This window comes from Streptomyces smaragdinus, from assembly GCF_009604385.1.
Classification (GTDB): domain Bacteria; phylum Actinomycetota; class Actinomycetes; order Streptomycetales; family Streptomycetaceae; genus Streptomyces; species Streptomyces smaragdinus.
The window spans coordinates 1-57,671 of record NZ_WEGJ01000039.1; the positions used below are offsets into that span (position 1 = coordinate 1).

Genomic DNA, 57,671 nt, shown 5'->3' on the forward strand with positions numbered 1-57,671 from the left:
CCCACTGGCCGCACTGCTCGCCGAATACGGCGGCGTACGAACCACCTACGGCCTCAGCGCGTCAGCCGGCTCACGAGCCAGGCGCCGAGCTCCCCGCTGAGCAGCGCGCCGTCCGGGGCGCGGGCGCCGCGGATGCTGTCGTCGTAGTCGGGGTCCGCGAGCCGTCCCGTACCCCCGTCACCGGCGAGGCCCAGCCGCCGGGGACGCCGCGGCCAGCTCCCGACCTGGCGCAGGGCCTCGGCCTCGCCGTCGGTGGGGGTGGCCTGGTCGCAGGTGAAGAAGCTCCCGGTCTGATGGTCGATCATCTTGGCCTCCATGGCGGCAAGGGCGTACCGCGCGGCCAGCGCCCCGTCCCCCGTCCCTCCCACGGCGATCGGCGCGTCCCCGGTCCGCGAGGCGAGCGCCCGCTGCACGGCGGTCTGCGCCGTCAGATGCCGGTCGCCGAGCCGGGCGCCGGGAAGGAAGGAGACGAGGACGAGGTCCAGGCTCTGGTTGTAGAGCGCCTGCCGTAACGAGTACGCGGGGTGGTCGGCGCCGCTCTGGAGCGTGTGGAGATCGCCGCCCCGCGGCCCGACGAGCACGACGGGCCGGGCCAGGGACCGGTTGCCGGCCCCGAGGAAGACGCGGGCGAAGCCGTAGAGCAGATGCCAGTCCTCGGACGATGTCATGGTTCCTCCCCGATGTGGCCGGAAACGCGCGCTCAGCATCACGGCACCGGACCCCATGCAGAACCGTTTCCCCGTCGAGATCACCCAACCGAGTGACCCTCGCCCCGCAAACCCCCGACGGCGCACAAATGCCGGGCACCCGGGGCCAAAGATCTGACGAATTGGTCCGATCAGGGACGTCCGGGCCCAGTTTCCCGGCAGGCGGCCGACCACCGTGAATGATCTTGCTTGAGGCCCGGAGCCACGAACCGGGCGTTTCCCCAGTTCACGGAGGATTCATGCGACACCCTGTCTCCCGTCTGCGCGCGCGAGTGCTGGCCGCCGGGCTCGCCCTGGCGGCGGCCACGCTCGTGCCCACGGGCTCCGCCGGTGCGGCGGACGAGTACGAGTACGAGTGGGCCGCCCTCGGCGACTCGTACACCGCCGGTGTCTTCGTCGGCGACCCGCAGCCCGGGCTGGGCGATGTGGGGCGGGACGGCTGCGACCGTACGTCCGACGCGTACCCGTACCTCATCGAGAGGCGGCTCGCGGACTACCCGCCCGGCAGGCCCGTACGGCTGACGAACGTCAGCTGCGGGGCCGCCACCATCGCCGACGTGAGTACGGCGAAGCAGACGCCGATCAGCCCGGTCGAGCCGCCGGCAGGGGGCTGGGCGGAGGTGGATCAGCAGATCGAGCGCGCGAAGCTCAGCCAGCAGACCGATGTCGTCACCGTCGGAGTCGGCGGCAACAGCCTGCCCTTCGGGGAGATGCTGTTCAAATGCATCGAGCTGGGTCTCGGCGGACAGTCCTGCCGTGACTACTACACCAATCCCCCCGAGGGAGTGAAGAGCATCAAGGAGAGGCTTGCCCAGATCGAGGGCGAGTACATCGAGATGTTGGCCAACGTGCACACGGTCGCACCCTTCGCCAAGGTGATCACCGTCGGTTACCCGGCAATCCTGCCGCAGGACGCCGCCGACTGCGGCCAGAGCGACCTCACCGAACTCGGCCCGATCAGTCCCGCCGACATCGACTGGCTCCGCACCGACGTCCTCGAGGCACAGAACGCCACGATCCAGCGGGTCAGCGGCTTCTTCGGTGACCGCTACGCCGACGTCTACAGCTCCAGCGTGGGCCACGACGTCTGCCAGGCCCCGGACACCAAGTGGGTCGAGGGACTCTGCGGCGACGCGGCCGACTACTGGCCGTCCGAACTCCCCGGAGGCGTGTTCGACTGCGCCGCCGTCGACAAGCGCGCCACCCTCGTCCACCCGAACGCGGCGGGCCACGAGAACACCGCCCATCACGTCGAACGGGCCGTCCGCATCGCCCTCCTCGAACGCTGACCGCCCGCCGCTGACCCGGCCCGCCCGCCGGGTCAGCGGCTCCGCAGGGTGTCCGACGGCAGCTCCCCGAACTCCCGCCGGTAGTACTCCGCGAACCGCCCGTAGTTCGAGAACCCCCACCGCCCCGCGACCCGGCTGACGGTCACCCCGGGTCCCGCGACCAGCAGCTCCTCCCGCGCCCGCCGCAGACGCACCCGGCGCAGAAAGGCGGACGGCGTCGTCCGCCGATCCCGCCGGAACCCCAGCTGCAGGGCGCGCGTACTAAGGGAGACCGCGCGGGCGAGCTCCTCCACGGTGAACCGCGGATCACCGGCCCGCTCCTCGATGATGCCGACGGCACGGGTGATGACCGGGGAGGACGCCGCGTCCCGCAGCCGGGCTGAGTAGTTGTGGGGCCGGCGCTCGAGCAACTGCCCCAGCAGCGCCTGCTCGAGCGGCCACCGCACGGCCGGATCGCGCAGCAGCGTCCCGCCGCGCTCCATGTCCCGCACCAGCAGGACGACGATGCCCCACCACGCGTCGGCACCGGGATCCGTCCGGTCCGTACGGGGCTCGAAGCGGACGGGCTCGTCGACGGGCCGCCCCAGCATCGCCCGCAGTTGCCGCTCGAGCGCGTCACGCGGGATACGGAGCACGAGGTGCGGGCCGTCCTGGCGTACGAGGTGGAAGTCCTCCCGCGGTTCGACGTCGATACGTACCGGCGCCCCGTAATCCAGGCAGCACACCCTCACCCGCGGATCCCCCCGTCGCCGTCCGTTGCGCAAAGCGTACGCAGCGTGTTCGTCCAGTGGATAGCCGGAAACGGGCCGAAGCCTCACACTGGCCCTGCGTCGCCGGCCGAGTGCGGAGAACGGAGCCCGGGTGGCCGTCGCATCCGGCACAAGGACGACTGGGGGAGCCCATATTGAGCGTCGGACCCCCTGTGCCCGTTCCTCCCCGTGGAAGCGGCCACATCTGGCAGGTCGTCGGGGGTGTCACGGGAACGGTCGGAGTCGCTGTCGCCGTCATCTTCGGGCTGCTGCAGGCGAAGGCGGATTCGTCGGACGGGAAGACGGCCGCGAAGGAGAGCGCCGTGGCTTCCTCCGCCCCGGAGACCGAGCCGTCCGGCAGCCCCGCGGCGGAACCGGAGCCGACCGCGCCGCGGGAGCAGGAACCCGCCCGGCAGCCAGGGGAGTTCGACACGCAGGAGCTGACGGACAACGGGTGGGACACCGAGCCGGTGGAACTCGCGGTCACGGAAGGACCCGTCAATCTCGACTACGGGTTCACCGACGACGAACTGAACGACCTGAACCCGATCCGGACAGATGAGTACGACGCGACGTCCGCGTACTTCGAGCTCCAGAACGACGCCGTGATCGCCGGGGGAATTAACACGGACAGGGTGTTCAAGGCGGATCGCTGCACGCAGAACGCCGAGGGAGATCCGCAGAACCGGTGGGTTCCGGAGATCGACCAGATCTTCTGCATCAGGACCTCGGCCGGAACCCATTTCCTGATCCAGCGCAAACCACTGAGCAACGGCATCCGGTTCCGGATGTGGCGAGAGGCCGGCTGAGCCGAACCCGGATCCCTGAACGCGGCCACCATGGCCGGAAGAACAGGCAGATGGCGGTAAAGATCCACTCTGCCGCCCCCAAAGCCGACCAGCCGCCCACGCCCGGGTCCCGCAGGCGCCGGCGTCCGCACGGCGACCTACACTCCATCCGGTCATGCACATGATCGATTGGAGTGACGCATGAAGATGCGCACCAAAGTGCGGGCGGTGACCGCCGCACTGCTGGCCCTCGCCGCCCTCACGGCGACCGGCCCGGCGCAGGCGGCGGACCCGGACCCGGGGCTCGCGCTGAGCAACTTCGAGCTGAGGCCCATCAAGAACCGCGCGACCCTGCAGGACCGGGTCGCGACGATGAACCAGGAATTCGACAATATCGGCGTCAACGAGATCCTGCAGAACGCCAACAACACCGGCCGGTTCAGCAGCGGAGTCTGCAACGACGCCGCCACGGCCGGTACATCGACACCGCAGAACCTCGTCAGCTCCTTCTGCTTCGACACCGACGACAACGGCAACTCCAACTCGGAGTGGATCCCCCAGGGCGTGACCGGCGTCGGCGACGCGGACGCGGACATGACCTGGGGCGACGCCACGACGGGCTGGGATCCCGCCGCGCACAAGCCCCTGTTGGTCACCTGGTACAACAAGGACGACTGGAACGGCGACAAGGTCAACGACGACGTCGACGTAGACGGCACGAACACCGCGGTCAAGGGCGTACGGATCTCGTTCATCGACTCCGGCACCGGAAAGTACGCGCACGTACTGCTGGTGTACCCGTTCACCAACGACTCCGGGAACGCCAGCTGGATGGGCATGCGCACCACCCAGAAGTACGGCGCCGGCTCACTGCACGCCGGCGGCATCGTCTGGTACGGCTACAAGCTCTACGTCGCCGACACCAACCGCGGCTTCCGGGTCTTCGACCTCCGCGACATCATCGACCTCCAGGGAAATCTCCCCGAGGGCACGAGCTACGGCACGGACAAGACCGCCGTCGGCCGCCAGAGCGGCGTCTTCTACGCCCACGGCTACCGCTACATCCTCCCGGAGAGCGACGGCTGGACGAACGCCGGCTGCGACACCCTGGAGATGGTCCCCAGCCCGGTGTGCGACATGCAGGACGGCGACAAGACCTGCACCCGCTACGACGTGACCCCCCGCTTCAGCTCCGCCAGCCTGGACCGCAGCGCGAGCGTGCGCCATGTCGTCACCGGTGAGTGGTGCGCGCGGCCCAACACCACGGAGTACGCCACCGGCCGGGTCGTGCGCTGGCCGATGCTGGACGACGGCGGCCTGCCCAAGGTGTCCTCGGACGGACTCTGGAAGGGGGACGCCGCGTACCGGATCCCCTTCGACTACCGGCTTGACCCCAGTCTCAACGGCGGGATCCAGGGCGTGGCCTCGTACAACGGCACGTACTTCCTGAACCAGAGCCTGGGCACGACGTCCAACGGGGTGACGCAGGTGGCCCGGCCGAACAGCGACGGACGGCTGGAGACCCTGTACACCCTGCAGGGTGCCATCGGCCTCGAGGACCTCACCATCTGGCCCGACCGGGCCGACCCCATGTTCTGGACGGTCACCGAATACGGCGGCGCGCGCATGATGTACGGCATCAGGCCGACGCAGCCCTGAGCGACCACGACGGCCGCCTCCGCCCCGTACCCGGCGGCGGAGGCGGCCGGCTCAGTCCCCCGCCCCGCCGACAGCCTCCTGGTACGCCTCCGCATACGTGGGCGTGTCCTTGATCAGCCCGTCCGCGAACGCCGCCACATCCTCCCCGATCAGCTCCAGCACCCCCTTGCCCGAGGCCGCGCCCTCCTCGAAGAAGTCGACGATCCCGGGGAGCAGCGTCCCGTCGGTCAGCGCGACGGGGCCGACCTTGAACAGATACCGCTGCATCTCCTGGTAGACGATCCGGTAGTCCGGCGGCAGCGCCTTGACCCGGGCCACGTGCGCCCGCCACTGCTTCTTGCCCTCGATGATGTCGTGGATGCTCATGTCAGCCCTCCAGCCTGCTCAGCTTGCGTGCGACGTTCCTGTTCAGCTGCTCGCGCCACCGGTCGCGGTACGTCCGGGCCCCCTCGCCGCCGGCGAGCGCCGCCGTGAAGCCGGGGATGTCGTCGCCCAGCACCTCGCGCACGCTCAGGCCGTCCGCCGCGGTCTCCTCGAGCAGGGAGAGGGCGGAGTCGAGGATGGGCGTCAGATTGCGGCCGGTGAAGTTGCCGTGGGGGAAGGCGTGGGACACGATCTGGCCCCAGGCGGCCCGGTACTCGGGGGGCAGGGCCTCGGCCCGGGCTTCGAACGCCTTCCAGTCCCGGCTGAGATCGCTGCCGGTGATCTTCTCCCAGAAATTCATCGCACGCCCTCCCTGAGCTTGTCGATGCGGGTCGATACGTACTCCCACTTCGCCCAGAACGTCGCCAGCCGCGCCCGCCCTGCGTCGTTGAGCGTGTAGAACTTGCGCGGCGGCCCCGACTCGGACGGCCGCTTGGTGATCTGTACGAGGCCGTTGCGCTCCAGGCGCAGCAGGATCGTGTACACGGTCCCCTCGACAACGTCCCCGAAGCCGAGCTCGCCCAGCCGGCGGGTGATGGCGTAGCCGTAGGTCTCCTCGGCGCCGATGATCTGGAGCACGCACCCTTCGAGGGTGCCCTTGAGCATCTCGGTCAGGTCGTCCATCGCTGTCCCTCCTCTCAGTACTGTGTGGTACCGAGTACCACTATACAGTGTCACCGAGTAGTGGCAAGAGGGTTGATCGAAGGAGCCCTTGACCTGGGGATTTCCTAAGCCTGACCGGGATCGGGATCCGTTACGTCGAGCGCCCGCGCCCACCAGTCGGCCGGCGCGGGGGCGCCGGCGGAGTCGATGGTGATCGCGCCAAGCTTCAGGGCAAACCCGGTCATAGGGTCACGGTATCGGAACCCGCCCCCGGCCCCCGGAAGCCCCGCCGGGCCCGCAACCCCTCGCGTAGCCTGAGGGGATGAATGTGGCGGGGCTCGTGCTCACGGTCGTCGGGACGCTCGCCACCCTGGTCGGGACGTACATCGCCGTCCGCGAATACCGCCGCCGCCCCCGCGCCACCACCCCGTCGCCGGAGCCCGCGCCCGCGCCCGCGCCCGCCGACCCCCCGTACGACGTCTTCATCGCCTACGCCGACACCGACGCCCCCTGGGTCCGGGACTTCGCCGCCCGCCTCACCGCGCGCGGCGTGCGCGTGGCGTACGACGAGCTGCTGGCGCAGCCCGGCGGCGTCCGCGTGCACACCCTCGAGCGCGCCATCCGCGACGCCGCGCACGGGCTGCTCGTCTTCGGCCCCGGCGTGCGGGACGACGGGTGGGTGCGCCGGGAGTACGCCGCGCTGATGCGCCGGTCCCTGGAGAACGAGGCGCAGCGCTTCGTCCCCGTACTCATCGGCGACCCCGGCGAGCCCCTGGACCTGCCGGAGTTCGCCGAGGTCCTCTACCCGGCGGACTTCCGCGGCGCCGACGACGCCGCGTACGACCGGCTCTGCGAGCAGATCACCCGCGCGGTGCTCACGAATCGGGCGTAGCGTCCCCCGCCTCCAGCTCATCCTTCCGCGGCCCGGCCTCCAGCTCCCCGGACTGCTCCCGCCGCACCCCGGCGATGACGTCCTGGATCCGCTGCCACGGCATGAACTGCCCCATCATCGCCGCATCCCCGGAGATGACCTCGGGCACCCGCATGTCCTTGACCTCCGCCAGCAGCGCCTGGACCGACGCCACCTCGGGCCCGAGCAGATTCGCCAGGGCCTCCAGCTCCGCGACGGCCAGCCCGCGTTCCTCCCGCTCGACGGCGATCTCGATCCGCCGGATCTGGGCGTGGATCTGGGCGCTCTTGACCTCCTCCTCCAGCGTCCGCCGCCGGTGCGCCTCGGTCATCGGCAGCCGGCGGATGCGGTCCAGCTCGGTGTCCTGCGCGACGGACAGCCCGACGAGGGTGTCGGAGACGGTGATGCCCCACTCGGCCACGTTCTGCCGGACGCGGCCGGCGAGCTCGGCGCGGATCTCGTCCTGCTGCGTGAGGTAGTCCTCCACCGTGGCCGAGGCCGCGACCTGCGTGAGATAGCTCTCGACCGTGCCGCCCAGCACCCGCTCGACGAACCGCTGCACCGGACGCGGGTCGATGACCAGCCCGCCGAGCCCGTCCCGGGAGACCTCCCCGCCGAACTGGCTGACCAGCCGCGGCGCGGCGGAGGCCGGGATCTGCAGGGTCTGCGTGACGTTGACCTTCAGCTGGAAGCCCTGGATGTTGATGACCAGCTGCTCCAGCTCCGCGTCGTAGTTGTCGGCCTCGGTGGGCGTCTTCTCCTTCCACTCCAGCGTCAGCAGCCGCGTCGGGATCAGCACGATCCGCGCGAACCACGGGTTCAGCGCATACACCCCGCCCTGCCGCAGCGTCTCCTGCTGCACCCCGCGCCAGCCGTGCCCGTCGAGGAACTTCCACGGCAGCCGGTAGTTGCTGTGCCCGTGCACCACCGGCCCGATGACGTCGTCCTCCGGCGGCGGCTCGATGCCGTGCAGCGTGACGACGACACCCACGTAACCCACCGGGATGTTGACGTGCCGCAGATGGGCCGGGGTGAGCCCGTCCTGCCGCCCGGGCCCGACGGTCGCCGTGGTCAGGACCTCGAAGAGGTCGGGATGGATGTCGTACGAGGCACCCCCGCCCAGCACCGCCAGCTGCCGCCCCTGCTCCCCGCCGCCCAGCAGGAACGCGTCCCCGTCCTGGAAGACGTCGCACTCCACGTACCGCCCGAACGGCTGGTCCGGCGGCCGCAGCCGCCCCACCTTGGCCCGTACGAGCCCCACCGTCCCGTCCGGCACATGCGTACGGGGCGCGAAATCGACCCGGAACAGCTCCGGGTTGATGTAGTACGAGGCGTCGCCCGGCAGCGTCGCCAGCTGCCTGCCCTGCTCCCCCTCGCCCAGCAGGAACGCCACCCCGTTCTGGAAGTTGTCGCACTCCACCCGCCGGCTGAGCAGCCGCCCCGCCGGCCGCGGCGCCCCGTCCAGCGCCGTGACCAGCCCGATCATCCCGGGCGGGATGCTGACCCGGGGCGCCAGGTCGACGCTGTACACACCAGGCATCAGCCAGTGCCGCACCCCGGGCGTCAGACACCGCGCCTGGATCCCGCGCGAGTTGTCCGGCACCACGCGCTTGAACCGGGGGTCCGACGGATTGCCCCCGATCCGCCGGCGCACCACGCCGACCATGTCCCCGGGGATCACCACGAAGCCGAGCCGCCGCGCGAGCCCGCTCTCCGGATACACGACCGCCACCCCGCCGACCGCGCCGGCCGCCACGAGCAGCACGATCACCAGCACCACCATGCACCCTCACCTCCTCCCGGCGCGTGCCCTGCCCACGCCTACGTGTGCCGCCGGTCCGCCAGCCGCTGATGGATCGCCCGCACGGTCAGCGACCACTGGTCGTGCCAGTCCTTCTGCGCCTCGTTCTGCGGGCTGCGCAGCGTCGGGAAGAACGCCGGGTGGTCCTCCGGTGCGCAGGCCGCGGCGCGTACGAACGTCTCGTAGCGCGGAGAGGCCGCGTGCGGCGCGTCCGTCCACCCGTACGCCACGGCGAGCGCGGCGAACGCCCGGTGCCCGCGCCCCTCCGGGCGTGCCCGGCGCGTCTGCGCCCGAAACCCGTGCAGCCCGCCCCGCTCCGATACGGGCAGCAGTCCCGCCCAGGCCGTGTCGACGGCGTCGAGGAACGCGTCCGGCAGGGCCCGTCTCGCGTCCTCGTCCGTGGGGCGGATGAAGCCGAACTCGTGCCGCCCGGCCTCCCGCAGCAGCAGCGCCGTCGTCAGTACGTCGGCCTGCTCCACCTCGCCCGCGGCGAGCAGCGCGGAGAGCGTGGCGAGCGAGGCGTCGACGGGCGGGGGCACTGACTTCCGCCGCTCCGGCCAGGGCGGCGGGGTGTCGGCGCGGAGGCCGCCCCCGGACGGCTCGAGGAGCCGCCGCAGCTGCCGCAGCTCGGCCGGGCCCGGCAGCGCGCCGCCGCGCGCGTCGAAGTACCAGCTGCTGGCCAGCAGATAATGCCGCTCACCGCGCAGCAGTACGGGGAAGAACGGCCGCCCCAGCCGCTGCCCCTCCAGAATGTCCCGGCTCACGTCCTGCGCCGCCTGCGCCTCGGGCGACATCACCACGACCACGGCCACCGCACTGGCGAGCTGCCGCCGAATCGCCCACACCCAGTCATCACCCCAGGTCAGCCGCCCGGCCGTCCACACGGGCAACCCCGCGTCGGCCAACTGCCGCCCCAGCCCGCGCGCGTACTCCAGATCCTCACGCGCGTGACAGATCACCACGCTCGGCTCGGCCGGCCCGGTCAGCGGCCGCGCCGCCCCGCCCCGTACAACGCCCAGATCATCCTGTACGTCCTCGACCCTCCGCAGCAGCTCCTCCGGCGGCTGCTCGCCCCGGACGATCCGCGCGAGCAACGCCACCCGGTCCTCGAAGGCGTCCCCCTCGGCAGGCAGCCGCCGAAAGTCCATCGGAAGCCGGGTCGCGGCGAACGGCGGCGGCCCGGCATCCCCCAACAACACGGGCACCAGCCGCAGATCCCGCCCGGCGGAAGCCTGGAAGAGCGCCGCGTACTCCTGACGCAGCCACGCCTGGGCCATCGCGGCAGGGCTGAACACGACAAGCCCGGTACTCGCCGACCGAATGGCGTCCTCGACCTCGTGGACCACCACACTTCCCGGCAGCAACCGATGCCGGTCCTTCAACGCGCTCACCCCATGGGCACGAAGCCGCTCGGTGAGCACACCGACCCACTCGGCATCCTCCGCCGCGTACGCCACATAGGCGTCGGCCATCCCCCGTCTCCTTTCCCGCCGGATCCGACGAGCTCCGGCGGTCCCACGACGCCCGTTCGGGCTGTAGCACGACGAACGCATGGTGTAACCGAGGTTACCGGTCACGGAGCGTCAGCGGGAGCGGCCTGTGCACAAGTTCTGCGGTTGGCCGGATGGTTGAGGGGGGACTGGCCGGACGCCGCCCCTTTCTGGTGCTGGGCGGGCGGGGTTTGGGCGTCGCGGGTCTAGCCGGTGCTCCGCGCTTTTGCGTGGTCAGCTCGGCAGAAGACTCTCACCGGTCACGAACCCTCCGGTATCGCCCAGCTCGAAAGCCTTGAAGCATACGGTCCGGCCGGCACCGCAGATCTCCGGGACTGAGGAGATCATGTTCTCCGGGGGTCCGTACGTCAGGAAGGTGAACACGCTGCCCGAGGGGAACCTCATCGCGGCTTCCTGCAGCGGAGGCGCGTCTTCCAGCGCGCCGCCCGCGAAGGCGAAGGGGCCGCTGACGTTCTCGACGATGGCGCCGTAGAGAACTATCTCGGGTGTCACGGCCGAGTCGTCGCGGTTGTACGTGGACAGGAAACCCACGTGCACGTAGCCCTGTGGCATCCGCCACTTCGCGAGCGCGTGGCACGCCTGCTGAGCCCAGCTCGCGCGAATCTTCATGTGGCAGTAGGTGTTGGGGTCGGGCATCCAGACGACATCGCCTGTACCGAGCTGCGGGAAGCGCCGGACGACTGCTACGTCGGAGATGGCCGGAGCATCCAGCGTGTCGGACGTCGACTCCAGGGTCTCCCTGAACCTCTCGACCAGCTTCCCATCCCGTGCGGTGAACCCCGCCCCGCTGACAGGCATGGCGGGAGCACGCTCGGGGAACCCGGCGGAGGAGCTGGAGGTCGATAAGGAAGAGGGGTGGGACCGGGACGGAGAAGAACTCTCCGTACAACCGGTCGCCACCAACAGCAGCACGCCGACACACGAAAGAAGCCCAAGCTTCATCGTTCACCCCCCGGTTGATGGGGAGCGTAGCCGAGCTTCCGCGTCGCGGCCACGACGACGACTCGGACGTCCCGGAGACAGCGCCCGCCACGGCGGAGAGGGCAAGCGGATCGCCCACCCCAACCGCAGCGACCTACCCGCGCCGAGCCCGATACGCGATCCCGACGCACCCCACCGCCGCGACGGCGAACACGATCCGGCTGTAGAGAGCGTCCGACCACCCGCCCACCCAGCTCTGCGGCAGCAGCGACAGCGCTACGGGTACGACGAACGCGGCCCCCATGAGCGCGCCGAAGACGACCACGGCCCACCGCAGGACGCGAGCGCCCCGCACGCCGAAAAACTGCTGCCCCATGCTGCCCGCCTGCCCTACTTGACGATGTTGTGGCACTGCACGGCCCGAACCTGGTTGCCTGCGTAGAAGGCGGCACAGGCCTTGCCGTAGTGCTTCAACGTCTTCTTCCTCTTGTCGACACGGCCGATGGAGGTCAAGCCTCCGCACGAGTGGTGCATCGGCCCCTTGACGATCCGATAGGTCCGCCCCGCCGTATCGGCGTACCGCCAGTCGATCCGCCAGTTGCACCACTTCCCCCCGGCGGTGTCGCCGCCGAAGGTGTCCTGCACGGAGGCCTCTTCGCGGGTGATCGTCCGCCCGGATCCCCTGATGAAGTGACCGAGGGTGGTGGTGGGCAGGCAGAGATTGTGCCCGCCGGCCTCGTAACAGAACTTGTCGACCTTGGCGTATCCCACGGCGCTCGCATCGGCTGGAGAAGCGAAGGTCAATGCCATGACGACAGCCGCACATCCGGCCGTCATGCCCCGCCAGGTCTTCGTGATCACGTTCATCGCCACTCTCCGTCCGCGTCCCCCGCCCTCGTTGTCGAGGGCGTTGCACTCGGGGCAGGAGGTGCCCCGCGCGATCGGTCGCATGCGGACCGTGACGGATTGGATACGTATGGTCATGCGTTGGAGTGAAGAGGAAACGCTTCTGTCTCGGGCTTGTCCCGGGGTGTCGATCGGGAGGTCGTCGGCGAAGACGTTCGTAATGGGGTCGTTCGCCCCATGGTGGTGAGTCGCGCCCTTCCCGTACAACCTTTACACCTCATGATGGATCAGTTGAAGTAGTAACCACCTGTATGTCTCAGCCTTCCCTCCTGTTACACGCGCCACAAAGGTCTTCAGAAGCAGTGATCAACGCACCCGACAGCCAGGACGACTGGCAGTTCGACGTTCCTACGACCGGTGCCAAGCGTCTGCCGCCCGATTCTGGCTACGGCAAGGCCCAGTCATTGAGCCCGACACCGTGGTCAACACGGACGGTTCGATCTCCCACGAGAGCGTCCCTGGTTCCTCCGGCCTCGTCGGTGCGGCAGGGCGGGAGCCTGGTGCGGTTCGCGACGATCGACTCGAGCCGTCGCGCGATCGTGGAGCGGGACGGCCGATGACGGTGGGCCGTCATGACGGGGCATACTCGTCCCCCGTGACCGCAATGAAGCCGTCTTCCCCGTCCGTCTCCTCCCGCATGTCACGACAGGCGTCCCGTGACACGAAGCCCGAGACCGCCGTCCGCAAGATTCTCTTCGCCGCCGGACGGCGGTATCGGCTGAACGTGAAGGTCCCGGGGATGTCGAGGCGAACGATCGACATCGCGTTCACCCGCGCCAAGGTCGCGGTCTTCATGGACGGCTGCTTCTGGCATGGTTGTCCCGAGCACGCCACGCAACCGAAATCGAACGCAGCGTGGTGGCGGGAGAAGCTGGACAAGAACATGACGCGGGACACGGAGACGAACGCGCACCTCACGGCGGCAGGCTGGACCGTGCTGCGGTTCTGGGAGCACGAGGAGCCGGCGGAGGTGGCGGTCAAGGTGGCGGCGGCAGTCGACGCGAAGGCGCGGAAGGCCAGGGGGAACGGGGTGCGGTTATGAGCGGGCTGCGGTTCGTGGAGGTGTGTGCGGGGGCCGGCGGGCTGGCACTCGGTCTGGAGCAGGCGGGGTTCACGCCGGTGCTTCTCCTCGACAAGAAACCCGTGGCGTGTGCGACGCTGATCACCAATCGGCCGGATTGGCCTGTCCTGGAGGCTGACCTCCACACGTTCAACCCGGTGATCGAATACGAGGAAGCCCTTGACGTCGATCTGCTGGCGGCCGGTCTGCCGCGGGTGAAGTCGTCGGCAACGGTGGGGCGTTCCGACGACGACACGGAGCGGAGACTGCTGCGGGACACGATCCAGTTGCTACATGCGATCCAGCCCCGGGCCCTGCTGATCGAGAACGTGCCCGACCTGGTGGCCTCACCGGCGTTCGCTGATGTGAGGTCGGAGGTCGAGACCGAGCTGGAGCACCTCGGCTACGGCTTCTCCTGGTTCGTGCTCAATGCCGCGGACTTCGGCGTCCCCCAGGAGCGGAAGCAGGGGATGCTCGTCGCGCTGAAGTCGCCGTGGTTCGGCAGCTTCGAGCCGCCCCGGGCAACGGTGAAGCGGCACAGAACGGTGGGGGAAGCCCTGCGCGACTCCATGGCCTCACGTGGCTGGGAGGGTGCGGATCGATGGGCAGAGCAGGCTCAGGAGGTCGCGCCCACGCTGGTGGGTGGCTCCGACAACCACGGAGGAGCGGACCTTGGTCCGACCGGCACGAAACGCAAGTGGGCGCGGATGGGTGTGAACAGCGTCTCACTGGCCGACGAGCCTCCCGGGCCGGAGTTCGCCTGGGAGCCGGAGGCGGAGCACCACAGCATGGTGAGGCTCACCGTGGATCAGACGGCGATCCTCCAGGCCTTCCCTCCGGAGTGGCGGATCGTCGGCAAGAAAACCGCTCGCTACCGGCAGATCGGACACGCCTCGCCACCGCCGGTGGGGCGCGCCCTGGGGGTGGCTCTGCGTTTGGCATTGGACGGGACGACACCACCCGTCGCCGGCTACACTTCAGCCACATGACCAGCACGGAAGCCCACCCAGTCGCGCCCGACGACTATCACGTCCTTGATCTTTTCGCGGGCCCTGGAGGGCTGGACGTCGCCGCTCACTTTCTCGGAGTGGAGAGCCTCGGGCTGGAGTGGGACCAGAGTGCCTGCGAGACCCGCTACGCCGCAGGACTGCCGACGTTCCACGCCGATGTGAGCGCCTTTCGCGAGGAACGGTTCCACGAGATCCCCGAAACGATCAACGTGCTGGCCGGCGGGCCGCCGTGTCAGACGTATTCCGTGGCGGGCAGCGGCACCGGGCGCAAGGATCTCGACCGGGTCAAAGGCTTCATCGATCTCATCGTTGCCGGCAAGCCGGACGATGAGATCGATGCGGAGCTCGAGCGGCTGAGTCCTGATGATCGCCGAACCGGGCTGGTCCTCGAACCACTGCGATGGTTGATCAAGTCGATCAACGTTCGGGGTCCTGAGTCGATCAAAGCGATTGTGCTGGAACAGGTGCCTGCGGTGGAGCCGGTGTGGCACGCGTACGCGGACGTCCTCGAGGGCGGTGGCCTGCCTCACGGGGTTACGTACAGCGTGCAGGTCGGCACCCTTCGCACCGAGGAATACGGTGTCCCGCAGACCAGGAAGCGCGCTGTGCTCATCGCCCGGCTCGTGGGCTCCGGAGGGGTCGAGCTCCCGAAGCCGACGCACCACCGCTTCACGCGGAAGAACGCCGACGAATCCGAATCGGACGCCACTCTGCCGATGGAGATCGGGGCCGAGGGAGACGACGCGAAGAAGGCGTACCGCACCATGGGCGAGGCGCTGGCAGCCTCACGTACGGGGAACTTCACCCTGGTGTCGAACTACGGGCAGGGCGGGGACCCGAAGAAGCGCGGACGCCGAACGGCGGCACAACCGGCCTTCACCGTCACGGGCAAGGCATCCCGGAACGTGCTTCTTCCGGACGGCGACGAGACGCGCCGCTCCAATCTGACGATTCCCGAGGCCGGGATACTCCAGACCTTCCCCGCCAACTATCCCTGGAGCGGCGGGGACAAGTCCCAACAGGTCGGCAACGCCGTGCCACCGCTGTTCGGCATGCATGTGATCAATGCGGCCCTGGGGTTGGGGCGCGAGACGATGCCCGAGACCCTTCCCCTGTGGACCAGCGCGTCGTCGGAAGAGACGAAACGCCTTCGGGATCTCGGGTGCGGGGACGAGAGCCGCTGCCCCGGCAAGCCGTCCTGATTCAGACGCGCCCCTCCGTGTCCCGACCGCGCACGGGCGCGGTCTCGAAGAAGTCCGTGAAGTGTCCGACGAGCGTGGCCACGGATTCCTTCGGAACCGGTTCCTCGTCCGGGCCGTCGGGCAGGTGGCGTCGGGACACCGGCGGCGCAGTCGTTGCGTCCTCGATCCACTGACGCAGCGGTTCCGGGTCGCGTGGTACATCCGGTGCCAGCGCGTCGTACAGCAGTGTTGCTCCTGCCGCGTTGATCGCGACGGAGAGCCCGTTGATCTCGCGGCCGGTGGAGACGACACCGGCCTCCAGGAGCCGTACGACTGCCTGCGCCGACGGTCGGTGGTCGATCCAGGTGCTTCTGAGCACCGTGTGGACAAGGTCCTGGTTGCCGAAGGCCGTGACCACCGGGCTGTAGTCGTTGCCGTCACGGAATATCTCCGCGGCCCACCACAGGCGGGAGAAACACTGCCTGTCCAGGGGGCCCCGGAACCGTTCCGGAGCAGTCCTGGGCTCCGATTTGTTGGGCAGATGTCGCCAGACGACGTAGTCCGGTGCGACGGCCAGCGCGATGTGGTTCCACAGGCGTCGGTCGGCGGCCTCGCGGCGGGTCATTCGCAGGGAGGCGTGGAGCCGGGGCGCGAGCCAGGCATCCGCCTGCGTGCGGTTCCCGGCGAATTCGTGCATGGCGTCATCGACGAGATCGCGGATGGGATCGACCCGCCACCTGGGGTCTTCCTCGGGCAGCGGGTCGACGACCTTGGCCAGGTCCACGCCTTGATGACCCCGGATCCCCTGCAGGAGTTCCTCCCTCAGGAACGGGTCTGCAGCGGTGCCGGCCAGGAACCCGAGTCGCGCGGGGATGTGGGACGGCTTCTCGATCACGATTCGGTCCCCTGATTCATCTGAACGAGTCCGCGAAGGATTCCGGCGAGGGACTTCGTGACCTCGGCGCGGCGGATCGCCGCGAAATGGATGCGAGTCTGGAGTTCCACCCATCCCGCATCCCCCGTGCGGCGACGGTGGACCGTGCGCAGAGCTTCCTCGACATGCACGTCCGGTACCACGTACGGCAGCATCTCCCGCAGAACCTCGCCCTGCCAATCGGTGGGGAAGACCGGTGAACCGTCGGGCTCGATCTCCAGATCACCCACGGCGCTGTGGAAGACGGCTGTCCAGACGTCGGTGGCCATCTGCGTGACCAACAGCTCGTGGACCTTGTTCTCGATCCCGCCGCTTCGGCTGCCCAGCAACTCGGCGAGGCCTTCCACGGCGCTGTTCACGTACACCGTCGGGACACGCCCCGAGGCGTCCACGATCCAGGGCGCGTCGGCGTAGGGGCGCAGCCACTCGCGGGAACTCTTGCGGAAGTCCACCTGCTGGATGTCGAGTGCCAGACCGCGGAGGGGTTCGTTCGCCATGGCGTCGACGACCCATGGGGTGTCGGTTTCGGCGATGGATCGCCCTGCGACGTCGTCCACGGTCGCCACGGCGTACACCTCGAGCGAGGCTCGACCGACGTGGTCGTCCCGAAGCACGTCGATGTCGCCGATCCAGTCCTTGCTCTCGGGCGCCGACTGCCGCAGGCGTGCCGAGGTGCGGACGTTGGTCTCGCCGTCGCTGAGTACCGCGAGCACCCGTACGTCGCTCCAAGGCGCGTCGGCGGCAGTGGAACCGGGAGGCAGGGTGGCGGACAGTCCGATTCGTGCGCTTACCCAGGCGTCTCCGGCGACGCCGAGTGCCACGGTCTGCTGCTGCGTCGAGAACGCCGATATGTCGAGGGGATCCCGGGTGCCGTCGGGAAGCCTGAGCGAGACGGACGTGACTCGGAGCGCGATCGGACGATTCAGCCGCTTGTAGGGGTAGATCTTCATTTCTCAGTCCCCCTTCTCGGCACGGAGCTCGAGCACGAGGCGGGTGAGCGTCGTACGTACGGGATGACTCTCGACGTCGGTCGAGCCACGGAAGGTCGCCCGCCCGACTCCTGGGACGAACCGGAGGACCCCGTCCTCCACCTCGCAGCCGTCCACGGCCTCCAGCTCCGCCCAAGCGAGCCTCGGACGTGGCCCCGACCGCACGTCCAGTTCGGCGACAGGTCGCATTGCGGGCAGCTCCACACCACGAGGGAGCTTCACTTCCGCGGTGACTCGCCATTCGCCGGCCGGGCCGATCTCGGCGGACAACTCCTGGAGGTCTGGTCTTCCCGTTCCGGTACGTACTCGGCTTCCCGCTGCCGGGCTCTGCTTCAGGACGAGTGCCTTCCCGAGCTTCTCGCCGCCGGGCCGGCGGCCGGCGCTCTTCGGGCGAGCGGCCAGATCCTTGACGGCGCTGTTGACCTCCGTGGTCAGCCTGTTGATGCGTCGAAACGCGGAGTGCGACCACCGCAGGGTCAGCTCATCGGTCTGCCCCCATCGGTCGTGCTCGGGTGGTTCCGCGGCACGCAGGAACTCCTCGGCCTCGTTCACGAAGGGCACGGAATCCCCCACGGCCCGGCCGACGAGAAGTACGGCCTGGAAGGGGTCGGTGCCCAGCGGCAGGTTGGGTACCCGAGCCTTCTTGACGGTCATGAGGTTGCCGCGCATGTAGTGAACCTGGTTCAGCTCCTCTTCCGACTCCTCGGCGGCAGTGATCAGCACGAGGGCCTGGTGGCGGCCGTGCGTGCCTCGGCCCCCTCCGGACAGGGGGAGGTCGAGTGGGACGAAGCGGTGGGCGACCTGGCCCGACTCGGTGAGCCGTTCCACTGTCGTTCCCTCGAAATGTGCGCGTAGAGCGCGGGTCCGGGAGGGTTCCTCATTCGCCGGATCGACCCGTTCCTCCTCGAGGACGATCTCGTCGTTGCGGAGAGTACGCACGGAAGTCTCGAGGAGCGGCTCCCGGTTTCCGCCTCCGGTCATGGCAGCCCAGAAATCACGTCCCAGGGCTGCGACCAGTCGTCGATGCATGGCCCGGATATCGCGGGTGTCGTCGCCGTTCTCCTCGGAGTCGCTCTTCCCGCCATCGGCGTCATCGTCGGCGAGGCCGGCCACGTCCTGCGCGCCGACGATGAGGAACGACGTGCCCGGGTCGTCACCGTCTCGGGTCAGGTGAAGACTCGCCACTGTCTCCGGGTTTGCCCAGAACGAACGCGTCACCTCGGCGGCGGGAGACTCGGGATCGGGGCGACCGAACCAGGCGGGTCCGGCGCAGGTCCGGCCGTCCACCGTGCGCCAGGGAAGCTCGAGTCGTCCGATGACGCGACGCTCGGTCCGTCCTTCGTGCGGTTCGGACAGGGTGGAGTTGATCAGAACGAGGCCCAGCGCGCTGGTTGCCCACAAGGTCGCCTTGCCGAGGCCGTACGAACCGCCGGCCGAGCTGCCGGACTTCAGGCTTTCCAGCTGACGACGGACCACGGCAGCGAACCGGCCGTCGTCGTAGTCGTCCCCGGTGAGTCCGGATGCGTTGTAGTCGTCGACCCGGAGCAGGACCAGACGCCCGTTCTCGAACATGTCACGCACACCAGCGTCGATGACCCGGCCGACCTTCTGATGCGCGGCGTTCGCGGACACGGCCGCGTAGTGCGGCTGCAGTTCGTCCCAGAGAATCGCCTGCCGGAAGGCGGCCAGCTTCTCGCCGGTCAGCTCGTGGATGGTGTAGCGCACTCGGACGGGGCGGCCGTTCTCGCGGATCCGTTCGTCGAGGCTGTTCTGGCACGTTTCCCGGGCCAGTACCTGGACGTCGGGTTCGAAGGCGAAGGCCGCGGCGTTGCCGCCGTCCCGGCCGCCGTCCGGGTACCCGGGGCGGTGGTACCAGGTGACCGGCAGGCCGGCCTGGGTGTCGGTGGTCCGGGAGTGCACGGTTCCGATATCGGTCCCGAGAGCCCTGGCGATCTCCTGCATCACAGTCGGACGCGGGATGGATCGCTTGGTGATCCATGCGGAGACCGCGGCTCGGGTGAGTCCCAGCTCCTCGGCCAGCTCGGCCTGACTCTTTCCCGTGAGCTTGAGCTGTCGGGCCAGCCAGGGCCCGAACTCCTCACCGGTTTCCATGTGCCACCTGGCCTTCTCCCTGGGCTGTGAGTGCCCTGCACACCTGACGCGACCAGGCTAATTTGACGCAACTCCTCTGGTCAACTGTGGATTGACATCATCAATGGCGAGCGCCAGCGATGCCTGCCTGTCCGACTTGGTGTGTTTGGTCCTATTTTTGCCTCAATGAACCTTACGACATTGTGTTTCTGTCGAGAAATCGATGATTCCGTTTCTGGTGTCAACGTGCCTGGTGAATGGGGGGCTTGACCGAACTCAAGGTCGTCGCTACTGTGTTCGGCGACGGTATTTCCCGTCTCGCCGGGGCCTCTTGAGGGGGATTCGGGCGGCCTGGGATATTCCTATGCAAATTCCTGGTTTTGGCGTTGCTTCGATGCGGTGGAGTTGCGAGAACGCATCATTCGGAATCAACGAATCCGGATGCTTTCCTGGATCTGACTAGCGCAAGATTCGAAGCGTCGCTAACGTGTTTGGCTCGACGGTGAGTGAGGGGCGGGGAACAGGGCATGGAAAGCGACTGTGATGGTGGCGAACTGCCGGACTGTTTAATCGATAGTTCACTCGATTATTACGATGAGCCGCTGTCGCATCGGGAGCTGAGCGCTGCCGAACTGAACGCGGCCACGGTGTCGAGCGGTACTACGAGGGCAGCGCTTCCGGGCGACGGCGCTGCGAGCGATGACGAGCGACCTGCTGATGAGGCGGCCTAGAGGGCCGCGAATCGATGCAGGTCGTAGGTGTAGACGGGTTCCTTCGACGTCCCGTCACGGCACGGCGACCATGTCGCGTATCCATCCCGAACCAATCCGCAGGGTCGGTCGATCGTTGGGCCGGCCCTGCCCTCGGAACAGCGCAGCACGATCATTTCCAGCTCGCTCCCTCGACCCAGGATGTCGATATGTCTGAGCTCAACACCCCGGTTCTCCGGACAGTCCTCGATCAGTCCACCCGTGTCCTTCGGACATACGCCGTAGACGCCGGCCTCGTTGCCGAGCACGCCAACGGAGAGCGCCGAATCACGCAGGGTGGATACGGCGATCGGCAGCTCTTCGAACTCGTTCAGAATGCCGCGGACGAGATTGCGGATCATCCTGGTGGAGTCGTCCATGTTGTCCTGACGGCGCAGCACTTGTATTGCGCCAACGAAGGAAATGCCGTGACCCCGGAGGGGGCGGAGACCATCCTTCGGATGAGTATGTCGAAGAAGCGCGGGGGTCAGATCGGCCGTTTCGGCGTAGGTGTGAAATCGGTTCTGGTCGTAACCGACACGCCCCAATTCTTCAGCCGCACCGGAAGCTTCGGGTTCGATCGTGCCTGGTCGTTCGAGCAGATCAAAGCGGTGCCCGGCGTTGCCGGACGCTACGGCGAGGACTTCGACGCTCCGGTGCTGCGCATGGCCCGCCCACTGGACGAGGCCGCCGAGCGGGCGGGCGACCCCGTACTCGACGAGCTGCTGGGTTGGGCGACCACGGTGGTTCGTCTCCCCCTGCTGCCTGGGGCGGATCGCAGGCTCGGTCGGGATATGCACGGCGGACGCTTCGAGGGGCAGACGGAGGTCCGGGAGGAGTTCCCGATCGGCTTCCAGCTCTTCTCGCCGCACGTGGCCAAGGTTGTTCTCGAGGATCGCCGGCCCCGACCGGTGAACCGGCGTGTTCTGACAGTCCGGCAGGACGGTGGCGTGCGTACGGTGGCGGAGGAACGGACGGGGGCCGCTCTGGCGACGTCCGCCTGGCAGGTGTTCTCGGTGACGCACGAGCCGGGGGCGGCAGCTCGGGCAGACGCCGGAGAACTCCACGACCGAGTGACGCTGGACGTCTCCTGGGCCGTGCCTGCCCTGGAGAAGGATCCCAAGAGCGGTCTGTACGGCAGTTCGAGGGCGCGAGGCCGTGGTCGCTTCTGGTCGTTCTTCCCGACCAAGTACGAGATGTCCCTCAGCGGCATGCTCAACGGTGCCTGGAAGACGAACGAGGATCGGCAGAATCTCCTTGACTCGTCCGCCTTCAATGTAGAGATGATCAATGTCGCTGCCGACTTGGTCATCGACTCGCTTCCCGAGCTTTCGCCCGCAGAGGATCCGGCCGCCTACCTGCCGCTCCTCCCGGGCCGGACGAAGGAGAGCATCAGCTGGGCGGACCTGCAGCTGATCCAATCGGTCTGGACCCGCGCGGCGGTGCGTCCTTCTCTCCCCGACCAGGACGGGGTTCTCCGTGCGCCGAGCGAGCTACGTATGCACCCCCGTGTCGACAGGGAGGATCACAAGCGGTTCTCGGACTGGCTCAGGATGTGGAACGAATGCCCCGGCCGACCGGCGAATTGGCTGCACCCGAGCGTTGAAGCCGACTCCCTGCGCTCCGGCAAGGTCGAGCACATCCGGGAGGCAGCCAAGCAGGAGCGCGCGAGTGTACGCGAGTGGTTGGAGGCCCTGGCAGCCTGCGGCACCGCCGAGGCGTCGGCGGTCGCGGTCCGGATCCTCGCCGACATGATCCAGTCGAGGTCGGCGCATGCGGTGGAGGCCCGGGAAGCGCGCATCGTGCTCACGGAGGAACACGGCTTGGTGGCTCCCGTGCCCGGTCAGGTCTTCCGCCGTGCCGAGCACGGCGGTCTGCGCGAGTCCCTGGTGTACGTGGTGGGGGATCTGGCGGACGATCCGTCGCTTGCCAGGGCGCTGAGCGTGATCGGGATCAACGAGGCCGACGCCGAGGGGCGCTTCATCAGCGTGCTCGACCAGGGCTTCGACAACTATCGGGACGGTGAGTGGCAGCGGTTCTGGGAGTTGTTCCGCCGAGCGGGACAAGCTCGGATGTCGCACAAGCTGCAGGAGCGGGTTCCCGAGCCGAAGGACACTCTGCGGGTCCGGACGGCGGACGGCCGATGGCGACTTGTCCGGGATTGCATGCTGCCGGGTGCCGTGGTGACTGCGGGCCGTGATCCGTCCATCGCCCTCGACCTGACATTCCACTCGGACGACTCCGCCTACCTCCACCAGATCGGGCTGCGTGAACGGCCGTCCTCAGGGCACCGCCCGCAGGAGGGTGAGGAGTGGTTCGACGAGTACAGGGACGCGCTACACACTGCGTATCTGCACAAGCTGGACGATCGGGCACCTCGTCCTGCGGAGAAGACGATGAAGGTCGAGGGCGCAGCGATCGGTGGTCCACTTCACCTGTTCCGTGATCTTTCCGAGGTATCCCGGGCGGCCTTCCTCAGGGCTCTTCCGGACGATGCAGTAGTAGACCTCTGGACTCGGCACTACGGCCGTCAGGCGAACCTGCGCCAGCCGGTGAAGTCACCCATCCGCTGGATGCTCCGCAAGTACGGAACGGTTGCCACCTCCCAGGGGATCGTGCAGCTGAAGGATGCCGTCGGTCCGCAGCTCGCCGACTATCGGGACGTGTTGCCTGTCGCGGAAGGGTTGTCCGAGGAGAAGGCCCGGAAGCTCGGGCTGCCGACATCCATCGGGGACGTGCCCGGTGACCGATGGGAAGCGCTCCTCGACGAGGTGTCCCGGAGCGAGGACGACGCCTTCGTGGGGCGCACCTATGTCATGTTGACCCGATTCGAGGCCGAATTCCCCGAGGACTCCCTGACACGGTGCCGGATCGGGGACGAATGGGGGACTCGCGCGGACAACGAGATCACTGTGGCTGTGGGGACCGTCCAGTACCAGGCATTGCGGACCGAACAGCTTCCCGCGCTGTTGGTCCCGACGGCGGGTGACGCCGACCTGATGGTGGAGAAGTGGGGCATGCTCCGCTTCACCGACGTGATCAGCAAGGAGACGCGCGAGGTCCCCGACGGCCCGCCCGTGGAATTGCTGGAGCTGTATCCCTCGCTGCGTCAGCGGCTCAGTGGCACCGATCGCGATGTGATGGTTCAGCCTTGCAGCGAACTCGAGGAGGTGATGCGCACCCCGAACGGCGCCACGCCTTCTCCGCTGGACGCGGTACGTACCGGACCCATCGTCAAGGTAAGGGTCCCGGTCGATCGGGAGACGATGCTGCGGCTCATCGACCGCGAACTGGATCTCGGGCTCGGACCAGCAGGTCGTCGTGCAGTGCTGGAGCATCAGGAGCGAATGGAGCGCGACAGCGCGATTCGGCGGGTGAAGAACGAGGTTCGGGACTCCGACGACGTGGTCCGCAAGATCGAGCTGCTCGTCGGTTCGGACGCGTTGCTGATCGGTCTCCCGCCGGGGCTCGCCGACGCCGAGGCCGAGGTGAACGGAGGGGTGGAGCCTTCCGCCCACCGAATTGCGCAGATGGCGTTCAACGCGCACGGCGATGCGGTACTGCAGCAACATGCCCGTGACATTCAGGCTCGCATTCCGTCCGCCCCAGTCAGTTACACGGGCTCGGCGGCAGCTGTCGCGTTCGTGTCGGAACTCAAGCTTCCGGCAGCATTCGCGGGTAGTCGGACGCCTGCACCTCCGGTCACCGAGATCGTGGACGGACCGCGGAACTTTCCTCATCTGCACGCCTACCAGGAGGACCTCGTCCGCAATATCTCCACCATGCTCGACCGACTGGCTCCACAGCGCGGGATGCTCTCGTTGCCTACAGGCGCCGGCAAGACACGAGTGACCTCGGAGGCCGTCATCCGATGGGTCAAACAGGTCGGTGACCTGGAGGGACCGATCTTGTGGATCGCGCAGACCGAGGAGCTGTGCGAGCAGGCCGTACAGAGCTGGAAGTTCGTATGGAGCAAGATGGGGGCCGAGCGGCAGCTCACCATCGGTCGGTTGTGGAGTGGCAACGAGGTGGCGGAGGTCGTCGACAACCCACACCTTGTCGTGGCCACTGACGCCAAGCTGGAGCGCTGCCTGTCCGGCGATCAGTACGCATGGCTTCGGCAGGCGGCGCTGGTGATCGTCGACGAGGCCCACACCGCGGTCACCAAGCGGTACACATGGATTCTGGAGCAGCTCGGACTCACGCAGTACGAGACCAGGCGACACCTGCTCGGCCTGACCGCCACCCCATTCCGCAACACCAACGAGGCGGAAACGCAGCGTCTGGTGCGCAGGTTCGGCGACCGGCGACTTGACCAGGGCGTCTTTCCGTCGGGCGATCCGTACAAGGATCTCCAGGAACTGGGCATGCTCGCTCAGGTCGAGCACCGAACCCTGGAGGGCGGCAGTATCGAGCTGACGCACGACGAGAAGCTCCTCGCGGAGCGGATGGCCGTGCTGTCCCGACCGGCCGAACAGCGCTTGGCCGACGACCACGCCCGTAGCCTGCGCATCGTGAAGGAGATTGAGTCCTTCCCCAAGGATTGGCCCGTCCTGGTCTTCGCGACCTCCGTGGATCACGCGAAGTACCTCACGGCCATGCTCAATGACCGTGGCGTTCGATCTGCGGCCGTGGACTCGACGACCAGTGCACAGGACCGACGCGCGCGAATCAACCATTTCCGTGAGGGACGTATCCGAGTGCTGACAAACTACGGAGTCCTCACCCAGGGATTCGACGCACCTGCCACGCGTGCCGTGGTTGTCGCACGACCCGTGTACAGCACCAATGTGTACCAGCAGATGATCGGACGTGGCCTGCGCGGTCCGAAGAACGGCGGTAAGGACACCTGCCTGATCCTCAACGTCAAGGACAACATCGACAACTTCGAGAACCAGCTGGCCTTCACTCAGTTCGAGCACCTGTGGAGTCGGAAGTGACGGATGCCTACCTTGACAGCCCGTCGCTGAGCGACGAGCAGCAGGCCGTCGTCCAGCAGCCCTGGGACGCGCGCGTCCTGGTCACGGCCGGCGCCGGGGCAGGCAAGACTCACACCCTCGTTCGACGACTCGATGCGTTGTGCGGAGCCGAGGATCCTGAGGAAGGGTTGGAGGCCGCAGAGATCCTCGTCCTCACCTTCTCCCGCGCAGCGGCCCGGGAGCTGCGCGAGCGCATTGCGCGGCACGGGGATCGGGCCCGACGGGTACGGGCGCAGACGTTCGACGCCTGGGCGTACGGGCTGCTTCGACAGGCGTACCCGAATCACGACTGGAGTGCGACCGGCTTCGACGAGCGCATCCGGGCTGCCGAGGAAGCTGTTGCGAAAGGTGCCCTGGAGGCCGGTGAGGCCATTCCTCCGGCTCACGTGGTGATCGACGAGGTTCAGGATCTGGTCGGGGACAGGCGATGCCTGGTGCAGACGTTGCTCGACCGCTATCAGGACGCGAGCGGCTTCACCGTGGTGGGCGACGCGGCCCAGTTCGTGTACGGATTCCAGATCCGCGACCTCAACGAGCGTGCCGACGAGACCAATATGTTCTTCGACTGGCTCCGCGGCTCCTTTCCCGACGATCTGGTGGAGCTGCACCTGACGGAGAACTTTCGTGCCACGACGTCCGAGGCCCGTGTCGCGCTGGTCCACGGACCTCGGCTCCAACAGGTCACGGACGACGACAAGGCGTTGCCACTCTACGAGGAGCTGCGCGAACTGCTTCTCGATCCTCGGAACGGGACGGGTGATCTGACCGACCCGTTCGTCCTCGACGGACTCCGGGCTGCTCCCGACACCTGCGCGATCCTCACTCGGGACAATCGCCAGGCCCTGACGATCTCGCAGCTCCTGCACGAAAACGGCGTCGAGCATCAGCTGCGACGTCCTCTGGAGGAGCGACCGGTGCCCGCCTGGGTGGCCGAGCTCATGCGCAGAACCGAGGTCACCACCCTGTCCGAAGCGCGATTCCGGTCGCTGCTCGGAGACATCCCTCTGCCCTACGACCCCGAGCCCGATGTCCTGTGGCCGGTGCTTCGCCGAGCCGCTCGCGGAGCCGGCCGCGGTGTCGTCGATATGGACCGCCTCCGGCGAATGATCGCCGCCGGAGGCTTCCCCGACGAGCTCGCCGACCCGGAGACCGCCCGGGTCACGGTGTCCACTGTGCATCGGGCGAAGGGGTTGGAGTTCGACCGAGTGATCATCCTGACTCCACCCGGCGTTGCGGAACTGCGCAAACAATACGGGGCGGAGCTCGACCTGCCGGCGGAGGCCCGTGCGCTGTACGTGGCCATGACCCGAGCGCGTCGTGACCTGTACTTCACGACTCCTCCGGAGATGCCGATCCTGAGAAGAGTCAATGGTCGCAGGAACGGCCGTCAGTTCCGCGGCGGCTGGAAGGCCTATCTTCGGTACGGGATCGTCGTCGAGGCCGGTGACGTCTGCCGCGATGTTCCCCCCGCCCACGAGATCGGTGCCGTCTCCGCGCAGGCGTACCTCCTGGAGCGGGTCCGCTCCGGAGACGAGGTGATCCTGCGTAAACGCCACGACCTTCCTCTCGGCGAACAGCAGAGCCCGCCATACGCCGTGATGCATGGGGAGAAGGAGATCGGAGAGGCGTCCGAGAGCTTTCGTACGGGGTTGTTCGAGGTTCAGAAGGTGAGTCGCCGATGGGAGCCGGCATGGCCCGACGAGATTCATGAGCTGCGGGTGGACACCCTGGAATCTGTGGCAGGCAGCCCGGCAGCCGGTGCCAACGCCGGCCTGGGGGACCGTGGGGTATGGATCGTTCCACGGATTACTGGCATCGGAAGATACCGCTGGTCGACCGAAGACGAGGGGCAGCACGAATGACCGCCGCGCAACAGCACGCCGAGCACTACCGCGTCCGTGACGAGGAAATCCTGGTGGGACTGCGCCGCGAGCTTCTCGGCCCCGAACCCGATGCAGAACCGGAGGACCGGGACGAAGTCCTTTCCCAGGACGCCCCGATCGATCGGTACCCGACCGGGGTGCTCTACCCCAGGCCCGCAGGGGCGCAGGCGGCGGCGAGGCTTCGGGAGGATGACGCCGAGCACGAAGGGCTTGATGTCGCACCTGTCCGTACCAGGGACGACATCGAGGAATCGGGTACCGCACAGGAACTCGGTGTCGCCTCCGCGCGACGTCCTTCTTCCATGGGACTGACCTTCGCCGTCGATCCCGCCATAAGCGGTGAGATCACGGTCGTCGCTCGGGCGGCCGTCTACCGACCGACCGATGCCGAAGGCAGGCTGGTTCCGGCCCGCCGTGCGGAGGCACGTACGACTTTGGACCAGCAGGAACACTGGCGACGTGAGGTGCTGGTGCTGCCCGAGACGACGCTCGACGTGGCCACGCCCGATCCGAATGTCCGGGTCGATCTCGCCGAGGGCGTCGCACTGCGTGCCAACGTTCGTCCCCCTGATCCGGCCGGCGGAACGGTTGCTGTCACGGTCACCCTGGTCAACACCCACAAGGTCGGCGAGCGGGAGCTGCAGGACGCGTTTTCCCTGTTCCAGTGCGGCCTCGTCGTGCGTGCGGCGAATGGTGCGACCGCGTTCGTGGAACGGCCGGCCCCTGACACCGCCGACGACCTGGATGTCGGGACCAGTCGGTTGCTGCATCGACATGCGCCCACCTTCGCGGTCGGTCACGGCTGCGCGGCGGAATGGGACTGGACACCTGCGCCCATCGGGATGACCGATGCCCGGCGGGCGGGAGTGACCGAGGTGCGGAGTGCGTTCGTTCCCTCGGTGGAGGTTCTGCTCACCGACTCCAACCCGGACATCGACAGCTCGTCCCTGTCGATGTTGGGGCTGGCCGAGAACTCGGACGCCACGATCCTGGCCACTCTGCGTGAGCTGGCAGCCGGATACGAGCGATGGATCGAGCGCAAGGAGGACGAAGCAGCACTTCTTGTCGGCACCCAGCACGAGAAACCTGCGGAGGGCCAGACACTTGCCTGCCGCGAGGCTCTCGGGCGGATTCGCGTCGGAATCGAGCTGCTGGCCGATAAACCGGACCTGATGCAGGCATTCCGACTCGCCAATCGGGCCATGGCCGATCAGCGCGCCCGAAGCGCCTGGGTGAAGAGGGGACGTGCAGGCGTTCCGGATCCCGCTGCCGGAGCCTGGCGACCGTTCCAGGTCGCGTTCATGCTGCTGTGCCTCGCGGGAATCGACGACCCCGAGCATCCCGACCGTGAACTCTCGGATCTGCTCTGGTTCCCCACGGGCGGCGGCAAGACCGAGGCATACCTTGGCCTGATTGCCCTGACCGCCTTCCTGAGGCGCATTCGACGGGGTGCGCTGGGCGGCGGTGTCACCGTCATCATGCGCTACACGCTGCGACTCCTCACCCTGCAGCAGTTCGAACGTGCGTCGATCCTGCTGTGCGCCATGGAGCTGATGCGCCGTGCCAACCCGTCGGATCTGGGTACCGAGGAATTCTCCCTCGGCATGTGGGTGGGGCGCTCGGCCACACCCAACACCCTGGCGATGGCCGGAGAGAAGCTGAACGAGCTCCGGGCGGATCTCACGAAGCAGCTCGCGACCGAGAATCCGGTGCAGCTCCAGGCCTGCCCCTGGTGCGGCACCAAGTTGGATGCCCGTGCGTACGACGTCGACGAAGACGCCAAACGCATGCATGTCCGCTGCCCGAACGACGGATGCGACTTCATCGACGGTCTGCCGGTCCACTTGATCGATGAGGCGGTGTACGACGCCCGTCCGACCCTGGTGATCGCCACGGTCGACAAGTTCGCTTCGATGCCCTGGCGCCCGGCCACGGCCGCTCTCTTCAACCGCAACGAACCGACCGACCTCACCCCGGCACCCGAACTCATCGTCCAGGACGAGCTCCATCTGATCTCCGGCCCACTGGGCACCCTCACCGGCCTCTACGAGACGGCGGTCGACGCGCTTGCCGACCGTCCCAAGGTGATCGCCTCCACCGCGACGATCCGGCGCGCGGCGGAGCAGGGGCTTCACCTCTTCAACCGGCAGGTCCGTCAGTTCCCGCCGGCCGGGCTGGACGCCCGCGACTCGTGGTTCGCGGTCGAGGCACCCCGTGAGACGAAGGCCAGCCGCCGCTACGTGGGGCTGTTCGCACCGGGCACCAGTCAGTCCACGCTGCTCATTCGAACCTACGCCACCTTGCTGCACAGGGCGCAGCAGGCCCGGACCGACGACGAGGTACGTGATGCCTACTGGAGTCTCGTCGGTTACTTCAACAGTCTGCGGCTCCTCTCTGCCGCCGAGCTCCAGGTCCACGACGACGTCGTCGCGTACCTCGAACTGCTTGCCGAGCGTGAGGGCGTCACCGTTCGATCCGTCGCCAACTATTCCGAGCTGACGAGCAGGGTCGACGCCACCCAGATCCCCGTACGACTGAAGCGCATCGAGCGCAAGCTCCCGGACGAGGACGTGGTGGACGTCCTCCTGGCCACGAACATGATCGCCGTCGGCGTCGACGTGGACAGGCTCGGACTGATGGCCGTGATGGGCCAGCCCCAGACCACCGCGGAGTACATCCAGGCCACCAGCCGGGTCGGCCGCGCCCACCCGGGCCTGGTCGCTGTCATGTTCAACGCCACTCGCTCCCGCGACCGGTCGCACTACGAGGGCTTCCAGCACTTCCACTCCGCCCTCTACCGTGAGGTGGAGTCCACCTCGGTCACCCCTTTCTCCGCCCGCGCCCGTGAGCGGGGTCTGCACGCCGTCGTCGTCGCGCTGGCCCGCATCCTGATCCCGCAGGCAAGAGACAACGATGCGGCGGGTCGCGTCCACACCTACGAGCAACGGCTCCGGGGCGAAGAGGTCAAGGGCGTGCTCGTCAATCGTGTCCGCGCCATCGACCCGGCTGAGGCAGAAGCTGTGGCGGCCGACTTCGACGAATTCGTCGACTGGTGGTGCGCCGAGGCCGAAATCCATGGCGGACTGTTCTTCGAGCCCGACCGCCGTCACCCGAATATCCCGTCACTCCTCATGGCGTACGACGATCAATCCGAGGACGCCGAAGCCTGGCCCACCTTGTGGAGCCTGCGAGACGTCGATGCCGAAACCGCACTGTTCCTGGAGGCGACCCGATGACCCCGCCCCCCTCGCGCCGCCGCCGCACCGGATCGAACGGTGCGGCGCCCGCCCACAACCTGCGCCGCCAAGGTGCGATCCGCCGTGCTCAGGCGATTACGACGTACGGGGTGGGTGCACTGGTGGCCGTCGATCAGGAATCCTTCGTCGTTTCCGGGCTCGACGGCGCCGATCAGCACTGGAGTCCGGACGAGTCCAAACGCATTCACGAGCGGCGTCTGGAGCGCCTTCTCGGCGTCCAGCACTTCCGGATTCCACCGGCGTCGGAGGATACGAGTAGGGACGGCATGCGGGTCCGCCGTTTTCCTCTCATGTACTCCTGCCCCGAGTGCAACGAGCTGCGCAACCATCGTGACTTCGCTTCGCCGACCGCCAAGAGCATCTGCGGTACCTGCGAGGTGGATCTGGTGCCGTCACGCTTCGTCGTCGCCTGCGAGGCGGGGCACCTCGACGAGTTTCCTTACTGGCACTGGGTCCACCGCTCCGTCGAAGGCGGGACTACAGCCGGTCGATGCGGAGGGACCCTGATGCTGCGCTCTTCCGGCCGCACCGCATCCCTCCGCTCGATCGTCGTCTCATGCACCTGCGGTGTGCCCGAGGCTTCGATGGAGGGGTCGTTTCGGCGAGGTGCGCTGAAGAATCTGGGTCTGGGATGCCGGGGTACCCGTCCATGGTTGGGCACGTCGGTTCCCGCCGAAGCCTGCTCGTTGACTCCGCGTACTCTCCAGCGCGGTTCCTCCGCCTTGTGGCAGCCGGTGCTGAAGTCGGCGCTCTCGATCCCGCCCTGGAGTGACGGAAGCGCCGATCCGCTGGCGGAGCATTGGGGCCACCTGCGGGAGATGAACGATCCCGTACACATCGAGATTTACTTGAAGGGGGCCTTCGGCGGGAACACGCCGTTGCCCGTCGACCAAGTCATGGAACTCCTTCAGGCCGAGTTGGAGGAAGATCCGGTCGACGGGGACGAGGCACCGAGTCTCGACCACCGCTATCGGGCATTGCGCAACAAGGAATACGAGCGCCTGCGCGCCGGCAACGACGGAAGCGAACGCTCCCGCGACGAGCAATTCATCTGCGAGCGGCCCCGAGGCGACCAGGCGGAACTCGGTCCGCTGGGCATTACCGGACCCATGCTGGTCAAGAAGCTGCGCGAGGTCCGTGCCCTGAAAGCCTTCACCCGACTCACCGATCCGGACACAACGACGGAGGCCGACGAGGCCGCACTCGCTGTCGGTGAATTGAGCTGGCTCCCGGCGATGGAGGTGCGCGGAGAGGGTGTGTTCCTGCGGATGGACGAGGACCGCCTCGCTCGTTGGGAGAGCCGGCCTGAGGTTGTGAGCCGAGTCGAGCGGATGCGTGCCGCCCACCAGCGTCTGATGGGGGAGCGCGCGTCGGATCCGACCCGCGTCCCGCCATCGCCCGCCACGCCTCGGATGGTGCTGCTCCATACCCTGGCTCATGTACTGATCAACGAGTGGAGCCTGGAGGCGGGCTATCCGGCGTCCGCGCTCCGTGAGCGGCTTTATGCGGGCGACACCATGGCAGGCATGCTCGTCTACACAGCCACAAGTGACTCTGCCGGAAGCCTCGGCGGACTGGTCGCCCAAGGCGAGCCGGAACCGTTGGCACGGGTGATCCGATCCGCCGTACGCCGCGCGAGCTGGTGCTCTTCCGATCCCCTGTGCATCGAGTCGGAGGAATCGGGCACGGGCGGAACGAACCTTGCCGCCTGCCACGCCTGCGTGATGCTGCCGGAGACGAGCTGCGAGCACAACAACATCCTGCTGGATCGGGCGCTGCTGGTGGGAACGCCTGAAGAATCGGCGCTGGGATGGTTCAGTCCGCTGTTGGGGTGAGTCGACCGGTCGCAGACGGTCGATCCTTCGGGAAGGTAGGACGGCGTTTCACCGAATTGGTACCTGCGCGGTGTCCACCGATGGGCGTGGACACCACGCAGGTTTGCCCGGCCTTCCTGGATCAGTCAGAGTTCGCCGGTCTTGATGGCATCGACAAAGGTCGACCAAGCAGCGGCAGAGAAAACGAAGGCGCCCTGGGAGCGGTTCTTGGAGTCTCCTACGGCGACCGTGTCTCTGTCCACTTGCTGAATCTCGACGCATTCGCCCCCGTTGTCAGGGCTGTACGAGGACTTGCGCCAGGCGTTCGCAGGGAGGTCGTACCTCTTCATCAGGGATGCCTCTTGGGTTAGTCGATATCTCGCACCGCCTGCGAGATGAGGTGCATCGACTGCTTCGACGCGAGTGCAGAAGTCCTCAGCTGTTCGAAGGCCCGCCGAAACTTGTCGACGGCGGCATCATCCTCCACGTACAGGTTGCCGTCCAGGTAGTCGATGCCGACGACGTCGAGGTCGAGCGGATCGGGGTACGTGTAGACGCTGAACGGGCCGTCGAGGCCGGCGTGCCAGCCTTGGCTGAACGGGACCACCTGTACGGACAACTCCGGTGGGTTGTTGATCTCCAGCAGCTTCTCCAGCTGTGGCTTCATCACCTCAGGTCCGCCGACGGCCCGACGCAGTACTGCCTCGTCGATGATGCAGAGGTACTGAGGGGCGGCTTCGCGCGTGAAGATCTCCTGGCGTGCCATGCGGAGCGATACGTACGTCTCCATCCGGTCTTCGGGAACTGCGTGGCCGGACTGGTGGATCAGTTCCCGGGCGTAGCTCTCGGTCTGAAGTAGGCCGGGCACAAGCAGGGGTTGGTAGGCCGCGATGCGTGCGGCGTCGGACTCGATGGAGAGCTGTTCCTGGAGTCGCGGGCTCAGCGAGCTGCTGTGCTGGTGCCACCAGCCTTTCCGCCTCCCCTCGCGGGCCAGCGACAGCAGGGCCGTCTGGGTCTGCTGGTCCTCCACGCCGTACAGCTGCAGCATCGCCTCGAGTTCCAGGCGGCGGACTCCTTGGCGGCCGTTCTCCATGCGCGAGACCTTGCTGCGGTCCGCGTCGATGCGTTCTGCCGCTGCTTCCATCGTGACGGAGGCGAGTTCGCGGAGGCGGCGGAGTTCGGCTCCGAGGCGGCGGCGGCGGACTGTTGGGCGTGGTTGCGATGGCACTGGTGGCCCCTCCCTTGTGCAGGCTTGCGGCTGACAGCTTGCCTAGCGGGTGGGGGCAATCGGGGTGTAGTGCCTGTTCTTCACTCGGAAGAGGTAAAACTGCACATGTGCAAGGTAATTGAGTGCGGGAACGGCCACATTGCTCGTTAGCTCACGTGAGTTGAGGTCTACGAGTGGGGCGTTCCCCGCGGGAGGTACCTGTGACGACGTTGATGGAGGCCGGGGGCGAGTACCGGCTCAGGTTCATCGTGGAGCCGAGTGAGTTGGCGGGGCTCAGGCGGCGGGTGGCTCAGCAGGTGCGGTTGTGGGGGATAGACGCGGTGGTTGACGCGACCTTGCTGTGTATGACGGAGCTCGTCACCAATGTGCATCGGCATGCCGATGGGCGGTGTGCGCTGCGGCTCACCACCGTGCGGGACGGGCTGGTTCTCGTCGTGAGCGATCTGTCCAGGGCCGTGCCTGTGCTGAAGGAGCCCGATTGGGAGTCCGGGAGCGGGCGGGGGATCTTTCTGGTCGAGCACCATGCCAAGGCGTGGAGCGTGGTTCGTACCGCTACTGGCAAAGACGTGTGGTGCTTGATCCCCGGTCCGGGGGACGGGCGGGCGGCGGGGTGCTGAAGCCGCCGGCGGCGGGCGGCTGGGCTCCCCCGGGGGTGTCGGACCTGGGGGCTAGCCTGCCTCGGCATGGGCTACATCGTGCACATCACGCGGCGTGCGAACTGGTGGGACGAGCATGGGCCGGACATCAGTACGCGGGAGTGGGAGGACGTCGTCGACGTCGATCCCGACCTTGTGATGATCCCGATGCCCGAGGGCGGCTGGACCGACGGGCCGCCGCGGTGGATCGCCGTGCTCGGTGGGGGCGCGGAGGCGATGGCGTGGCAGAGCGGGAGCGTGATGGCGCGGTATCCCAGTGACGTGATGATCGCGAAGATGGTGGTCGTGGCCCGGGCGTTGGGGGCCCGGGTGCAGGGGGACGACGGGGAGTTCTACACGGGGTGAAGGGGGCGGTGGAACAGGGCCGTCCACAGGAATGGTTCGCCGAAGTACGGGGAAGCCGGCGGTTCGTCGTTCATCCGGCGGAGCTCCACTTCCGTCAGGTCCGCGAAGATGCCCCGTAGGGCCTCCGCCGTGTAGCCCAGGCCGCCGTGCAGCGACGCGTCGCGGTAGAACGCCTCGTCCGGGAGCGATGAGCCGCCGCCGTTCTCGTCGGGGGCGAAGCACGTCAGGGCGAAGTGGCCGCCCGGGGCCAGGGCGCGGTCCAGGAGGGCGAGGTAGCTGATCCGGCGGTGCGGGGGCAGGTGGTGGAAGCAGCCCGAGTCGACGATCAGGTCGTACGGGGTGGTGGGGGCCGGGAGCGTGAAGATGTCCGCGCGGTGGAAGTGGACGCGGGCGCGGATGTCGGGGGCGGCGGCCTCGGCGCGTTCGGTGGCCCAGGTGATCGCCGTGGGGGAGAGGTCTACGGCCTCCACGGCGTAGCCGTGCGCCGCGAGGTGGAGGGCGTTGCGGCCGGGGCCGCAGCCCAGTTCCAGGGCGCGGCCGGGGGGCTTCAGGAGGTCGCGGGTGAGGTACGAGGCCAGGTTCTCGTCCGGTTTGGCGACGAAGAACGGGATGCCCCTGGCGCGGTCGGCGTAGAAGGCGTCCCACCAGTCGGCGCTGTCCTCGGTCCAGCGGTCCGCCGCCGGGGTGAAGAGGGTGTCGAGGAGGTTCAGGACGTCCTCGGTCGTACGGATGGTGCGGTCCACCGGGGGCTCCAAGGGGTCAGCCCTCCGCCGTCTGCTTGAGGTGTTCGAGGGTGCGGTGCATTCCCGCCTCCAGTTCGTCCGCGTGGGAGGCGATGCCGCCGAGGAAGAGGGCCGCGTAGGCCTTGCTGACCGGGGTGAGGGTCTTCGGGACCGGGCGGCGGTGGGTGACCAGGGTGCCTTCCGGGTGCGGGGTCAGTTCGTAGATCCAGCGGGCGCCGCTTGTGCGGGTGTCCCAGATCAGGCGGTCGTGCGGGGTGGCTTCCGTGACTACGTTGCGTGTGGGCCAGATCGCCAGTTTGCGGCGGTTCCAGCCGATGTACGTCTGGCCGGTGCGGAAGCCGCCTCGTTTCAGGGGGGTCATCGCGAGGAGTTCGGGGCTCGCGGCGGCCAGGGCGCGGGTGTCGGTCAGGAGGGCCCAGATCGTTTCCGGCGGTGCCTCGATCAGTATCTCGGCGTGCAGCTCGCGGTCGGCGGTCATCGCCCGTCCCCCTTCGGTCCGGCCCGGCTTTCGGGTCAGCGTACGGAGGACGGGCGGTGGTGGCGAGAGCCGTGGGCGTCAGCCGCAGGTGCGGCTGGTGTACGAGGCCCACTTGTACGCGCCGCTGTCGGTGCTCGAGCCCTCCCAGAAGAAGTAGCGGCCGTTCGCTGCCCGGACCAGGTAGAAATAGTTCTCGGCGCCCGTGTACGTCAGGATGAGGCCGCCGCCGTATTCGGTGGCGTAGTCGTAAAAGCTCAGCCTGCCGCCGGCGTAGCCCCAGGTCGCGTTGCCGACGATGCCGTCGACGGACTTGAGGGGCCAGCGGTCCTGGAGGTTCATCGTCGCGCGGTAGGTGTTCGGGCCGAAGACGCCGTCGATGTCCGCCTTGTCGAACTTGCTGCCGTCCTGCTCCACAGCTCCCTCGGCCCACAGGATCTGCTGCCACAGGCAGGTGGCGTTCGACGAGGCGTGGCTGGACTGGGAGATGTTGCCCTCGTCGCCCCAGTCGTCGGTGTAGGTGTCGGCTCCCGAGATGTAGCCGCTGGAGGTGCTTGCCGACGCCGGTGAGGCGCTGATCGCCAGCGCGCCGGCCACCGCGGCCGTCAGGACGGCGGTGGTGAGGCGGGATCGGGCCGGGCGGTAGGTCATGGGTCCCCCTTGGGTGAAGCGGTCCGTGCCGGTACGGCAAGGCTGGCCCAGGGGGTGCGGGGGCGTCGATGCTCTTGCGGTGGGGTGCAAAGGTGCTGGTGGGGCGGATTCATTCAGCGTTCGAATTATCTTGTCGGTCGATCTTCCCGCGGGATACCCTCAGGCGCCCGTTCTGGACCGGGCCGAGGGCCCCTCACCTCGTTCGACGTGCCGCGAGTGCGCTTCGCGCCGCGGGTTGTCCCTGGAGGAACATGAATCCCCGACGTGCCGCCGGGCGGCGGACGTTCGTTTTGGGTGCCCTGAGTGCCGCTGTCGTCGGCGCGTTGCTGGGGCCTCTGCCGCAGGCGGCTGCCGAGGATGCGGCGGAGGTGGTGATTCCGGCGAAGCCGTCGCAGATTGCGCACGGTGCCTTGCTGCTTCACACCGACCCCGCCTACGGTCCGACTGGAGCAGGACTGACCGGCGCCCTTCATTACGAGGAAGCCGCCGACCGCCTGAACCAGGACTTCCTGTGGACCCGGTACTCCGACGGCCGGAGCTTCGAGGTGCCCGACGCGCGGACCTTCAATGGCGGCTCGAACGGGGAGGACGCCCAGGTCTGGCTCCAGGACGGCACGGTCCATATCCGCGACGCCGCCACGGGCACCCAGCAGACCGTGGCGATCCCACCCGACGCGGTGTACAACGCGACCTACGGCACCACGGTCGTCGCCTATGCGACGGCGCCCAACGCGGAGGGCCAGGAACGTATCGTCCGGACCGACTACCTGCGTCCCGACGGTGACAACGTGTCGCTTCCCCTCGCCGCGCCCGATGGTTCGAAGCAGGGGCTGCCGGTCGCGGCGGACGCCAGGCACTTCGCCACCCGGATCACCCACCAGGACGGCACCGCGCGCTGGCGGCTGCTGGACCGCGAGACCCTGGAGCCGGCCGGTGAGACCGCTCCGGTGCCCTCCGACTACTCCAGGGTAGCGATGGGCTCCTCGTACATCGCCTTCTTCAAGAAGGAGCGGAGCCGCACGGTTCTCGTCGTCCCGAGGAACGACATCGGCGCCCAGCCGGTCGAGGTGACGCTCGAGACGGGCCTCGACACGTACATGCCCCAGGGGCTGTCGGTCGTCGGCGACTGGCTCGTCTACGTGACTGTCTACAACGTGGTCATGGCCGCCCCGATCAACGGGGGTGAGCCTGTCCAGCTGCTGTTCGACAGCATGGACGACCTCTCCCGCACGTCCGACGGCGCGGCCGTGGTCACCGGCGGCAGGAGGCCCGGGGACTGGGCGATCCGGCGGATCACCGGCGGTACGGACGGTCCGCCCACGGTCTCTGTCGTCAAGCAGCTGCCGGTGTGGCCCGTCCGTGTGAACGGGCTCTCGCTGGCGCACGGCCGGCTCCACTACGCGGAGGGAACCCCCGCGTATACGAGAACCGAGTGGACCCGCACGCTCAGCGTCGGCCCGGGCACACCGACGTACTCGGACGCTTCCAAAGTGACCCGGTACCTGGGTCTCGGCCCATGTCCGGCCGCGGACACTGCCTGCGCGCAGCTGCATCTCACCGGTGACGGCCGGAGTGTGGCGGTGTCGCCCCCGAGCACCATGGAGATCGCCGACCGGAGCTCGAACTACGAGCGGGTCACGGTCCCGGCCGGCGCGCAGATCACCGACGCTCTCGGAAACTACGTCCTCTACACCGACCCCGCCACCAACCGCCAGACCGTCCACCAGATCGGCAAGGGCAAGCTCTTCGACCGCGCCGCCACCGCCGCCGCCCTCTGGGACCACGACGTTTGGGTCCCCGGCTCCCAGCCCGGCACCGTCGCCCAGCTGCGCGCGACCGACGGCACCAAGCGTACGGAAACCGCGATCGGCGCCCCCTGCGTCCCCGCCGAACTGCAGGTCAACGCCCACTGGATCTACTACGCCTGCCCCGACGCCGGACCCGCCGGCGTGTACGACCGCACGACGAAGGCCACCGTCTCCGTCCCGTCCGGCGACGCGCTGCTCGGCGACGGCTACCTCGTCACCCACGACAAGGCCGCCGGCCACCTGCGGCTGAGGAACCTTACGGACGGCACCACCCGCACCATCGGCGACCTGCCGGACACCGGCCGGACGCAGCGCCACATCCGCTGGACCGTCGACCGCTTCGGCGGGAGTGTGGCGTACGTCGACGAGGCCGAGCGCATCCATGTCGTCCCGACCGGGGTGACCGCCTCGCCGGTGGCCGCGGTCCAGGTGACCGGCAGCGAGGACCTCGTCCTCGGGAAGGACATGGCGACGCTTCCCGGCCACTTCAACGCCATTCTGACCAAGCCCGTCTCCTCCTGGACCTTCAGCGTCGTCCGCGGCGGAGAAGACACCGCCGTGTACACGCGCACCGGCGGCGAGGCCCGGGGCCGGCTGCGGGTCGACTGGAACGGCAAGGACAGCGGCGGCAAGTACATGCGCGACGGCGTCTACATCTGGACCCTGACCGCCACCCCGGCGGACGGCCGGGGCGCACCGCTGACGGACGACGGCGGGATCATCCTCAAGGGCAACTCCCACCGCCGCGAGCACATCTGGCCCGCGGGCACCACCCGGACCAACGCCCCCGACATGCTCACCCTCAACACCCGGGGCGAGTTCACCTTCCACCGCGGCACCGGCACCGGCGGCTACGCCACGACCGGCAAGGTCTCCGGCGGCGGCTGGCCCCAGACCGCGAAGGCCGTCCCGTTCGGGGATCTGAACGGTGACACCTGCAACGACGTCCTCGTACAGATCGGCGACGAGCTGCGCGCGTACCGTCCGGCGTGCGGCGGGGCGCTGGCGTCGACCACCCCGTACACCAAGCTGAGCACCGGCTGGTCGAAGTACAACCTGCTGACCTCCCCCGGCGACATGACCAACGACGGCCGCCCCGACCTCCTGGCCCGGGAGTCCGCGACCGGTGACATCTATCTGTTCGCCGGTGCCGACGGCGGGAAGCTGGCGGCGCGGACGAAGATCCGTACCGGATGGGCGGCGTACAACCTGATCTCCGGGGCCGGGGACCTGAACGGGGACGGGTTCGGCGATCTGCTGACGCGGCACACCGACGGGACCCTGTACTGGTACGCGGGGCTCGGGACCGGGCAGTTCAAGGAGCGGGTGAAGATCTTCTCCGGGTGGGGCGGGTCGTACACCTCGCTCGTCGGCGCCGGGGACATCACCGGGGACGGCAAGGCCGACATGGTCGTACGGGACAAGAACGGCGTCCTCTACCGCAACAACGGTGACGGCAAGGGCGGCTTCTCGTCCAAGACCCAGCTCGCCACCGGGTGGACGTACGTCGGGCTCTTCTGAGCGATCCCCGGGGCGGGTGGCCTCCCTGCCCGCCCCGGGATTGCCGGCGGTCTCGTACAACCTCTGGCCAGAGGTATGTGTCTTGACCGTGTACGGCAGATTGCTATTGGGGAGGGTCATGAGTTTCTCGGTCGGGTTGCGCCGGAGGGGCGGCCTGCTGCTGGCCGGGGTCCTCGCGGCGGCGGCCTCGCTGCTGCCCGTGGGCGTCGCGAACGCCCAGGACACCGGCGAGGAGTGCGCGCCGCTCGCGGTCGCGGGCTTCGGGGATCCGGGGGCGGCCGTCGCGCGCGGGACGCTGGAGCCGGACGAGGCGGACTGTTTCACGGTGACGGCCGAGGCCGGGCGGCATGTGCTGCGGCTGACCGGGAGCTACGAGATGTCCGCCACGGTGGACGGGCTCAGCGGTGAGCCGGGCTGCTACGCGCAGCGGAACACGACCGGATGGTGCGAGCTCCCCGAGTCCCGCGCGTACACGGTGCACATCACCAGCCGGGACTTCCAGGCGGCGCCGTACGAATTCGCGATCACCTCCCTCGACGGCACCGACGGCTGCCACGCCGCGGACACCGCCTGGGACAGCCCGGCCGTCGAGATCACCCCGGCGACCGAGCTGCAGGTGGACTGCAGCACGATCCCCGGATCGGCCGGTGAGCGGCTCGACTCCTTCGCGACCTCCGAGGCGGCGCGGCGGATCGTCGACCCGAGCGGCGCCGAGGTCTGTGTACGGGACGACGGCGACGGCTGTGTGCTCCAGGGCGACGGGCCGTTCCGCGTGATCTCGTACGACGACAGCCCGTACACCCTGCGCGTCGGCAGCCTCTCCGACCCGCGCGGGTGTGCCACCGTGCGGGCCGGCTCCTACGGCACCGCGCCTGCCGGATCGACGACCACCAACCGGTGCCGGATGCTGAGCCTGCCCGACGCCGGGCGGTACGCGGTCGGGCCGGCCGACGCTGCCGTCGACTCCGAGTACTGGTCGGTCGTCTACGACGCGGACGGCCGGAAGCTGTGCCCGTCGGGCATCGCCTGGTGCGACCTGCCCTCCGCCGAGGGCAGCTTCATGCTGCTGCGTGACCCGTACTTCGACCGCGCGGGCACCGTCCTCGTCCCGGCGGCCGGGACGGCGGGCTGCGAGCAGGCCGGCGCCGGCACGTATCGCGGCGAGATCGGCAACCCCGGCGAGTGGGACTGCCTCGAGCTGTCCATGGGGCCGGGCGCCCGGATCGCCGCCGTACGTGACTACGACGCCGAGACGGAGCCGAACTACGAGGTCATCGACGGTTCCGGTGCCACGGTCTGCTACGAGGAGAACCTGCGCTACGGCACCTGCGCGCTGACCGGCGCCGCCCCGCACAAGCTGATCAGCCACGGCGGGCTCGGTGAGTACGGGCTGTGGGTGGCGCGTACGGACACGCCCGCCGACTGCGAACCGCTGCCCGCGGGCACCTTCGCCGACGGCTCGCCCTACGCGACGTTCACCACCGGCGCCGGGGTCTTCGCGGGGTGCGGGAGCATTCCGGCGGAGCATGCGTCGCGCGAGGTCCTGCAGTTCCGGGCGATGTCCGGGACAGCCGTGATGTCCTTCTCCGTGATCGACGGCAACGGCAAGCAGGTCTGCCAGCACTCCGGCGGCACGCAGGGCTGGACCGGCTGCGCGCTGACCCCGGGTCAGGCGCACACCATCGTGTACCAGGGGCGGAACTCGGCGGCCTCGTACCAGGTCACCCGCCGGGACATCACCGCCACCGCTCAAGGCTGCGCGACCAACCCGGCCACCGCCGTGGGCGGACCCTCGACCGGCGGCCCGATCGGGGACCCCGGCACCCTGGTCTGCCGCAAGGTCACCACGGCCGACGCCCGTGACGTGCTGCACCTCAACGCCCGCGACTCGCTGGGCGCGGCGAACGTCGTGGCCTTCGACAGCGCGGGGGTGGGCCGCTGCGACGCGAACCGGTCCTGCGCCGTCACCGGCTCCACCAGCTACCAGGTCCTGGTGACCGTCCCGTCATACCTCAAGTCCCCCGGCAGCTACCGGTTCGACGCCATGCGGATCGCGACCGAGGCGGGCCCCGTGGCAGAGTGCCCCAGGGTCCCGAGCATCAGCTACGGTTTCGGCCCGCTCACCGGCACCCTCGACGAGCAGCACACCGCCGTGTGCGCCAGCCTGGCCACGGACTACAACGACCGCTTCAACACGGACATCACCGACACCGCGGGCGGCACCGAGAAGGCCGTGCCCGCGCTGTACGACGAGTCGCTGGACAACGGCTGCTACAACTCCATGCCGGGCGGCTACCAGTGCTACATCAGTGAGCCGTTCGGCTCGGTCGCCAGCCCGAGCATCCTGGTGCTCGGCCTGCCGGAGAAGGTCTCGCAGACCGACTACCGGGCTGACTTCCTCTGCACCAGCGAGCCCTGCGGCACCGAGAAGCTCACCGTCAAGAGCGTCACCCCGACCACCGCCGCGGCCGGCACCAAAGCGACCGTCACCGTGTCGGGCACGGCGCTGCCGGACGACGCCCACGTCCAGCTCTACTCCAACGGGACGACCATCGTCGGTACCACGGTGTCGATCTCGCCGGACCGCACCAAGCTCACCGGCGAGCTGGATCTCACGAACGCCGCGGCCGGCAGCTGGTCCGTCAGCCTCGTCAGGCCCGGGTACCAGTACGGCCTCGGCTCCTTCGAGGTCACCCAGGCCGCCCTCGTCAACGTAGCCCGCCCGACGCTCAAGGGCTTCGCCCAGGTGGGCACGAAGCTCACCGCCCAGCCCGGGACCTGGCCGGCGGGACCCACGTCGTACACGTACCAGTGGAAGGCGAACGGCACCGCGATCAGCGGCGCCACGGCGGCCACGTACACCGTCCCGGCCTCGCTGCGGGGCAAGAGCCTGAGCGTCGCGGTGACCGCGCACAAGGCGGGCTGGCAGAGCGCGACCGCGGAGTCCGCGGCGGCGGTGGTCATGACGGCGCGGCGGGATCATCTCGTGCTCGACGGGTACGGGGACATGCTGACGCTGAACACCAAGGGGGAGCTGACGTTCCACCCGGCCACCGGGAAGGGCGGGTTTGCGACCACCGGGAAGGTGTCCGGGGCGGGCTGGGCCACGACGGTGAAGGCTGTGCCCTTTGGGGATGTCAACGGGGACCGGTGCAATGACGTGCTGGTGCGGTCCGGGGACACGCTGAAGGTGTACAAGCCCGCGTGCGGGAAGGCTGTCACGCCCACCACTGCGAACACGTCGCTGGGGACGGGGTGGTCGAAGTACAACCTGTTCACCTCGCCCGGTGACCTGACCTCGGACGGCCGCGCGGATCTCCTCGCGCGTCAGGCGTCGACCGGTGACATCTATCTGTTCGCGGCGACCTCGGACGGGAAGCTCGCGGCCGGGAAGAAGATCCGTACCGGTTGGGCGGCGTACAACCTGATGGCCGGGGCCGGGGACCTGAACGGTGACGGTCACGGTGACCTCCTGACCCGGCACACCGACGGGACGCTGTACTGGTACGCGGGGCTCGGGAACGGCCAGTTCAAGGAGCGGGTGAAGATCTTCTCCGGGTGGGGCGGCTCGTACACCTCGCTGGTCGGGCCGGGGGACATCACCGGCGACGGCAAGGCGGACCTCGTCGTACGGGACAAGAACGGCGTCCTCTACCGCAACAACGGCGACGGCAAGGGCAGCTTCTCGTCCAAGACCCAGCTCGTCACCGGCTGGACGTACGTAGCGCTCTTCTGACCGGCGAATCGATGGGCCCACAACCCCGCGACGGGGTTGTGGGCCCCCGGTGAGCCGAAGGGTTCCTGAACGCGTTCACCGAGTCTTCCCCCTGCGAGTGCGCGTTGTTAAGATCAGCGCACTCAGCTCGGAGCGGTCGAGAGTCCCCACACTCTCCCGCCGGTTTCCCCCACACCCCGCACTTCTCCTTCAGCCCCGCGCGGGCTGTCGCTCCACCGGCCCGGCGACTCAGTCACCGGTCGGCCGCGAGTGCGCCCCCCCGGTGCCTCGCCCCCTTTACGCAACCCGGGAGGGCCCGTGGGCCGTTCGTACCGTGCCGGACGCCGTGTCCGGCGGATCTCCGCCGTGGCCCTGGCCGCCGGCGGGGCGCTGGCCGGTCTGCTGACCGGCGGGGCGTCCACCGCGCAGGCGGCGGTGAGTGTGCCGTCGTGGCTGATGCCGATGTACTACGACAACCCGGGGGCGGGCACGTACCGGGCGTGTACGGGGATCCGGCTGACGGCCAGTCGTACGCTGGCCACGCCCGACTGCTTCACGGGCCGCAGCACCGCCAACACCGAGTGGACCTTCCAGCTGTCCAGCGGCCTGATCACCGGCGGTGCCGGCGGCCCCTCCTACCGTTCGCACCCGCAGTACAACTCCGCCACCCGCCTCGCCGCCGTCAGCGTGGCCGCGCACACGCAGACCGGTGTCTCGGGCGCACCGGTGCTGGCCTCGTCCGCCGACTCGACGCTGTACGCGGCCGGGGCGAAGGGGACGTTCTACTCCTGGGCCGGGCTCGACATGGAGGACGCGCCGCGGGTCAAGCACTCCGAACCGGTCGTGGTGAAGAGCGCCGCCGACTGCGCCACCCTGCTGGGCAAGGCGCTGCCGGCCGGCACCATGTGCACCGCGCCCGCCCCGGGGGCGCCGCCGGTCGCCGACGAGGACATGTGCCTCGGTGACGCCGGTGGCGCGCTCGTCGTCGGCGGCAAGCTCGTCGGAATCTCCGCCACCCCGGCCACCGGCTGCGCGAAGGGTAATGTCCGGCTCTACTCCCGGATCGCGTACTACCGGGCGCCCATCGTCGAGTGGAGCCGGGACGTCGATCTGGTGTACGCGGCGAGCCCCGGTTCGGTGCTGGCCCAGGAGCCGCAGTACATGGTGGACTGGTGCGACATCGACCCGAACGGCAAGCTCGCCGGCTGCTACGTGGACAGCAGCGGTTCGTGGATCAACTGGGACACGTACAACTTCACCACCCAGCTCGGTGACCTGGGCGGGGACGGCAACGGCGACATGCTCGCCCGGACCAAGAGCGGCAACCTGTACCGCCTCCCCAACCCGCAGGCGGACCTGGCGGACGGCTCCCGGACGCTCCTGGGCACCGGCTGGAACATCTACAACAAGATCCTGGCGACCCGTGACATATCCGGCGACGGTCTGCCCGACGTGCTGGCCAGGGACTCCGCGGGCCGGTTGTGGATGTACAAGGGCAAGAGCGACGGGAAGCTGGCCGCGCGTGTTCAGGCCGGTTCCAACTACAACATCTATTCGCAGATCGCCGGACGCGGCGATCTCTCCGGTGACGGGCGCTCGGACATCGTGGGGCGTGACTCGTCGGGTCAGCTGTGGCTGCACCGGGGTACGGGCAAGGGCAGGTTCGCGACCCGTACGAAGATGGGGACCGGGAACTGGAGCGGGTTCAACGCCATCGTGGCGAGCGGTGACATGGACAACAACGGCCGCCAGGACATCATCGCCCGCACCCCGGCGGGGGCGGTCTACCTCTTCAACGCCGACAACAAGGGCGCCTTCGACCCGCGACGTCAGCTGGCCGAGACCCGGTGGAAGAACTACACGCGGATCAGCTGAATACCGAGGGGGTTTTGCAGTGAACGTGATCAGACGTACGACCGCGGCCGCCGCGGTGGTCGCCGTGCTGTGCGGGGTGCCGGTCCTGACGCCGGTGGCCGAGGGCGCGGAGCCGGGGGCGGAGCTGGTGCTGAACGTGCCGCGCCTCAAGCATCCGCAGGTGAAGTTCGCCGCCGCGGGCGCCTCGGGCGTGCTGCACCAGCTCGAAGGTGCCGCCGCGTCGCAGTGGACGCGGTGGGACGGGACGGTCCGGGACGTACCGGCCACGGAGTACACGGCGGGCTCGGCGATCAGCCTGGCCGGCACCGACACCCGCCTGTGGTGGTCGGCGAGCCGGCTGCAGGCGGTGAACCTGGATACCGGCGCGCGCGCCGACTTCGCCCTGCCGGACGGGGAGACGTTCCTCCGGTCCTTCGGAACGCGGGTCCTCACCCGGTCAGGGGCCGCCGGCGCGTACGTGTACCGGCTCTACTCGGCCGACGTGGACCAGGCACCGGCCCTGGTCGCGGAGGTCGCGGGGCTGCCCGCCGGCACCCTCTACTACACCACGGCGGCCGACGAGCGCGAGGCGGTCATCAGGTATCTGGACCCGCAGTCCGTCTTCCGCTTCGGGCTCCTCGACCTGCGCACGGGTGCGTTCCGCCAGGGACCGCCTGCCACCGGTGCGACCGACGCCGTGCTGACCACGTCCCGGCTGGCCTGGTCGGCCACCGGCACCCGCGGCGTCCGGTGGGTCCCCCGGGACGATCCGCAGGCCGAGCCGAACACCGTGGCCTACACCGCCCCGGCCGACACGGGCACGGCCGTGCTCGGTGCTGCCGGGGAGGATCTCCTGCTCGGCTGGAACCTCCCCGACCCGCCCCGCACCGCCGACGGCTACGGCTTCCCGCTCACCAGACTCTCGTTCACCGGCGCCGCGCCGGTCCAGGTGCTGGCCCACGCCGCGCCCACCCTCGTGACCTCCGCCGACGGCACGCTGATCACGGCGGGAGGCCCGGACGCCGGTGACTGGGGGCTGCGCCGCGTTCCCGCCGACGGCTCGGCCCCGGTGCTCTTCCGCGACGTGCCGTACGTGCCGTCCAAGACCACCGCGCTGACCATGGCCGCGGGGGAACTGGTCACGAACCAGACCGACGCCAGTTTCTCCCCCAGTTACTACAGCCGCCGGATCAGCACGCAGAACGGCGAGCTGACAGCGGGCCCCGCGACGTATCTGGAATGGGTCCGCAACGACCCCGCCCGGATGCCGGCCACCGGCGACGGACGGCTGGTGAGCGCCGAGAGCTACGGCCCCGGCGAGGGCTACGTCTCCGCCGTTCCCCAGGGCAACGGAGGCTTCTACATCAGCTCCACCCAGGGCGAGGTCATCGACGCCACCGGCCGCTTCGCCGTCGTCAACGGCACCGACCCCGCCCGCCAGTACGTCGGCGACCTCGACGACGGCACCGTCTACGCGACCATCGAACGCGCCATCACACCCGCCTCCATCTGGGGCCCGAAGCTCTGGACGACCGGCACCCAGCCCGGAGTCCTCTACGCGATCGACGTCCCGGCCAAGAAGACCGCCGACACCGTACGCACCGCCGCCACCTGCGTGGCCACCGACGTCCAGGCCGTCGGCCGCTGGCTGTACTGGTCGTGCGGGCCCACCGCCGCGGCCGGGGTCTACGACCGTACGACGGGGAAGACCATCACCGTCCCGTCCGGACAGGCCGCGCTCGCCGACGGCTACCTGGTCCGCTGGGACGCGACGTCGAAGGAGCTCCGGCTCACGGACTTCGCCGACGGCACGGCCGAGACCCGGACCGTCGGGACCCTGAACGCCGGCGTCCGGGGCGTCAACTGGACGGTCGACAAGTTCGGCGGCCCGATGGCGTACCTCGCGGACGACGGCCGCGTGCACGTCGTACCGACCGGCGTCACCGCGCAGCCCGTGAGCGTGATCGACACCCAGGCGGACACCTCGCTGTCCGCGAAGACCGAGGCGGACTGGTGGGACGGCACCTGGATGCTGTCCAAGCCCGCCGCGTCCTGGACGCTCAGCCTGAAGAACCTGACCTCCGGCAAGGAGGTCCGCAAGCTCACCGGCGGCGCCACCGCGAACACCCGGATCACGACCCGCTGGGACGGCCGGACGGCGACCGGCGGCTACGTACCCAACGGCCGCTACTCCTGGACGCTCACCGCCCAGCCGGCGGACGGCGAGGGCGCCGCGGCCGTGAAGTCCGGCACGATGACCCTGTCCGGGGGCCTGGCCGTGCGGCACGACCACGTCGCCGGCGAGGTCGGCTGGCCGGCGGACGGCATCGGCGACATGCTGACGCTGAACACGCGCGGTGAGCTGACGTTCCATCCGGCGGACGGGAAGGGCAAGTTCTCGACGTACGGCAAGCAGTCGGGGGGCGGGTGGTCGACGTCGGTGAAGGCGGTGCCCTTCGGGGACGTCAACAACGACCGGTGCAGCGACGTGCTGGTGCGGTCCGGGGACACGCTGAAGGTCTACAAGCCGGGGTGCGGCAATGCGGTGAAGCCGACGACCGCCAACACCTCCCTGGGGACGGGGTGGTCGAAGTACAACCTGCTCACGTCGCCCGGTGACCTGACGTCGGACGGGCGGGCGGATCTGCTGGCGCGGCTGTCGTCGACGGGGGACATCTACCTGTTCGCCGGGACGTCGGACGGGAAGCTGGCGGCCGGGAAGAAGATCCGTACGGGCTGGGCGGCGTACAACTTCATCGCGGGCGCCGGGGACCTCAACGGCGACGGCCACGGAGACCTCCTGACCCGGCACAAGGACGGGACCCTGTACTGGTACGCCGGTCTGGGGACGGGCCAGTTCAAGGAGCGGGTGAAGATCTTCTCCGGGTGGGGCGGCTCGTACACCTCGCTGGTCGGGCCGGGTGACATCACCGGGGACGGCAAGGCGGACCTCGTCGTACGGGACAAGAACGGGGTGCTGTACCGCAACAACGGTGACGGCAAGGGCGGCTTCTCGTCCAAGACGCAGCTCGCGACCGGCTGGACGTACGTCGCACTGTTCTGACGTACGCGACGAGGGGCCCCGCATGACCGCACCCCTCTGAGCTGCGTGACGCATGTCACACCTCCGGCATGGGCATTGCTGGGGGCATGACAGCACACGACACCTCCGAACCGCCCGCTGCCGCAGCCGTCTCCGACGAGGAGCGGCTGCGGCAGCTCGGCTACACCCAGGTCCTGGCCCGCCGGATGTCGGCGTTCGGCAACTACGCCGTGTCGTTCACGATCATCTCGGTGCTCTCCGGCTGCATGACCCTCTACGGCTTCGGCATGACCACCGGCGGACCCGCCGTCATCACGTGGGGCTGGTTGGGCGTCGGTCTGATGACGCTGTTCGTCGGGCTCGCGATGGCGGAGGTCTGCTCCGCGTTTCCGACCTCCGCCGGGCTCTACTACTGGGCCCGCCGGCTCGCGCCGCCCCGGCAGGCGGCGGCCTGGGCGTGGTTCACGGGGTGGTTCAACGTCCTCGGGCAGGTCGCCGTCACCGCCGGCATCGACTTCGGGGCGGCGTCCTTCCTCGGCGCGTACCTCAATCTGCAGTGGGGCTTCACGGTCACCCCGGAGCGGACGATCCTCCTCTTCGCCGCGATCCTGCTGCTGCACGGGGCGCTCAACACCTTCGGCGTCCGCATCATCGGGCTCCTCAACAGCATCAGCGTGTGGTGGCACGTTATCGGGGTCGTGGTGATCGTCGGGGCGCTCGCCTTCACGCCGGACTCGCATCAGTCGGCGTCGTTCGTCTTCACCGGGTTCGTCAACGAGACGGGCTTCGGGAGCGGGCTGTACGTGGTGCTCATCGGGCTGCTGATGGCGCAGTACACCTTCACCGGGTACGACGCGTCCGCGCACATGACGGAGGAGACGCATACGGCGGCGGTGTCCGGGCCGCGCGGGATCGTCCGGTCGATCTGGACGTCGTGGGTCGCGGGGTTCGTGCTGCTGCTGGGGTTCACCTTCGCGATCCAGAGTTACGAGGGGGCGCGGGGGTCCGCGACGGGCGCGCCGCCCGCGCAGATTCTGCTGGACGCGCTGGGGGCGACGGCGGGGAAGGCGATGCTGTTGGTGATCATCGGGGCGCAGTTGTTCTGCGGGATGGCGTCGGTGACGGCCAACAGCCGGATGATCTACGCGTTCTCGCGGGACGGGGCGCTGCCGTACTCGCGGTTCTGGAGTCAGGTCAGTCCGCGGACCCGTACGCCCGTCAACGCGGTGTGGCTGGCGGCGGGCGGGGCGCTGGTGCTCGGGCTGCCGTATCTGTACAACTACACGGCCTACGCGGCGGTGACGTCGATCGCGGTGATCGGGCTGTACATCTCGTACGTCATCCCCACCGTTCTGCGCCTGCGTCAGGGCGATCGCTTCGAGCGCGGGCCGTGGCATCTCGGGCGTTGGAGCCGGCCGATCGGGGTGGTGGCGGTGGTGTGGGTGGTGCTGATCACCGTGCTGTTCATGCTGCCGCAGCTGTCGCCGGTCACGACGGAGACGTTCAACTACGCTCCGGTCGCGGTGGTGGCGGTGCTCGGGTTCGCGGCGGGGTGGTGGGTGGTGTCGGCGCGGCACTGGTTCCTGCGGTCGTCCGACTGAGCTGCCGGGCCTTCGGGACCGTGGTCCCGAAGGCCCGGGTGTGGGGGTCAGTCCGCCGCGGCTCGGCAGGCTTCCATGGCGACGACGGCCGGGACGTAGAGGCCGCGCAGTTCGGAGTAGCACAGATGCACGGCTTCCGGGCCGCCCACCGAGCCGACCAGGCAGGCGGCCTCGACCAGGTCGAGATCGGCTTCCGGGTTCGACTCCAGCACGCGGAAGAAGCAGGACATCGGGGAGGCGGACGCGGCCGGTGCTGTGGCCACCGCACCGCCCAGGGCGCCGGCGAGGGCGAGAGCGATGCCTCCGGCCGCGGCGATGACGCGCTTGAACATCGTGGTGATCCTTCCGTAGGCGATGGTTACGCAGAGCGGCTAAATGATCACACGCGGTCACGCTCCGTGGTGGCTGCGACGCGCCGGGTTGTCGGTCCCGGATGCCAGGATGGTCGTATGACTGACGCGGTGCTGGACGAGGCCCGGAAGCGGGCGCGGGCGGGGCGGTTTCCGGGGAAGGAGATCGCCGGTCATGTGCGGTGGTTGAGGGCTGAGTTGGGAGCGCTCGAGGCCTACGCGGAGTTCGGGGAGTTCTCCGTGGCGCGCGCCCAGGGCGGGGCCGCGCCGCCGCCCGATCTGGCGCGGCGGCTGCGGACGTTGGGGAAGGCCGCGGGGGCCGGGGTCGGGGAGGACATACGGGTCCTGGGGCGGGTGCTCGGTGAGCGGTCGGGGCGGGAGGCTTCGGACGGGTTCTTCGACGAGGCCGTGAAGCCCTTCGCCGCGTACGTGAAGGACGGGCAGGCCGTCGAGCAGGCGGTGCTGGAGCGGCTGGTGGGGCTGTTTCCGGAGGGGGCCACCGACGGCGGGGCGTGGCTGCGGCTGCTGCTGGCCGCCGGGGCGGTGGATGCCGTGGCCGAGGGGCGGGTCGTGCCGGTGGGCGGGGTCGCCGGGTGGGTGTCCTCGTACACGAAGCAGTACAACTACACGCGCGCCTCCGGGGGCGGCGTGACGAGGCAGCCGCTGCCCGGGGAACTGCTCGATGTCGTACGGGCGCTCGCGCCCCGGCTGCGGGCGGAGAAGCCGGTCGTCCTGCACGAGTCGCGGTACACCTACGCCAGCCGCGACGCCCAGCTCATGGACATCTGTCTGGAGCTGGACATCCGGATAGCCGAGGGCTTCGGCACCCTGAAGATCCCCGCCCAGGCCGACGCCCGCCGTGACCTGCGCCTGCTCGCCGCCCACCCCGTGTACGGACGGCGGCTGGAGGCGGATCTGTACGAGCGGGTCTCCGGCGGCGGTTCCTTCCGCCGCCACAGCGGTTCGGCCCTCACGCTGTGGCAGGGCACCCCCGAGCTGGACGAGCGGGTCGCCGAGCGCGTACGGGGGCATCTCGCCGACATACGCGGCGGCGGGCTGGCCCGCGCCGGGGACTCGCTGACCGAGCTCGGGCATCTGCTCGACGAGGCCACCCTCGCCGTACTCGACTGGGCGCCGGAGGAGTTGGCCCGGCTCAGCCCCGCCGGGGCGCTGGCGCGGACGCTGCGCGGCGGGCTGCCGTGCGAGCTGGGGTGGCCGGAGCTGGACGAGGCGGTGGCGGAGCTCTGCGCGGACGGGGCGTGCGAGCCGCGTGAGCTGACCGTGGGGGCGGTCTGGCCGGGGCTGACGGTCGCGTCGCGGACGCGGGCCATCGCGATCGAGCCGGGGCGGCGGGTGGCGGAGAGCGCGATCGAGATCCCGGAGGACGCACAGCCGCCGACAGTGCGCTACATCGACGGGGCGTTCCTGGTGAGCTGGCGGGAGGAGGAGTACGGGCCCGGCACGGGTTACTGGTCGGATGCCCCGGAGGAGACGTTCGCGCTGTCGCGCAGCGACCACGGGGACGCCATAGGCAGCCTCTACGGCCCGCTCGGGTACCAGTTCGCCACCATCGACGGTGCGGGGCTGTTCGACGGCACCCGAGTTCTCCGGCGCGGTGAACGGTACGGCCTCGGCGGCTTCGCCCAGCAACTGTCCGACGGACAGCGCTTCTGGTCCTCCGAGCTCCACCACGAGCGCAACGCAGACAAGGGCTGGGCGGAGTTCGATCCCGACACCGGTGAGCGGGGCGAGCCCGGTCTCCCCGACTTCTTCGCCGGCGGCCCCCCGGCCGGCCACATCTGGGACAGCGACCGGCTGAGTCTGGCCCGCCTCCCCGAGGCCGCCCACGGCTCCCCGCTCGGCCACCGGGACGGGCTCGCGGGATTCCGCGTCAGCTGTACGCGCGTACAGGTGCCGTGTGCGTACACGGTGGAGGGCACCGACGGCCGCCGTGCCGAGGCCGCCACCGCGGACGGGGTGCTGCGGCCGTGGGGTGTGCTGCGGATGCCGGAGGGCGGGGCCCAGGGGGTGGTCGCGGACTTCCGGCCGATCAGCTTCTGCGACGGGGAGGACCGGTCGCGGCTGTGGTCGGTGCCGGGGTTCGCGAGCGCCCGGCGGGGGCCGTTCGCGCTGCTCGGCGGGCCGATGCCGCCGCCGGCGTACTGGCACTTCCTGCGGCCCCGGGACGCCGCGTCGTCCCGCGCGCTGCGGGGCGTGGACGAGGCCAGGGCGGAGGCGCTCATGGCCGCCGGGACCGCGGACGCGGTACGTGAACTGCTGCCGGACGTACGGGATCCGCGGATCGCCGAGGGCGTGGCGGAGGCGGCGCGGGTGGCCGCGGGGTTCCTGCGGGGGGTGCGGGAGCTGGCCGAGAAGGTGAGCCGGTGACGGTCCGGCGGGCGGACCGTCACCGGGCCGGCGTCACAGCCGGTGGTCCTTGATCACCCGGCGGGCCTGGGCGAAGAGCATGCCGACGTTCACGGACTTGCGGCAGACGATCACCGCCACCACGTCCTGCTGCTCCGTCATCCGGACGAACAGGTGGGTGAGGTTGTCGCTGTTGACCAGGATCTCCTGGAAGTAGTGCTGGTCGCCGGTGACTCCGCGGCGCTCCTTGAAGACGTCCTCGATCATCACGACGGTGCGGCCCTGGAACAGGTCCAGGGTCGCCCCCGCCAGCAGGTCCAGGACCTCCGGCGGGTGGGTGTCGACGGTCTCGTAGGCGAGCAGCATGCCGGTGGCCATGTCGACCACACCGGCGGCGAGGCAGTCGGGGGCCTCGGACCGCAGGGTCTTGACGAGGCCGGTGACCTCGGCGGAGAAGTTGCGGGACGGTTTCTGTGTCGCCATTGCGTCATGCGCCCTTTGCTGTGGCCGGCTTGCCGGCGGAGTCGGTGAGTATGGATCCGATACGTTCGACGATCGGGCCGGACACCGCGTTGAGCCGGTCGACGTCCATGCCCTCGTCGCCGAGGACGACCATCAGCGCGGTGTCGCCGACGGCGTAGTACGCGGCGCAGCCGTGCGCCCCGTAGGTCACGGTGCGGCGGAAGCGGCCCCTGGCCGTCGCCACGCTGGTGCGCCGCGCCAGGCCCACGCTCGCGGCCGCCATCGCGGCCAGGCCCTCGGGCTCGATCGAGTTGGCGGTGTCCGCCGCGATGAGGAGTCCGTCGGAGGCGGCGAGTGCCGTATCCGTAATGCCGCTGACCTGCTGGCGCAGATCGCGCAGTTCCGTGGCCAAGGCCTCGTGATTCATGGTCCCCTGTTCGCCTCTCCTGCTACGTGTCCCGTGGCTGCCGGCTGTGCTGAGCTGGTCCCCCGTGGCGTAACCGGAAGAACCCTTTCCACCCCGGGGCACCGGCCCCGGGCTGTCTGCGGGGCAGGCCGTCCCGGCGGTCGGGCGTGCGTTCCCCCACGTCCGGGGCCTCGCGCGGGCGCAGTTCGTACGCCGCCGCCCGCACCGGGATCGGGGCGGGCGCGACGTCCTGCGCCAGGACCCCGTCGGCGAGCATCCGCGCGATCTCGACGGTCACCGGGTACACGCCGCGGCCCACGAGGAAGGCGAGGTCCCGCGCGGTGCGCCGGCCGTCGGCGTGCCGGACGATCTCCCGCCGCAGCACCCCCAGCACGGCCACGCCGCCGGCCGGCCGGGGCCGCTCGCGCCACGGCACGACGGGGTACGGCAGCGCGGCGAGCGCACGGATCTTGCGCGCCGCGTCCTGCAGCAGCCGTGCCGGGAGCTCACCGGGCTCCACCGGCGCGGACGGCTCACCGCCGGGGTCGTGGCCGACGCCGTCGACCTGCCCCACGGTCATCGCGAACACCGCGTCCCGCATCGCCATCAGGCACATCACCCGCAGCTGCGCCGCCCCCAGCGCCCCGCGCGCGACCAGCATCGCCCACGGCGGCCGCGCCCCGCCGGACTCCCGCAGCACCGCGTCCCACACGCCGGCGTCGATCCGTCCCGACCGCAGCAGCAGCGCCTCGGGCCCCGGTGCGCCCGGGCTCTCCGCCGCCACGACCAGCCCGTCCCGCAGATGCAGCACGCCGCCGGGGGTGCCGACGACCAGGACCCGCCCGGAGTACCGCTCACGGGCGCAGGCGGCGAGGGCGCCCGACAGCAGGTCGTGTCCGGCAGAAACCCGGACCGCCGGTAAACCCGCCATCACACTCCCGCCCCAGGTCGCGCGCAACGGCGCCAATCGCCGCGTGACTTGAGAGCGCAGCGTAGCTTCGGGGTCGGCGTCCGGTCTGAATATTCGATAAACATATTCACGCGGGGGTAGTGAGGTGGTATTGGCCCCTTCCGGTGGTGATCACCCGTTTCCTGGCGGCGGTGTTGTCGTTGCGTGTGTCAAAGACGCTGGTGGGGCGCGCTGTTGTCGGCCGGTAAGCGCTCGCTGTGCCGCTCCTCCGGCGCGACAGGAAACGGTCCCGGCGGGACCCCGCGAGCAAGGCGAACCACATGAGCACGAACAGCACCGGTTCCAGCACGGCGACCGACCCTTCGACGCGGCGCAGCAAATGGCTCAGCGGTCCCGCGGCACTGGCGTACGCGGTGGCCGTCGCCGGGGCGATCGTGGCCGCGGTGGCGAGCCCGCTCGGGGACGTCGCGGTGCGGTCGTGGCTCGAGGAGCCGGCGTGTCCGGGGGACGCGTGCGACGACAAGAACCCGAAGACCGAGGGCTGTGCGGGGGCCGAGTCCGGGACGTTCATTCCCCCCGACAACCCGGCTGATCTTCGGATCCGATACAGCGAGGACTGCCACGCGGTGTGGGGGACCGCCAAGAGGGGCCACAAAGGGGACATGGTTACGGTGAAGGTGACCGGTGGGGCCGAGCGCTCCGCCGTCATCGCTTATCACTACGACGTCTTCACGAGGATGATCAAGGTCCCGGACGGCGACTTCTCCGTCCAGGCCTGCGTGATCCCGAAGCCAGGTGGCGCGAGCACCTTCAAGGGGTACTGCATCGACGCGGACCAGGACACCACCTGGTCGTGAACGCCCGCCGAGAGGAACGAGCATGAAGCTCACCACCGTCACCAACATCTCCCTGGACGGAGTCACCCAGGGCCACCGCCGCATCGACGCGGGCGGCCACGTCGACGACCCCGGGTTCGAGCGGTACGGATGGGGGCCGCCGCTGCTCGACGACGAGGCGTCCGCGTTCATCGGGGACACCTTCCGGCGGGCGGACGCGTTCCTCCTCGGCCGGCGGACGTACGAGATCTTCGCCGGCTCGTGGGGCGCCGGCATGGAGCCGGGGAATCCCGTCGGGGACGCCCTGAACGCGCGGCCCAAGTACGTCGCGTCGAACACCCTCGGTGAGCCGGCGTGGGCGGGGACGACCGTGCTGAGCGGTGATGTCGAAGGGGCCGTCGGGGAGCTGCGGGCCTCGGGAGGCGGCGAGCTTCAGGTCTGGGGGAGCGGGACGCTGATCCGGTGGCTGCTCGCGCGGCGGCTGGTCGACGAGATCGTGCTGCTGACCTACCCCGTGGTCGTCGGACGGGGCACCCGCCTCTTCCCCGCCGACGGCCCCGACCTCGGGCTCGAGGCGGGCGACCTGCGGTCCACGCCGAAGGGGCTCACGATCCAGACGTACCGCGTCACCGGCCGCCCGGCGTACGAGAGGGACTGACCGGACTCAGGCGTCGACCGTACCCGTGGCCAGCAGCCCGAACAGCAGCACCGCGATCGCGACCCGGTAGATCACGAAGGCGTTGAACGAGTGCTTCGCGACGTACTTCAGCAGCCACGCGATCGAGGCGTACGCGACGACGAACGACATCGCGGTCCCCACCACCAGCGGCGCCGCGCCCACCCCGGCACCCACGGCGTCCTTCAGCTCGTACAGGCCCGCGCCCGTCAGAGCGGGGATGCCGAGGAAGAAGGAGAGGCGGGTGGCGGCGACCCGGTCCAGGTCGAGGATGAGCGCCGTCGACATCGTGGCGCCGGAGCGGGAGAAGCCGGGGAAGAGCAGCGCGAGGATCTGCGAGCTGCCGACCAGCATGGCGTCCTTCAGCGTGGTGTCGTCCTCCCCGCGCTTGTGGCGGCCCATCTGGTCGGCGGCCCACATCAGACCGCTGCCGACGAGGAGCGAGCCGGCGACCACCCACAGGGAGGCCAGCGGGCCCTCGATCAGCGGCTTCGCGGCGAGGCCGACCACGACGATCGGGATGGTCGCGTAGATGACCCACCAGGCGAACTTGTAGTCGTGGTGGTGGCGCTCCTCGCGATGGGCGACGCCCCGGAACCAGGCGGAGACGATCCGCACGATGTCCCTGAAGAAGTAGACGAGCACCGCCGCGATCGCCCCGACCTGGATCACGGCCGTGAAGCCGACCACCGAGGTGTCGTCGACCGGGATGCCCATCAGGCCCTCGGTGATCTTCAGATGGCCGGTGGAGGAGACCGGCAGGAACTCCGTCACTCCCTCGACGACGCCGAGGACGGCGGCCTGGCCGATGCTGATGGCACTCATCCGGTGTCTCTTCCTGCTGGGCGGGCGCGTGGCACACTCGGGGAAAGCGGCGGAGTTTTTACACCGCCGTAGAAGTTCTACACGACTGTAGAAGAACGTGGGAGGGAACGGCAAACCCCATGACCGACCAGGGACGGAAGCTGCCCAACGGCGCGCGCGAGGCCGAGATCCTCGGTCTGCTCCAGCGGGCCGAGGGCGCGCTCACGCCCGGCGAGGTCGCCGAGCGCCTGGGCGGGGAGCCGGCGTACAGCACGGTGGTGACGATCCTCACCCGCATGCACGCCAAGCAGCTCCTCACCCGCACCCGCCGCGGCCGGGCGTACGCCTACGCCCCCGTCACCGACGACCCCGGCTTCGCCGCGCGGCGGATGACGTCCGTGCTCGAGGAGCGGTCGGACCGGCGGGCCGTGCTCACGCGGTTCGCCGACGGGCTGTCCGACGGAGACGCGGAGCTGCTGCGCGAGCTGCTCGGGCCGGACGTCTGATGCGCGTCGCCGTCTATCTGCCGCTGCTGCTGTCCGTGCTGGCGCCGTTCGGGGCGCGGTACGTGGCGGAGCGGTGCGAGCCGCGGCTGGCGACCTGGCTGCTCACGGCGTCGGCCGTGATCCTGGGGGCCGCCGGGACCGTGTCGCTGGGGTTGCTCGCCGTCGCGGGGCTGCTCCGGCTTCCGTGGCTGGCGGACCTCGGGCACTGGTCGGCGCCGATGGCGCAGCGGGACAGTCCCGCCGAGCTGTCCGTCTCGCTGCTCGCCGGGCTGGGGCTGGGCGGCGCCGTGGTGATGGCCGCGCGGATGCTGTGGCGGCGGGCCCGTACGCTGGCCGCCGCCGCGCTGGAGGCCGCGTGCCTGCCGGTACGGGACGGGCTGGTCGTCGTCGAGGACGAGACCCCCGACGCCTTCGCGCTCCCCGGGCTGCCGGGGCGCGTCGTGGTCTCCACCGGGATGCTGCGCACCCTGGACGCCTCCGAGCACGCCGTGCTGCTGGCG

At 69.3% G+C, this 57,671-nt stretch carries 47 protein-coding genes (1 of these 47 running past the window's edge); 24 read left to right on the forward strand and 23 right to left on the reverse strand.

Annotated features, from left to right (window positions below; translation table 11 throughout):
* Nucleotides 1-53: 53 nt before the first annotated feature.
* On the reverse strand, nt 54-668 hold the full coding sequence (locus SRB5_RS29840; RefSeq protein WP_153456579.1) for a hypothetical protein: 615 nt from the start codon (nt 666-668) through the stop codon (nt 54-56).
* A gap of 278 nt (nt 669-946) precedes the next feature.
* Here SRB5_RS29840 and SRB5_RS29845 point away from each other — a divergent pair, with 278 nt between their 5' ends.
* Nucleotides 947-1,996 carry an SGNH/GDSL hydrolase family protein gene (locus SRB5_RS29845; protein WP_153456580.1) on the forward strand — a complete coding sequence of 350 codons (1,050 nt, stop codon included), beginning with the start codon at nt 947-949 and terminating at the stop codon, nt 1,994-1,996.
* Nucleotides 1,997-2,028: 32 nt separating this feature from the next.
* Here SRB5_RS29845 and SRB5_RS29850 read toward each other — a convergent pair whose 3' ends face one another.
* Entirely contained in the window at nt 2,029-2,727 is a 699-nt protein-coding gene (locus SRB5_RS29850) for an AraC family transcriptional regulator (protein ID WP_323378717.1), read from the reverse strand.
* Nucleotides 2,728-2,918: 191 nt separating this feature from the next.
* On the opposite strand from SRB5_RS29850, the gene SRB5_RS29855 reads away from it, so the two are divergent.
* Together SRB5_RS29855 and SRB5_RS29860 are read left to right on the forward strand one after the other, a co-directional pair.
* On the forward strand, nt 2,919-3,554 hold the full coding sequence (locus SRB5_RS29855) for a hypothetical protein (protein WP_153456582.1): 636 nt from the start codon (nt 2,919-2,921) through the stop codon (nt 3,552-3,554).
* Nucleotides 3,555-3,734: 180 nt separating this feature from the next.
* On the forward strand, nt 3,735-5,192 hold the full coding sequence (locus SRB5_RS29860) for a hypothetical protein (protein WP_153456583.1): 1,458 nt from the start codon (nt 3,735-3,737) through the stop codon (nt 5,190-5,192).
* A gap of 51 nt (nt 5,193-5,243) precedes the next feature.
* Here SRB5_RS29860 and SRB5_RS29865 read toward each other — a convergent pair whose 3' ends face one another.
* From SRB5_RS29865 to SRB5_RS29875, 3 genes are read right to left on the reverse strand one after another with little or no spacing between them, the layout of a single operon-like run.
* Entirely contained in the window at nt 5,244-5,558 is a 315-nt protein-coding gene (locus SRB5_RS29865) for a DUF1048 domain-containing protein (protein ID WP_153456584.1), read from the reverse strand.
* Nucleotide 5,559: 1 nt separating this feature from the next.
* Nucleotides 5,560-5,916, reverse strand: a complete 357-nt coding sequence (locus SRB5_RS29870) for a DUF1048 domain-containing protein (protein ID WP_153456585.1) — start codon at nt 5,914-5,916, stop codon at nt 5,560-5,562.
* Entirely contained in the window at nt 5,913-6,239 is a 327-nt protein-coding gene (locus SRB5_RS29875) for a PadR family transcriptional regulator (RefSeq protein WP_153456586.1), read from the reverse strand. The genes SRB5_RS29870 and SRB5_RS29875 overlap by 4 nt, the downstream gene beginning before the upstream one ends.
* A gap of 301 nt (nt 6,240-6,540) precedes the next feature.
* Here SRB5_RS29875 and SRB5_RS29880 point away from each other — a divergent pair, with 301 nt between their 5' ends.
* The gene (locus SRB5_RS29880) at nt 6,541-7,110 is read left to right on the forward strand and encodes a toll/interleukin-1 receptor domain-containing protein (RefSeq protein WP_153456587.1); all 570 of its coding nucleotides are present in this window, start codon (nt 6,541-6,543) and stop codon (nt 7,108-7,110) included.
* On the opposite strand, the gene SRB5_RS29885 is transcribed toward SRB5_RS29880, so the two are convergent.
* From SRB5_RS29885 to SRB5_RS29905, 5 genes are all read right to left on the reverse strand, one after another.
* On the reverse strand, nt 7,094-8,911 hold the full coding sequence (locus tag SRB5_RS29885; RefSeq protein WP_153456588.1) for an SPFH domain-containing protein: 1,818 nt from the start codon (nt 8,909-8,911) through the stop codon (nt 7,094-7,096). The genes SRB5_RS29880 and SRB5_RS29885 overlap by 17 nt on opposite strands.
* 38 nt (nt 8,912-8,949) lie before the next feature.
* Nucleotides 8,950-10,401: a TIR domain-containing protein gene (locus tag SRB5_RS29890; RefSeq protein WP_153456589.1), complete on the reverse strand. Its 1,452-nt coding sequence runs from the start codon at nt 10,399-10,401 to the stop codon at nt 8,950-8,952.
* 252 nt (nt 10,402-10,653) lie between these two features.
* A complete protein-coding gene (locus SRB5_RS29895; protein ID WP_153456590.1) occupies nt 10,654-11,238 on the reverse strand; it encodes a hypothetical protein in 585 nt (194 codons plus the stop codon).
* A 277-nt stretch (nt 11,239-11,515) separates the two neighbouring features.
* Nucleotides 11,516-11,737 (reverse strand): hypothetical protein, encoded by a 222-nt coding sequence (locus SRB5_RS29900; RefSeq protein WP_153456591.1) that lies wholly within the window; start codon nt 11,735-11,737, stop codon nt 11,516-11,518.
* 14 nt (nt 11,738-11,751) lie between these two features.
* Nucleotides 11,752-12,345: a hypothetical protein gene (locus SRB5_RS29905; protein WP_153456592.1), complete on the reverse strand. Its 594-nt coding sequence runs from the start codon at nt 12,343-12,345 to the stop codon at nt 11,752-11,754.
* A 526-nt stretch (nt 12,346-12,871) separates the two neighbouring features.
* Here SRB5_RS29905 and SRB5_RS29910 point away from each other — a divergent pair.
* The 3 genes from SRB5_RS29910 to SRB5_RS29920 are packed head-to-tail and all read left to right on the forward strand — an operon-like array spanning nt 12,872 to nt 15,539.
* Nucleotides 12,872-13,309, forward strand: a complete 438-nt coding sequence (locus SRB5_RS29910; RefSeq protein ID WP_153456625.1) for a very short patch repair endonuclease — start codon at nt 12,872-12,874, stop codon at nt 13,307-13,309.
* On the forward strand, nt 13,306-14,316 hold the full coding sequence (locus SRB5_RS29915; RefSeq protein WP_153456593.1) for a DNA cytosine methyltransferase: 1,011 nt from the start codon (nt 13,306-13,308) through the stop codon (nt 14,314-14,316). The genes SRB5_RS29910 and SRB5_RS29915 overlap by 4 nt, the downstream gene beginning before the upstream one ends.
* Nucleotides 14,313-15,539 carry a DNA cytosine methyltransferase gene (locus SRB5_RS29920; RefSeq protein WP_153456594.1) on the forward strand — a complete coding sequence of 409 codons (1,227 nt, stop codon included), beginning with the start codon at nt 14,313-14,315 and terminating at the stop codon, nt 15,537-15,539. The genes SRB5_RS29915 and SRB5_RS29920 overlap by 4 nt, the downstream gene beginning before the upstream one ends.
* A gap of 1 nt (nt 15,540) precedes the next feature.
* Here the strand turns inward: SRB5_RS29920 and SRB5_RS29925 are convergent, their stop codons facing one another.
* Genes SRB5_RS29925 through SRB5_RS29935 form a run of 3 tightly spaced genes read right to left on the reverse strand, consistent with a single transcriptional unit; the run spans nt 15,541 to nt 19,553 of the window.
* On the reverse strand, nt 15,541-16,413 hold the full coding sequence (locus SRB5_RS29925) for a DUF6339 family protein (RefSeq protein ID WP_323378718.1): 873 nt from the start codon (nt 16,411-16,413) through the stop codon (nt 15,541-15,543).
* The gene (locus SRB5_RS29930; RefSeq protein ID WP_153456595.1) at nt 16,410-17,402 is read right to left on the reverse strand and encodes a hypothetical protein; all 993 of its coding nucleotides are present in this window, start codon (nt 17,400-17,402) and stop codon (nt 16,410-16,412) included. Before SRB5_RS29930 ends, SRB5_RS29925 begins: the two co-directional genes overlap by 4 nt.
* 3 nt (nt 17,403-17,405) lie before the next feature.
* Nucleotides 17,406-19,553, reverse strand: a complete 2,148-nt coding sequence (locus SRB5_RS29935) for a helix-turn-helix domain-containing protein (RefSeq protein WP_153456596.1) — start codon at nt 19,551-19,553, stop codon at nt 17,406-17,408.
* A 506-nt stretch (nt 19,554-20,059) separates the two neighbouring features.
* On the opposite strand from SRB5_RS29935, the gene SRB5_RS29940 reads away from it, so the two are divergent.
* The 5 genes from SRB5_RS29940 (at nt 20,060) to drmB (ending at nt 32,235) form a co-directional block, all read left to right on the forward strand.
* Nucleotides 20,060-20,263, forward strand: a complete 204-nt coding sequence (locus SRB5_RS29940; RefSeq protein WP_153456597.1) for a hypothetical protein — start codon at nt 20,060-20,062, stop codon at nt 20,261-20,263.
* A 188-nt stretch (nt 20,264-20,451) separates the two neighbouring features.
* Nucleotides 20,452-25,221, forward strand: coding sequence for a DEAD/DEAH box helicase (locus SRB5_RS29945; protein ID WP_153456598.1), 4,770 nt, complete (start codon nt 20,452-20,454; stop codon nt 25,219-25,221).
* Nucleotides 25,218-27,122 (forward strand): UvrD-helicase domain-containing protein, encoded by a 1,905-nt coding sequence (locus tag SRB5_RS29950; RefSeq protein WP_323378719.1) that lies wholly within the window; start codon nt 25,218-25,220, stop codon nt 27,120-27,122. The genes SRB5_RS29945 and SRB5_RS29950 overlap by 4 nt, the downstream gene beginning before the upstream one ends.
* A complete protein-coding gene (locus SRB5_RS29955) occupies nt 27,119-30,379 on the forward strand; it encodes a helicase-related protein (protein WP_153456600.1) in 3,261 nt (1,086 codons plus the stop codon). Before SRB5_RS29950 ends, SRB5_RS29955 begins: the two co-directional genes overlap by 4 nt.
* On the forward strand, nt 30,376-32,235 hold the full coding sequence (gene drmB / locus SRB5_RS29960; RefSeq protein ID WP_153456601.1) for a DrmB family protein: 1,860 nt from the start codon (nt 30,376-30,378) through the stop codon (nt 32,233-32,235). The genes SRB5_RS29955 and drmB overlap by 4 nt, the downstream gene beginning before the upstream one ends.
* Before the next feature lie 125 nt (nt 32,236-32,360).
* Here drmB and SRB5_RS29965 read toward each other — a convergent pair whose 3' ends face one another.
* Both SRB5_RS29965 and SRB5_RS29970 read right to left on the reverse strand, forming a co-directional pair.
* Nucleotides 32,361-32,564 carry a DUF397 domain-containing protein gene (locus SRB5_RS29965; RefSeq protein WP_153456602.1) on the reverse strand — a complete coding sequence of 68 codons (204 nt, stop codon included), beginning with the start codon at nt 32,562-32,564 and terminating at the stop codon, nt 32,361-32,363.
* 17 nt (nt 32,565-32,581) lie between these two features.
* The gene (locus SRB5_RS29970; protein WP_323378720.1) at nt 32,582-33,442 is read right to left on the reverse strand and encodes a helix-turn-helix domain-containing protein; all 861 of its coding nucleotides are present in this window, start codon (nt 33,440-33,442) and stop codon (nt 32,582-32,584) included.
* A gap of 200 nt (nt 33,443-33,642) precedes the next feature.
* Here SRB5_RS29970 and SRB5_RS29975 point away from each other — a divergent pair, with 200 nt between their 5' ends.
* Entirely contained in the window at nt 33,643-34,059 is a 417-nt protein-coding gene (locus tag SRB5_RS29975; protein WP_153456603.1) for an ATP-binding protein, read from the forward strand.
* A 66-nt stretch (nt 34,060-34,125) separates the two neighbouring features.
* The gene (locus tag SRB5_RS29980) at nt 34,126-34,443 is read left to right on the forward strand and encodes a hypothetical protein (protein ID WP_153456604.1); all 318 of its coding nucleotides are present in this window, start codon (nt 34,126-34,128) and stop codon (nt 34,441-34,443) included.
* Here the strand turns inward: SRB5_RS29980 and SRB5_RS29985 are convergent.
* The 3 genes from SRB5_RS29985 to SRB5_RS29995 all read right to left on the reverse strand — a co-directional run bounded on the left by SRB5_RS29985 (nt 34,431) and on the right by SRB5_RS29995 (nt 36,312).
* The gene (locus tag SRB5_RS29985) at nt 34,431-35,186 is read right to left on the reverse strand and encodes a class I SAM-dependent methyltransferase (protein ID WP_323378721.1); all 756 of its coding nucleotides are present in this window, start codon (nt 35,184-35,186) and stop codon (nt 34,431-34,433) included. The genes SRB5_RS29980 and SRB5_RS29985 overlap by 13 nt on opposite strands.
* A 16-nt stretch (nt 35,187-35,202) precedes the next feature.
* A complete protein-coding gene (locus SRB5_RS29990; protein ID WP_153456606.1) occupies nt 35,203-35,664 on the reverse strand; it encodes an SRPBCC family protein in 462 nt (153 codons plus the stop codon).
* Nucleotides 35,665-35,742: 78 nt separating this feature from the next.
* Nucleotides 35,743-36,312 (reverse strand): peptidoglycan-binding domain-containing protein, encoded by a 570-nt coding sequence (locus tag SRB5_RS29995; RefSeq protein ID WP_228390553.1) that lies wholly within the window; start codon nt 36,310-36,312, stop codon nt 35,743-35,745.
* A gap of 410 nt (nt 36,313-36,722) precedes the next feature.
* Between SRB5_RS29995 and SRB5_RS30000 the strand changes: the two genes are divergently transcribed.
* The 5 genes from SRB5_RS30000 to SRB5_RS30020 all read left to right on the forward strand — a co-directional run bounded on the left by SRB5_RS30000 (nt 36,723) and on the right by SRB5_RS30020 (nt 49,854).
* Nucleotides 36,723-39,641: an FG-GAP repeat domain-containing protein gene (locus SRB5_RS30000; RefSeq protein ID WP_153456607.1), complete on the forward strand. Its 2,919-nt coding sequence runs from the start codon at nt 36,723-36,725 to the stop codon at nt 39,639-39,641.
* Nucleotides 39,642-39,759: 118 nt separating this feature from the next.
* On the forward strand, nt 39,760-43,377 hold the full coding sequence (locus SRB5_RS36810; protein WP_228390554.1) for an FG-GAP-like repeat-containing protein: 3,618 nt from the start codon (nt 39,760-39,762) through the stop codon (nt 43,375-43,377).
* A gap of 297 nt (nt 43,378-43,674) precedes the next feature.
* Nucleotides 43,675-45,231 carry an FG-GAP-like repeat-containing protein gene (locus tag SRB5_RS30010; RefSeq protein WP_153456608.1) on the forward strand — a complete coding sequence of 519 codons (1,557 nt, stop codon included), beginning with the start codon at nt 43,675-43,677 and terminating at the stop codon, nt 45,229-45,231.
* Between the two features lie 19 nt (nt 45,232-45,250).
* Complete coding sequence (locus SRB5_RS37625; protein ID WP_153456609.1) at nt 45,251-48,274, forward strand: FG-GAP-like repeat-containing protein; 3,024 nt, start codon at nt 45,251-45,253, stop codon at nt 48,272-48,274.
* Between the two features lie 86 nt (nt 48,275-48,360).
* Entirely contained in the window at nt 48,361-49,854 is a 1,494-nt protein-coding gene (locus SRB5_RS30020) for an amino acid permease (RefSeq protein WP_153456610.1), read from the forward strand.
* 47 nt (nt 49,855-49,901) lie between these two features.
* Here SRB5_RS30020 and SRB5_RS30025 read toward each other — a convergent pair whose 3' ends face one another.
* A complete protein-coding gene (locus tag SRB5_RS30025) occupies nt 49,902-50,186 on the reverse strand; it encodes a hypothetical protein (protein ID WP_153456611.1) in 285 nt (94 codons plus the stop codon).
* A gap of 117 nt (nt 50,187-50,303) precedes the next feature.
* Here SRB5_RS30025 and SRB5_RS30030 point away from each other — a divergent pair, with 117 nt between their 5' ends.
* Nucleotides 50,304-52,592 (forward strand): hypothetical protein, encoded by a 2,289-nt coding sequence (locus tag SRB5_RS30030; RefSeq protein WP_153456612.1) that lies wholly within the window; start codon nt 50,304-50,306, stop codon nt 52,590-52,592.
* Nucleotides 52,593-52,625: 33 nt separating this feature from the next.
* Here SRB5_RS30030 and SRB5_RS30035 read toward each other — a convergent pair whose 3' ends face one another.
* The 3 genes from SRB5_RS30035 to SRB5_RS30045 are packed head-to-tail and all read right to left on the reverse strand — an operon-like array spanning nt 52,626 to nt 54,370.
* Entirely contained in the window at nt 52,626-53,054 is a 429-nt protein-coding gene (locus tag SRB5_RS30035) for a hypothetical protein (protein ID WP_153456613.1), read from the reverse strand.
* A gap of 4 nt (nt 53,055-53,058) precedes the next feature.
* Entirely contained in the window at nt 53,059-53,460 is a 402-nt protein-coding gene (locus SRB5_RS30040) for a roadblock/LC7 domain-containing protein (RefSeq protein ID WP_153456614.1), read from the reverse strand.
* Between the two features lie 22 nt (nt 53,461-53,482).
* Nucleotides 53,483-54,370 (reverse strand): MarR family transcriptional regulator, encoded by an 888-nt coding sequence (locus SRB5_RS30045; RefSeq protein ID WP_153456615.1) that lies wholly within the window; start codon nt 54,368-54,370, stop codon nt 53,483-53,485.
* A gap of 299 nt (nt 54,371-54,669) precedes the next feature.
* Between SRB5_RS30045 and SRB5_RS30050 the strand changes: the two genes are divergently transcribed.
* Together SRB5_RS30050 and SRB5_RS30055 are read left to right on the forward strand one after the other, a co-directional pair.
* Nucleotides 54,670-55,206 carry a DUF2690 domain-containing protein gene (locus SRB5_RS30050; protein ID WP_228390555.1) on the forward strand — a complete coding sequence of 179 codons (537 nt, stop codon included), beginning with the start codon at nt 54,670-54,672 and terminating at the stop codon, nt 55,204-55,206.
* Nucleotides 55,207-55,228: 22 nt separating this feature from the next.
* On the forward strand, nt 55,229-55,843 hold the full coding sequence (locus SRB5_RS30055; RefSeq protein ID WP_153456616.1) for a dihydrofolate reductase family protein: 615 nt from the start codon (nt 55,229-55,231) through the stop codon (nt 55,841-55,843).
* 6 nt (nt 55,844-55,849) lie between these two features.
* On the opposite strand, the gene SRB5_RS30060 is transcribed toward SRB5_RS30055, so the two are convergent.
* Nucleotides 55,850-56,686: an undecaprenyl-diphosphate phosphatase gene (locus tag SRB5_RS30060; protein ID WP_153456617.1), complete on the reverse strand. Its 837-nt coding sequence runs from the start codon at nt 56,684-56,686 to the stop codon at nt 55,850-55,852.
* A gap of 119 nt (nt 56,687-56,805) precedes the next feature.
* Between SRB5_RS30060 and SRB5_RS30065 the strand changes: the two genes are divergently transcribed.
* Nucleotides 56,806-57,171: a BlaI/MecI/CopY family transcriptional regulator gene (locus SRB5_RS30065; protein ID WP_153456618.1), complete on the forward strand. Its 366-nt coding sequence runs from the start codon at nt 56,806-56,808 to the stop codon at nt 57,169-57,171.
* On the forward strand, nt 57,171-57,671 hold the 5' portion of the coding sequence (locus SRB5_RS30070) for a M56 family metallopeptidase (protein WP_153456619.1). The gene runs 411 nt beyond the window's last position; only the first 501 of its 912 coding nucleotides appear in the window; the start codon lies at nt 57,171-57,173; its stop codon lies off the right edge, out of view. The genes SRB5_RS30065 and SRB5_RS30070 overlap by 1 nt, the downstream gene beginning before the upstream one ends.

What these genes read in the sequence shown, in the direction of transcription:
- SRB5_RS29840 (WP_153456579.1), bottom strand. Translation starts at nt 668, where the DNA reads ATGACATCGTCCGAGGACTGGCATCTGCTCTACGGCTTCGCCCGCGTC.
- SRB5_RS29845 (WP_153456580.1), top strand. Translation starts at nt 947, where the DNA reads ATGCGACACCCTGTCTCCCGTCTGCGCGCGCGAGTGCTGGCCGCCGGG.
- SRB5_RS29860 (WP_153456583.1), top strand. Translation starts at nt 3,735, where the DNA reads ATGAAGATGCGCACCAAAGTGCGGGCGGTGACCGCCGCACTGCTGGCC.
- SRB5_RS29865 (WP_153456584.1), bottom strand. Translation starts at nt 5,558, where the DNA reads ATGAGCATCCACGACATCATCGAGGGCAAGAAGCAGTGGCGGGCGCAC.
- SRB5_RS29870 (WP_153456585.1), bottom strand. Translation starts at nt 5,916, where the DNA reads ATGAATTTCTGGGAGAAGATCACCGGCAGCGATCTCAGCCGGGACTGG.
- SRB5_RS29875 (WP_153456586.1), bottom strand. Translation starts at nt 6,239, where the DNA reads ATGGACGACCTGACCGAGATGCTCAAGGGCACCCTCGAAGGGTGCGTG.
- SRB5_RS29880 (WP_153456587.1), top strand. Translation starts at nt 6,541, where the DNA reads ATGAATGTGGCGGGGCTCGTGCTCACGGTCGTCGGGACGCTCGCCACC.
- SRB5_RS29885 (WP_153456588.1), bottom strand. Translation starts at nt 8,911, where the DNA reads ATGGTGGTGCTGGTGATCGTGCTGCTCGTGGCGGCCGGCGCGGTCGGC.
- SRB5_RS29890 (WP_153456589.1), bottom strand. Translation starts at nt 10,401, where the DNA reads ATGGCCGACGCCTATGTGGCGTACGCGGCGGAGGATGCCGAGTGGGTC.
- SRB5_RS29895 (WP_153456590.1), bottom strand. Translation starts at nt 11,238, where the DNA reads ATGCCTGTCAGCGGGGCGGGGTTCACCGCACGGGATGGGAAGCTGGTC.
- SRB5_RS29900 (WP_153456591.1), bottom strand. Translation starts at nt 11,737, where the DNA reads ATGGGGCAGCAGTTTTTCGGCGTGCGGGGCGCTCGCGTCCTGCGGTGG.
- SRB5_RS29905 (WP_153456592.1), bottom strand. Translation starts at nt 12,345, where the DNA reads ATGACCATACGTATCCAATCCGTCACGGTCCGCATGCGACCGATCGCG.
- SRB5_RS29910 (WP_153456625.1), top strand. Translation starts at nt 12,872, where the DNA reads ATGAAGCCGTCTTCCCCGTCCGTCTCCTCCCGCATGTCACGACAGGCG.
- SRB5_RS29915 (WP_153456593.1), top strand. Translation starts at nt 13,306, where the DNA reads ATGAGCGGGCTGCGGTTCGTGGAGGTGTGTGCGGGGGCCGGCGGGCTG.
- SRB5_RS29920 (WP_153456594.1), top strand. Translation starts at nt 14,313, where the DNA reads ATGACCAGCACGGAAGCCCACCCAGTCGCGCCCGACGACTATCACGTC.
- SRB5_RS29930 (WP_153456595.1), bottom strand. Translation starts at nt 17,402, where the DNA reads ATGAAGATCTACCCCTACAAGCGGCTGAATCGTCCGATCGCGCTCCGA.
- SRB5_RS29935 (WP_153456596.1), bottom strand. Translation starts at nt 19,553, where the DNA reads ATGGAAACCGGTGAGGAGTTCGGGCCCTGGCTGGCCCGACAGCTCAAG.
- SRB5_RS29940 (WP_153456597.1), top strand. Translation starts at nt 20,060, where the DNA reads ATGGAAAGCGACTGTGATGGTGGCGAACTGCCGGACTGTTTAATCGAT.
- SRB5_RS29945 (WP_153456598.1), top strand. Translation starts at nt 20,452, where the DNA reads ATGTCTGAGCTCAACACCCCGGTTCTCCGGACAGTCCTCGATCAGTCC.
- SRB5_RS29955 (WP_153456600.1), top strand. Translation starts at nt 27,119, where the DNA reads ATGACCGCCGCGCAACAGCACGCCGAGCACTACCGCGTCCGTGACGAG.
- drmB (WP_153456601.1), top strand. Translation starts at nt 30,376, where the DNA reads ATGACCCCGCCCCCCTCGCGCCGCCGCCGCACCGGATCGAACGGTGCG.
- SRB5_RS29965 (WP_153456602.1), bottom strand. Translation starts at nt 32,564, where the DNA reads ATGAAGAGGTACGACCTCCCTGCGAACGCCTGGCGCAAGTCCTCGTAC.
- SRB5_RS29980 (WP_153456604.1), top strand. Translation starts at nt 34,126, where the DNA reads ATGGGCTACATCGTGCACATCACGCGGCGTGCGAACTGGTGGGACGAG.
- SRB5_RS29990 (WP_153456606.1), bottom strand. Translation starts at nt 35,664, where the DNA reads ATGACCGCCGACCGCGAGCTGCACGCCGAGATACTGATCGAGGCACCG.
- SRB5_RS29995 (WP_228390553.1), bottom strand. Translation starts at nt 36,312, where the DNA reads ATGACCTACCGCCCGGCCCGATCCCGCCTCACCACCGCCGTCCTGACG.
- SRB5_RS36810 (WP_228390554.1), top strand. Translation starts at nt 39,760, where the DNA reads ATGAGTTTCTCGGTCGGGTTGCGCCGGAGGGGCGGCCTGCTGCTGGCC.
- SRB5_RS30020 (WP_153456610.1), top strand. Translation starts at nt 48,361, where the DNA reads ATGACAGCACACGACACCTCCGAACCGCCCGCTGCCGCAGCCGTCTCC.
- SRB5_RS30025 (WP_153456611.1), bottom strand. Translation starts at nt 50,186, where the DNA reads ATGTTCAAGCGCGTCATCGCCGCGGCCGGAGGCATCGCTCTCGCCCTC.
- SRB5_RS30030 (WP_153456612.1), top strand. Translation starts at nt 50,304, where the DNA reads ATGACTGACGCGGTGCTGGACGAGGCCCGGAAGCGGGCGCGGGCGGGG.
- SRB5_RS30035 (WP_153456613.1), bottom strand. Translation starts at nt 53,054, where the DNA reads ATGGCGACACAGAAACCGTCCCGCAACTTCTCCGCCGAGGTCACCGGC.
- SRB5_RS30040 (WP_153456614.1), bottom strand. Translation starts at nt 53,460, where the DNA reads ATGAATCACGAGGCCTTGGCCACGGAACTGCGCGATCTGCGCCAGCAG.
- SRB5_RS30045 (WP_153456615.1), bottom strand. Translation starts at nt 54,370, where the DNA reads ATGGCGGGTTTACCGGCGGTCCGGGTTTCTGCCGGACACGACCTGCTG.
- SRB5_RS30050 (WP_228390555.1), top strand. Translation starts at nt 54,670, where the DNA reads ATGAGCACGAACAGCACCGGTTCCAGCACGGCGACCGACCCTTCGACG.
- SRB5_RS30055 (WP_153456616.1), top strand. Translation starts at nt 55,229, where the DNA reads ATGAAGCTCACCACCGTCACCAACATCTCCCTGGACGGAGTCACCCAG.
- SRB5_RS30060 (WP_153456617.1), bottom strand. Translation starts at nt 56,686, where the DNA reads ATGAGTGCCATCAGCATCGGCCAGGCCGCCGTCCTCGGCGTCGTCGAG.
- SRB5_RS30065 (WP_153456618.1), top strand. Translation starts at nt 56,806, where the DNA reads ATGACCGACCAGGGACGGAAGCTGCCCAACGGCGCGCGCGAGGCCGAG.